This is a genomic window from Streptosporangium sp. NPDC000509 (assembly GCF_042898365.1).
GTDB lineage: Bacteria > Actinomycetota > Actinomycetes > Streptosporangiales > Streptosporangiaceae > Streptosporangium.
In genome coordinates, this window is sequence record NZ_JBIAYX010000029.1 from 15,257 (window position 1) to 72,927 (window position 57,671).

The 57,671-nt window shown below is 70.3% G+C and carries 44 protein-coding genes (1 of these 44 cut by a window edge); 22 read left to right on the forward strand and 22 right to left on the reverse strand.

Features of this window, described 5'->3' with window-relative positions; all coding sequences use genetic code 11:
* Nucleotides 1–279 precede the first annotated feature (279 nt).
* Nucleotides 280–1,137: an alpha/beta fold hydrolase gene (locus ACFY3D_RS36770; RefSeq protein WP_389988715.1), complete on the forward strand. Its 858-nt coding sequence runs from the start codon at nucleotides 280–282 to the stop codon at nucleotides 1,135–1,137.
* A gap of 364 nt (nucleotides 1,138–1,501) precedes the next feature.
* Here the strand turns inward: ACFY3D_RS36770 and ACFY3D_RS36775 are convergent, their stop codons facing one another.
* A complete protein-coding gene (locus ACFY3D_RS36775) occupies nucleotides 1,502–1,873 on the reverse strand; it encodes a hypothetical protein (protein ID WP_389988718.1) in 372 nt (123 codons plus the stop codon).
* A 619-nt stretch (nucleotides 1,874–2,492) separates the two neighbouring features.
* Here ACFY3D_RS36775 and ACFY3D_RS36780 point away from each other — a divergent pair.
* Nucleotides 2,493–5,432, forward strand: coding sequence for a glycosyl hydrolase (locus tag ACFY3D_RS36780; RefSeq protein ID WP_389988721.1), 2,940 nt, complete (start codon nucleotides 2,493–2,495; stop codon nucleotides 5,430–5,432).
* Nucleotides 5,433–5,438: 6 nt separating this feature from the next.
* Here the strand turns inward: ACFY3D_RS36780 and ACFY3D_RS36785 are convergent, their stop codons facing one another.
* Nucleotides 5,439–6,335 carry a hypothetical protein gene (locus ACFY3D_RS36785; protein ID WP_389988725.1) on the reverse strand — a complete coding sequence of 299 codons (897 nt, stop codon included), beginning with the start codon at nucleotides 6,333–6,335 and terminating at the stop codon, nucleotides 5,439–5,441.
* Nucleotides 6,336–6,677: 342 nt separating this feature from the next.
* Here ACFY3D_RS36785 and ACFY3D_RS36790 point away from each other — a divergent pair, with 342 nt between their 5' ends.
* The 6 genes from ACFY3D_RS36790 to ACFY3D_RS36815 all read left to right on the forward strand — a co-directional run bounded on the left by ACFY3D_RS36790 (nucleotide 6,678) and on the right by ACFY3D_RS36815 (nucleotide 12,668).
* The gene (locus tag ACFY3D_RS36790; RefSeq protein WP_389988728.1) at nucleotides 6,678–7,745 is read left to right on the forward strand and encodes a hypothetical protein; all 1,068 of its coding nucleotides are present in this window, start codon (nucleotides 6,678–6,680) and stop codon (nucleotides 7,743–7,745) included.
* 42 nt (nucleotides 7,746–7,787) lie between these two features.
* A complete protein-coding gene (locus tag ACFY3D_RS36795; RefSeq protein ID WP_389988731.1) occupies nucleotides 7,788–7,922 on the forward strand; it encodes a hypothetical protein in 135 nt (44 codons plus the stop codon).
* Between the two features lie 71 nt (nucleotides 7,923–7,993).
* On the forward strand, nucleotides 7,994–8,950 hold the full coding sequence (locus ACFY3D_RS36800) for a TIGR03885 family FMN-dependent LLM class oxidoreductase (protein ID WP_389988734.1): 957 nt from the start codon (nucleotides 7,994–7,996) through the stop codon (nucleotides 8,948–8,950).
* Between the two features lie 333 nt (nucleotides 8,951–9,283).
* The gene (locus tag ACFY3D_RS36805) at nucleotides 9,284–9,754 is read left to right on the forward strand and encodes an ATP-binding protein (protein ID WP_350944949.1); all 471 of its coding nucleotides are present in this window, start codon (nucleotides 9,284–9,286) and stop codon (nucleotides 9,752–9,754) included.
* 270 nt (nucleotides 9,755–10,024) lie between these two features.
* Nucleotides 10,025–11,326 (forward strand): MFS transporter, encoded by a 1,302-nt coding sequence (locus tag ACFY3D_RS36810; RefSeq protein WP_389988737.1) that lies wholly within the window; start codon nucleotides 10,025–10,027, stop codon nucleotides 11,324–11,326.
* 178 nt (nucleotides 11,327–11,504) lie between these two features.
* Complete coding sequence (locus tag ACFY3D_RS36815; protein WP_389988740.1) at nucleotides 11,505–12,668, forward strand: M20 family metallopeptidase; 1,164 nt, start codon at nucleotides 11,505–11,507, stop codon at nucleotides 12,666–12,668.
* A gap of 254 nt (nucleotides 12,669–12,922) precedes the next feature.
* Here the strand turns inward: ACFY3D_RS36815 and ACFY3D_RS36820 are convergent, their stop codons facing one another.
* Nucleotides 12,923–15,214 carry a hypothetical protein gene (locus ACFY3D_RS36820; RefSeq protein ID WP_389988743.1) on the reverse strand — a complete coding sequence of 764 codons (2,292 nt, stop codon included), beginning with the start codon at nucleotides 15,212–15,214 and terminating at the stop codon, nucleotides 12,923–12,925.
* 646 nt (nucleotides 15,215–15,860) lie between these two features.
* On the opposite strand from ACFY3D_RS36820, the gene ACFY3D_RS36825 reads away from it, so the two are divergent.
* From ACFY3D_RS36825 to ACFY3D_RS36845, 5 genes are all read left to right on the forward strand, one after another.
* Entirely contained in the window at nucleotides 15,861–16,493 is a 633-nt protein-coding gene (locus tag ACFY3D_RS36825; RefSeq protein ID WP_389988746.1) for a hypothetical protein, read from the forward strand.
* Between the two features lie 72 nt (nucleotides 16,494–16,565).
* Nucleotides 16,566–17,123, forward strand: a complete 558-nt coding sequence (locus tag ACFY3D_RS36830; protein ID WP_389988749.1) for an SdpA family antimicrobial peptide system protein — start codon at nucleotides 16,566–16,568, stop codon at nucleotides 17,121–17,123.
* Nucleotides 17,117–18,289 (forward strand): sporulation-delaying protein SdpB family protein, encoded by a 1,173-nt coding sequence (locus ACFY3D_RS36835; RefSeq protein ID WP_389988752.1) that lies wholly within the window; start codon nucleotides 17,117–17,119, stop codon nucleotides 18,287–18,289. The genes ACFY3D_RS36830 and ACFY3D_RS36835 overlap by 7 nt, the downstream gene beginning before the upstream one ends.
* Entirely contained in the window at nucleotides 18,286–18,747 is a 462-nt protein-coding gene (locus ACFY3D_RS36840; RefSeq protein ID WP_386202474.1) for a thiol-disulfide oxidoreductase DCC family protein, read from the forward strand. The genes ACFY3D_RS36835 and ACFY3D_RS36840 overlap by 4 nt, the downstream gene beginning before the upstream one ends.
* A 190-nt stretch (nucleotides 18,748–18,937) precedes the next feature.
* Nucleotides 18,938–19,588 (forward strand): hypothetical protein, encoded by a 651-nt coding sequence (locus ACFY3D_RS36845; protein WP_389988755.1) that lies wholly within the window; start codon nucleotides 18,938–18,940, stop codon nucleotides 19,586–19,588.
* Nucleotides 19,589–19,704: 116 nt separating this feature from the next.
* On the opposite strand, the gene ACFY3D_RS36850 is transcribed toward ACFY3D_RS36845, so the two are convergent.
* Both ACFY3D_RS36850 and ACFY3D_RS36855 read right to left on the reverse strand, forming a co-directional pair.
* Nucleotides 19,705–23,076: a BTAD domain-containing putative transcriptional regulator gene (locus ACFY3D_RS36850; RefSeq protein WP_389988758.1), complete on the reverse strand. Its 3,372-nt coding sequence runs from the start codon at nucleotides 23,074–23,076 to the stop codon at nucleotides 19,705–19,707.
* Between the two features lie 407 nt (nucleotides 23,077–23,483).
* Nucleotides 23,484–25,664, reverse strand: a complete 2,181-nt coding sequence (locus ACFY3D_RS36855; protein ID WP_389988761.1) for an N-6 DNA methylase — start codon at nucleotides 25,662–25,664, stop codon at nucleotides 23,484–23,486.
* A 304-nt stretch (nucleotides 25,665–25,968) separates the two neighbouring features.
* On the opposite strand from ACFY3D_RS36855, the gene ACFY3D_RS36860 reads away from it, so the two are divergent.
* Entirely contained in the window at nucleotides 25,969–26,493 is a 525-nt protein-coding gene (locus ACFY3D_RS36860; protein ID WP_389988764.1) for an RNA polymerase sigma factor, read from the forward strand.
* A gap of 26 nt (nucleotides 26,494–26,519) precedes the next feature.
* Nucleotides 26,520–27,629 carry a CU044_5270 family protein gene (locus ACFY3D_RS36865; protein ID WP_389988767.1) on the forward strand — a complete coding sequence of 370 codons (1,110 nt, stop codon included), beginning with the start codon at nucleotides 26,520–26,522 and terminating at the stop codon, nucleotides 27,627–27,629.
* Nucleotides 27,630–27,794: 165 nt separating this feature from the next.
* On the opposite strand, the gene ACFY3D_RS36870 is transcribed toward ACFY3D_RS36865, so the two are convergent.
* Together ACFY3D_RS36870 and ACFY3D_RS36875 are read right to left on the reverse strand one after the other, a co-directional pair.
* Complete coding sequence (locus ACFY3D_RS36870; RefSeq protein WP_389988770.1) at nucleotides 27,795–28,205, reverse strand: ATP-binding protein; 411 nt, start codon at nucleotides 28,203–28,205, stop codon at nucleotides 27,795–27,797.
* Nucleotides 28,202–28,504: a hypothetical protein gene (locus tag ACFY3D_RS36875; RefSeq protein ID WP_389988773.1), complete on the reverse strand. Its 303-nt coding sequence runs from the start codon at nucleotides 28,502–28,504 to the stop codon at nucleotides 28,202–28,204. The genes ACFY3D_RS36870 and ACFY3D_RS36875 overlap by 4 nt, the downstream gene beginning before the upstream one ends.
* 188 nt (nucleotides 28,505–28,692) lie before the next feature.
* On the opposite strand from ACFY3D_RS36875, the gene ACFY3D_RS36880 reads away from it, so the two are divergent.
* Both ACFY3D_RS36880 and ACFY3D_RS36885 read left to right on the forward strand, forming a co-directional pair.
* Nucleotides 28,693–29,547, forward strand: a complete 855-nt coding sequence (locus ACFY3D_RS36880; RefSeq protein ID WP_389988776.1) for a helix-turn-helix domain-containing protein — start codon at nucleotides 28,693–28,695, stop codon at nucleotides 29,545–29,547.
* A 48-nt stretch (nucleotides 29,548–29,595) separates the two neighbouring features.
* Entirely contained in the window at nucleotides 29,596–29,991 is a 396-nt protein-coding gene (locus ACFY3D_RS36885; RefSeq protein ID WP_389988779.1) for a DUF397 domain-containing protein, read from the forward strand.
* A 46-nt stretch (nucleotides 29,992–30,037) separates the two neighbouring features.
* Here ACFY3D_RS36885 and ACFY3D_RS36890 read toward each other — a convergent pair whose 3' ends face one another.
* Nucleotides 30,038–30,328, reverse strand: a complete 291-nt coding sequence (locus ACFY3D_RS36890; protein ID WP_389988781.1) for a hypothetical protein — start codon at nucleotides 30,326–30,328, stop codon at nucleotides 30,038–30,040.
* Between the two features lie 85 nt (nucleotides 30,329–30,413).
* On the opposite strand from ACFY3D_RS36890, the gene ACFY3D_RS36895 reads away from it, so the two are divergent.
* Nucleotides 30,414–30,857 carry a hypothetical protein gene (locus ACFY3D_RS36895; RefSeq protein WP_389988784.1) on the forward strand — a complete coding sequence of 148 codons (444 nt, stop codon included), beginning with the start codon at nucleotides 30,414–30,416 and terminating at the stop codon, nucleotides 30,855–30,857.
* A gap of 1 nt (nucleotide 30,858) precedes the next feature.
* On the opposite strand, the gene ACFY3D_RS36900 is transcribed toward ACFY3D_RS36895, so the two are convergent.
* Nucleotides 30,859–33,030 (reverse strand): hypothetical protein, encoded by a 2,172-nt coding sequence (locus ACFY3D_RS36900; RefSeq protein ID WP_389988787.1) that lies wholly within the window; start codon nucleotides 33,028–33,030, stop codon nucleotides 30,859–30,861.
* 412 nt (nucleotides 33,031–33,442) lie between these two features.
* Between ACFY3D_RS36900 and ACFY3D_RS36905 the strand changes: the two genes are divergently transcribed.
* Both ACFY3D_RS36905 and ACFY3D_RS36910 read left to right on the forward strand, forming a co-directional pair.
* The gene (locus ACFY3D_RS36905; protein ID WP_389988790.1) at nucleotides 33,443–34,873 is read left to right on the forward strand and encodes a serine hydrolase domain-containing protein; all 1,431 of its coding nucleotides are present in this window, start codon (nucleotides 33,443–33,445) and stop codon (nucleotides 34,871–34,873) included.
* A 63-nt stretch (nucleotides 34,874–34,936) separates the two neighbouring features.
* Nucleotides 34,937–35,407 (forward strand): hypothetical protein, encoded by a 471-nt coding sequence (locus ACFY3D_RS36910; RefSeq protein WP_389988793.1) that lies wholly within the window; start codon nucleotides 34,937–34,939, stop codon nucleotides 35,405–35,407.
* 41 nt (nucleotides 35,408–35,448) lie between these two features.
* Here ACFY3D_RS36910 and ACFY3D_RS36915 read toward each other — a convergent pair whose 3' ends face one another.
* On the reverse strand, nucleotides 35,449–35,724 hold the full coding sequence (locus ACFY3D_RS36915) for a hypothetical protein (RefSeq protein WP_389988796.1): 276 nt from the start codon (nucleotides 35,722–35,724) through the stop codon (nucleotides 35,449–35,451).
* Nucleotides 35,702–35,884 carry a hypothetical protein gene (locus ACFY3D_RS36920; protein WP_389988799.1) on the reverse strand — a complete coding sequence of 61 codons (183 nt, stop codon included), beginning with the start codon at nucleotides 35,882–35,884 and terminating at the stop codon, nucleotides 35,702–35,704. The genes ACFY3D_RS36915 and ACFY3D_RS36920 overlap by 23 nt, the downstream gene beginning before the upstream one ends.
* 631 nt (nucleotides 35,885–36,515) lie before the next feature.
* Here ACFY3D_RS36920 and ACFY3D_RS36925 point away from each other — a divergent pair.
* A complete protein-coding gene (locus ACFY3D_RS36925) occupies nucleotides 36,516–38,771 on the forward strand; it encodes an elongation factor G (protein ID WP_389988802.1) in 2,256 nt (751 codons plus the stop codon).
* Nucleotides 38,772–39,021: 250 nt separating this feature from the next.
* Here ACFY3D_RS36925 and ACFY3D_RS36930 read toward each other — a convergent pair whose 3' ends face one another.
* The 5 genes from ACFY3D_RS36930 to ACFY3D_RS36950 form a co-directional block, all read right to left on the reverse strand.
* Nucleotides 39,022–41,904 (reverse strand): NHLP bacteriocin export ABC transporter permease/ATPase subunit, encoded by a 2,883-nt coding sequence (locus ACFY3D_RS36930; protein ID WP_389988805.1) that lies wholly within the window; start codon nucleotides 41,902–41,904, stop codon nucleotides 39,022–39,024.
* A 94-nt stretch (nucleotides 41,905–41,998) separates the two neighbouring features.
* Nucleotides 41,999–44,251: an NHLP family bacteriocin export ABC transporter peptidase/permease/ATPase subunit gene (locus ACFY3D_RS36935; protein WP_389988808.1), complete on the reverse strand. Its 2,253-nt coding sequence runs from the start codon at nucleotides 44,249–44,251 to the stop codon at nucleotides 41,999–42,001.
* 133 nt (nucleotides 44,252–44,384) lie between these two features.
* Nucleotides 44,385–45,197, reverse strand: coding sequence for an HlyD family efflux transporter periplasmic adaptor subunit (locus ACFY3D_RS36940; protein WP_350944999.1), 813 nt, complete (start codon nucleotides 45,195–45,197; stop codon nucleotides 44,385–44,387).
* A gap of 131 nt (nucleotides 45,198–45,328) precedes the next feature.
* Nucleotides 45,329–46,690 (reverse strand): SagB family peptide dehydrogenase, encoded by a 1,362-nt coding sequence (locus ACFY3D_RS36945; RefSeq protein WP_389988811.1) that lies wholly within the window; start codon nucleotides 46,688–46,690, stop codon nucleotides 45,329–45,331.
* Between the two features lie 14 nt (nucleotides 46,691–46,704).
* A complete protein-coding gene (locus tag ACFY3D_RS36950; RefSeq protein ID WP_389988814.1) occupies nucleotides 46,705–48,948 on the reverse strand; it encodes a TOMM precursor leader peptide-binding protein in 2,244 nt (747 codons plus the stop codon).
* Between the two features lie 240 nt (nucleotides 48,949–49,188).
* Between ACFY3D_RS36950 and ACFY3D_RS36955 the strand changes: the two genes are divergently transcribed.
* Complete coding sequence (locus ACFY3D_RS36955) at nucleotides 49,189–51,627, forward strand: ATP-binding protein (RefSeq protein WP_389988816.1); 2,439 nt, start codon at nucleotides 49,189–49,191, stop codon at nucleotides 51,625–51,627.
* Between the two features lie 129 nt (nucleotides 51,628–51,756).
* Here ACFY3D_RS36955 and ACFY3D_RS36960 read toward each other — a convergent pair whose 3' ends face one another.
* From ACFY3D_RS36960 to ACFY3D_RS36985, 6 genes are all read right to left on the reverse strand, one after another.
* A complete protein-coding gene (locus tag ACFY3D_RS36960) occupies nucleotides 51,757–53,163 on the reverse strand; it encodes an NAD(P)/FAD-dependent oxidoreductase (protein WP_389988818.1) in 1,407 nt (468 codons plus the stop codon).
* A gap of 192 nt (nucleotides 53,164–53,355) precedes the next feature.
* Nucleotides 53,356–54,183: a VOC family protein gene (locus ACFY3D_RS36965; protein WP_389988820.1), complete on the reverse strand. Its 828-nt coding sequence runs from the start codon at nucleotides 54,181–54,183 to the stop codon at nucleotides 53,356–53,358.
* Nucleotides 54,117–54,962 carry a hypothetical protein gene (locus tag ACFY3D_RS36970; protein ID WP_389988822.1) on the reverse strand — a complete coding sequence of 282 codons (846 nt, stop codon included), beginning with the start codon at nucleotides 54,960–54,962 and terminating at the stop codon, nucleotides 54,117–54,119. The genes ACFY3D_RS36965 and ACFY3D_RS36970 overlap by 67 nt, the downstream gene beginning before the upstream one ends.
* Before the next feature lie 74 nt (nucleotides 54,963–55,036).
* On the reverse strand, nucleotides 55,037–55,831 hold the full coding sequence (locus ACFY3D_RS36975) for an alpha/beta fold hydrolase (RefSeq protein ID WP_389771506.1): 795 nt from the start codon (nucleotides 55,829–55,831) through the stop codon (nucleotides 55,037–55,039).
* Nucleotides 55,828–56,865, reverse strand: a complete 1,038-nt coding sequence (locus ACFY3D_RS36980; protein ID WP_389988824.1) for a Rieske 2Fe-2S domain-containing protein — start codon at nucleotides 56,863–56,865, stop codon at nucleotides 55,828–55,830. The genes ACFY3D_RS36975 and ACFY3D_RS36980 overlap by 4 nt, the downstream gene beginning before the upstream one ends.
* On the reverse strand, nucleotides 56,865–57,671 hold the 3' portion of the coding sequence (locus ACFY3D_RS36985) for a flavin monoamine oxidase family protein (protein WP_389988826.1). 399 nt of this gene lie beyond the right edge of the window; the window shows 807 of its 1,206 coding nt (coding positions 400–1,206); its start codon lies off the right edge, out of view; it ends in the stop codon at nucleotides 56,865–56,867. Before ACFY3D_RS36985 ends, ACFY3D_RS36980 begins: the two co-directional genes overlap by 1 nt.

Sequence of the window (57,671 nt, forward strand, 5' to 3'; positions counted from 1 at the left end):
GCGGGGTGGGGGGCCCCCCCCCCCCCCCCCCCGCGGGGGGGGGGGCCGCCCCCCCGCCCCCCCCCCCCCCCGACGCGTGGTGTCCCCCTGAGGGGAAGTGGGCAGGACGGTGGCGGTGGTGCGGTCCGGCACGCGCCGCCGACCCGGGGTGGCCCGCCACAGGAGGAGACGCTCTTTCGCTGCGACTGTGCGGGTGGGGATGTCGAGAACGCATCCGTGGCTCCGATTCTCTGTGATCAGAGAAGCGAGACGGCCGACGACTTTCGAGGAGAAGCGACCATGCAGCCCGTCAAGACGAACACCCTGAAGGTTCCCGGCGCGACCCTTCACTACGAGATCCGCGGCTCGGGGCCGACCCTGCTGCTGATCTGCGGCGGGGTTTACGACGCCGCCGGATACGCGGGTCTGGCCCAGCGGCTCGCCGACCGCTACACGGTGGTGACCTACGATCGGCGCGGCAACTCGCGCAGCCCGCTGGACGGGCCGCCCGAGTCGCAGAGCATCGAGACGCACGCCGACGACGCGCACCGCCTGCTGGTGGAGGTGGGCGTCACCGCCGACGAGCCCGCGTACGTCTTCGGCAACAGCTCCGGCGCGATCATCGGCCTGGAGCTGGCCACCCGCCACCCCGAGCAGGTGCGCACCCTCGTCTCCCACGAGCCGCCGCTGTTCGAGCTGCTGCCCGACCGCGACCGCTGGCGCGATGTCATCCGGGACGTGGAGGAGGCGTTCGCCAAGGAGGGGACCGGAGCCGCGATGCAGGCCTTCGCCACCGGGTTCGACAGGACCGGCAGGGAGCACGAGGAGGCGGCCACCCAGGGAGAGCAGGAGGAGCCCACTCCCGAGGCGGCGGAGACGATGGCGCGGATGGAGAAGAACATGGAGTTCTTCATCGGCTACGAGGTGCCGCCGTTCGTGAGATACGTCCCCGACGCCGACGCGCTGCGGGCCTCCTCGGCACGCGTCGTGATGGTGGCGGGCGAAGCCTCGGAGGGGCAGCCACCTTACCGGGCCTCCTTCGTCGTCGCCGAGCAGATCGGGGGGACGCACGTGATGTTCCCCGGTGACCACGGGGCCTTCGGCAGCCTGCACGAGGAGTTCGCCGCCAAGCTCGACGAGGTGCTCTCGCGCCCCTGAGCGAACGCGCCGACGAGGCGTAACACCAGTTTTCCTGCTGCCGTTCGGCGCGCTGAGTCGCTCCTCGTTCGGAGCGAGGGCGATCCCCGGGGCGGGGTTCTTCGCGGGGCGGTTTGGGGGAACGTGCGGAACGGCTCCGGTCGGACCTTTTCTGGTCTGGCCGGAGCCGGTGTTTCCCTGGGGACGCTGATCAGGGGAAGGTGATCAGACGGTGGTGATCGCGGGGGACGGCGATCACCGGGGGGAGATGGGCGGGGTGGTGGTGACGACGAGGACGGTGGTCACCGTGGTGGCCCGGGTGCTGTGTCACAGGGGAAGGTGTCGCAGGGGGCCAGGGGGGGCGGCAGGTGTCGCGGAGCGGTGATCAGCTGACGTTGGCGCAGATCGCGTAGACGCTGATGCCCACGTCGTTGTAGCCGATCTGGCGACCGAGCCCGATCCAGCCGTTGCCGTCGTCGGTGGGGAAGGAGCCCACCAGGATGGCCCCGTTGCCCTGCGCCTCGGCGCCGCCGCCGACAACCTTCTTTCCGGCGGGGCAGCGGACCACGCGGCGCTGGAAGTTGGGCACATTGGCGTTCGGCAGCTTGACGATCTGGTAGCCGGTGAAGTCGGCGGCGGCGGGAGCATCGGGGACGGTGGGCACGGAGGCCGTGGCCGGAGCGGCGGCGGTCATCGTGGTCAGACCCGCGATGGCTGCGGCGCTCAGCACGGCGGTCATGAGCTTCCTGCTTCGCATGATGTCTCCTGTGGCAGAGGGTGCCTGTGTTCTCACTGAGAGTAATTCTTCATCACTCTCAGTGTCCAGCCCTGTTTTTGTCGCCGTCTCGCCAGTTGCGTCCGCCCTGGTGATCGGGCATGCGCGGGCGTGGGGGGAGGGTGTTCCGGGTGAAGGGTTCGCGCCGCCGAGGGGTGTTCCAGGTGGGAGATTCGCGCCGCCGAGGAGGTCTTCCGGGTGGGGGTTCGCGTCGTCGAGGGGGTGGTCGACGGTGAACGGGGACTGGTGTCCTCGGGGCCCGGCCGACGACGGGCGGGAGGGAGCGGGCGCCGTCAAGAGGTCGACCGGCGTTGAACGTCGACCGACTATGAGAGCGCTCTCAGATCAGGGTAGGGTCATTTCTTGATCGTCGGCCAGATGGGCGATGTGATAGGTGGGCGGACGAAAAGATGGCGCCGCGCAGTGGAACGCCCTATTTTTCTGGGCTTACGCCCCCTCGCCTGCATCTCCGTCCTTTACCTACTCGTTACCAACGTGAAACATTGACTGACGTGACGCATCCCGTTACTTTTCGGTGAGAGAGCGCTCTCTCGTATCGGTCAGCTTCAGAGCCCGATTCCTCTCCCCGGAGGCACCCCCTATGGATCCCTCGATCCGGACCACGGGTCCGGACAGTGCGCACCCCCGCGAAGGACGACTCGCCCGGTCGGCGGCCCGCCTCAGGGCCCGCCGTCGCCGCCTCGCCGCCGGTGTGGTCGTCGCGATGGTGGCCGGGCTGCTCGGCCTCGGCGCCGCCCGCTCCGCGGAAGCCGCCACGGTCGGCGCCGGCAGCTACGCGGACACCCTCCCCGCAGGACGCTCGCTGCCGACCGGCTGCGGCTCCATCTCCACCAACCCCCGCCAGTGGGTGACGTCCAACGCCCCCGCGGGAGCCGTGCCCACCAACGACTGGTGGTCGTCGATCCTCTACAAGAAGACCGACTGCGCGTACGGTGAGCCGCTCCACGCGCACCCGATCTCGTACGACACCTTCGGCAACGGGCTCGGCTTCTCCTACAACACCACCCCCGCCATCAGCGGCACCGCGACCGGCGTCGGCGAGTACCACTACCCCTACGTCGAGAACATCCGCGTCGGCGTCGCGGGCCTGAACTCGCCGGACGTCAAGGTCGACGGCTGGAGCGACTGGACCGTCACCCCGTACTGGAGCGGCGGGGGCCGGACGATGAAGGCCACCATCGGCCACGGCCTGCCGTTCGCGTACTTCCAGATCACCGGCGGCAACGCGCAGATCACCGCCGCGGGCACCCCCACGGTGTGGTCCAACAGCGGCGCCACCATCGGCTTCACCGTCGGCGGCCGTGACTACGTCGCCTACGCGCCGACCGGAGCGACCTGGTCGGTGAGCGGCACCACGATCAGCTCCTCCCTCGCGGGCAAGGACTTCTTCTCGGTGGCGGCGCTTCCCGCGGGCGGCGACCGCGCGGCGCTGGCGAGCACCTACGGCCAGTACGCGCACGCGCACGTCACCGGCACCCGTGTCTCGTACGCCTACAACCAGTCCGCGAGCACGCTGACCACGACGTACGCCTTCACCACCACGGCCAGGCAGGGCAGCCAGACCGGCACGGTCATCGCGCTCTACCCGCACCAGTGGAACTACCTGACCGGCTCGACGCCGCTGGCGCAGACGTACGTGTCGGCGCGCGGGCAGATGAAGATCGTCACCGGTACGCAGTTCAGGACGACGATGAAGTACACCGGCGTCCTGCCCGAGGTCCCCGCGGTGGCCGACAGCTCGGGGGCGGACCTCACCACGGTCACCAACCAGCTCAACGCCGAACTCGGCAATCCGATGGACATCCGGGGCGACGACACCTACTGGACGGGCAAGGGCCTGGGCCGGGCCGCCCGCATCGCGGAGATCGCCGACCAGCTCAACCTGACGTCGGTGCGCACCGCCGCGCTGAACGCGATCCGCACCCGCCTCAACGACTGGTTCACCGCCTCACCGGGCAAGACGACCAGGGTCTTCTACTACAACCAGAACTGGGGGACCCTGCTCGGCTACCCGGCCTCCTACGGCTCCGACCTGGAGCTCAACGACCACCACTTCCACTACGGCTACTACATCGCCGCCGCCGCGACCCTCGCCAAGTTCGACCCCAACTGGGCGAAGGCGAGCCAGTACGGCGGCATGGTGGATCTGCTGATCCGCGACGCCAACAACTACGACCGGTCCGACACCCGCTTCCCGTACCTGCGCGACTTCGACATCTACGCGGGCCACGACTGGGCGTCGGGTCACGGCGCGTTCGGCTCGGGCAACAACCAGGAGTCGTCGTCGGAGGGCCAGAACTTCGCCAACGCCCTCATCCAGTGGGGACAGGCCACCGGCAACACCGCCGTCCGCGACGCGGGCATCTTCATCTACACGACCCAGGCCGCGGCGATCCAGGAGTACTGGTTCGACGTGCGCGACCAGAACTTCCCCGCCGCCTTCGGCCACAGCACGGTCGGCATGGTCTGGGGCAGCGGCGGCGCGTACGCCACCTGGTTCAGCGCCGAACCGGAGATGATCCAGGGCATCAACATGCTCCCGATCACCGGCGGGCACTTCTACCTGGGCGACAACCCCGCCTACGTGAATACCAACTATGCCGAACTGGTACGCAACAACGGCGGGCCACCCACGGTGTGGCAGGACATCATCTGGCAGTTCCAGGCGCTGGGCAACGGTGACGCGGCCCTGGCGAACCTGCGCGCCGCCGGAGGCTACACCCCGGAGGAAGGGGAGAGCAGGGCGCACACCTTCCACTGGATCCGCAACCTGGCCGCCCTCGGCACGGTGGACAACTCCGTCACCGCGAACCACCCGCTGGCGAAGGTGTTCAGCAAGAACGGGGCACGCACCTACGTCGCGTCCAACATCACCGGCAGCCCGCTCACGGTGACCTTCTCCAACGGCACCGTGCTCAACGTGCCGGCGGGCAAGACGGCCACCTCCGGCGCCTTCACCTGGAGCGGCGGCAACGCGGGGGGCGGCACCACGAACCCCGACCCGACCCCCACCCCGACCCCCACCCCGACCCCCACCCCGACCCCGGGTGTCTTCGCCGCGACGCGCTACCTGCAGAGCGGCGGAGGGCTGACGGGCACGACCGGCACGGCGGGCAGCGTCACGCTGGCCGCCGCGAACGGCAACCACGACGGCGTCCCGACCAACGCCCAGGTCTTCACGGCGACCGGTCTCACCGCCAACCGCAACGGCGGCACCACCGCGTTCGACCTCTTCCTGGACTCGGGCACCGCGGTCGCGAACGGCACCCAGGTCAGGGTCTCCTACGATCTGACCGGCGACGGGAGCTGGGACAGGGTGGAGACCTACGCCTACTTCGCGACCGACCCGGTGACCGGCTGGGAGCACTACACGCAGGGGGCCGGCCCGCAGTCCTCCTCGGGCACGCTCGGCAACCTGTCGAACGGCCGGGTGAGGGTCGAGGTATGGAACGCCATCGGCGCCAACACCGTCAGCCTCGGTGTCGGTAACCGGTCCTTCGTACGGCTGCCGTTCGGCTGATCCCCCTCAGCCGATCCGCGAAGGGACGGCCGGGAGCGTGAGCCCCCGGCCGTCCTCGCCTTCCGCGAGTGAGCGCGGCAGGCCGATCGCGTTCGAGGGCGGAATGACGCCCGACTCCAGGACGGCCGTGGTCAGCGGGTGGAGCAGCAGGGCGAGCTCGGAGGTGCGCTCGTCTTCCAGGGCACGCCACGGGGTGGCGGCCGCCTCGTCGGTGAGCCGCTCGATCCGCCCGCGCTCCCGCGCACCCTCGGCCGTCAGCGCGCCGGAGTCGTCGACCCACCCGCGCTCACGCAGGGCGGCGGCACCGGCCTCCCACTCCTCGTCGTCCCAGTGCCGTCCCAGGCGCAGCTGCTCCAGATCCGTCTCACCCGCCGCGACCTTGAGCAGGTGGGCCTGGACGGGGGAGACGCCGTGGGCGACGAGGGCGGCCACGTGCCCGTCGCCCCGGTGCTCGCGCAGCGTGGTCGCGGCCTGCCAGAGCAGCAGGTGCGGCTCGTCGGGCGCGGGCAGCGCCTGGTTGGCCGCGCCGAGCACCCGGCCGGCGGTGTCGGCGAGCCGCGCGGCCTCCCAGGCGAGGTCGGCCGCCGCGCGCATGTCGTCCGATCCGATCACCTTGTCGGTGAGCACGTTCCGCAGCGCCGCTCCCGCCCCGTCGAGCCTGGCGCGCAGCACGTCGCCGGGGGTGGCGAACGTCCACGCGTCGGGGAGCGCCCTGGCGACCCTCGCCGGGGGGAAACCGTGGAAGGCCGCCGTGACGACGCCGGGGCCGACCGGCCCGAGGGGCGCCGCCCTGGACGCGAAGTAGCCCATCCAGAAACCGCGCATGCCGACCGCGTCGGACGCCGCCAGCGCCTCGGGGGCGAAGTAGGTGACGGCGTGCAGGGGCTCAAGTAACTGCCACATGACACGCGGAACGTTCGGTTCGAGCTGCGGCACGGTCTCACACCCCGTCTTGTGGATCCTGGCGGATCGGTTGTGCGTTGTTCATACGGTACTCGCAGGAACGGCCGGGTGATCTCTGGGGGAGAAGAGCGCCATCTGGTCGGAACCCTGACCTGATCTGGGAAGACGAAGTCATCTCACCCGTCAGGTTGGGTCTTTTCAAGGAGGGGCGGGCGGGTTATCAAGAGCTCAGGACGAACTGTGATTCCAGACATTTCCGCTCACTTCGCTGGTTCCTCGGTCGCGTCCGATCGCCCACCCCCCAAGCCGATGGAGTACGGCATGCCGCAGTTACGAAGAGTCATGATTCAAATCCTGTGTGTCATCGCGATGCTCGCCGCGAGCGTCACCGCGGCGGCAACGGGCGCGCAGGCCGCCGTTCCCAACCGGTGGGGTTTCGCGGTGGTCGACGTGACCTCCGGCGTCCCCGACATCAACCACCAGGCGGGCAGCTGGGCGCCGGGCTTCAACGTCACCGTCACCCCCGGTGGGGTGGGGCAGACGATCGTGAGGTTCCCGCAGATCGCGATCACCGGCGGCGTCGTCCACGTCACGGCGATCTCCCAGAACGCCTACTGGTGTCAGGTGCAGAACTGGGGTCCCTCGGGATCCGACCTGATGGTGGCGGTGCAGTGCTACCGGTACGGAGGGGCTCCGGTCTTCACCCCGTACAGCATCGTCTTCGAGCAGAGCACCGGCACCCTGCCCGCACCGCAGGCGTTCGGCTACGTGCGCCACAATGGCGCCGGCGTCGCCGACCAGTTCAACTCGGTCGGGGGCGTGAACACCGCCGTCCCCGGTGGGGTGGGCGTCTGGACGGTCACCCTGCCGGGCCTCGGCTCGGCGAGTGCCGCGGGAAACCTCCAGGTCACCGCGGTGAACCCCAGCCAGCCCGCCCGCTGCAAGGTCGGCTCCTGGTCCCCCGGCGGGGGCTCGCAGATGCTCCAGGTGCGCTGCCACAACGCGACGAATGCGCCGCTCAACACCGGATGGACCCTCACCTACCAGCGTGAGCGCGCCATCACCGGCGCGGCGATCCCGCCGAAGAACTTCGCCTACACCTTCGACACCAACCCGGCCAACCCCGGCCCGTACGCGCCGACGCCCGCGGGCCTGAACTACAACTCCCAGGGGGCCACGAACACGATCCAGAGCGCGGGAACCGGTCTGCGTCTGGTCACCTTCCCGAAGGTCGGGCTCCTGCAGGACCAGGTCCAGGTCACCGCGTTCGGGCCGGGCCCCGAGTTCTGCAACCTGCAGAGCCTGTGGAACACCAACGCCGGCAATGCCATCGTGCGCAACGTCGCCTGCTACGACGCGGCCACCCGCGTCGACAGGCTCTCGTTCGTCACCTACACGTCGGCCTTCTGAGGCCCGGGTGATGTCCGGGTGAGGCCGAGCGCGGTGCCGTCCGTGACCTCGGGCGGTACCGCGCTTCCCGTCCAGCCCGTTCCCCCGTACGCCTCCGGCCTGTTCATCGGTACGGCTCCGGCCCGGCATCCGTCCGAGCCGGTCACCCGTCAGGATCCGGCCCGGCCGCTCACGTGAGAGCTCATCCGTACGGCCAGGTCGGGGGCGTGTGCCCGAATGGACGGCCTTCTCCCGGGTAGCCGGAGGCGATGACGACTTATGGCTTCCATTCCTCACACGAGCAGATCCACCCGGCAGAGCTTCTGAAAGCCGTCACCCAGGCCGAGCAGGCGGGGTTCGGGGCGGCGATGTCGTCGGACCACTTCTCCCCGTGGAGCGAGCGACAGGGGCAGTCGGGGTTCGCCTGGTCCTGGCTGGGCGCGGCGCTCCAGGCCACGAACCTGCCGTTCGGCGTTGTGAACGCCCCCGGCCAGCGCTACCACCCCGCGATCATCGCCCAGGCGATCGGCACCCTCGGGGCGATGTTCCCCGAGCGCTTCTGGGCCGCCCTCGGCACGGGCGAGGCGAGCAACGAGCACATCACCGGTGACCGCTGGCCGCGCAAGGAGCTTCGCACGCGGCGTCTGCGGGAGTGTGTCGACATCATCAGGGCGATGCTGGCGGGGGAGGAGGTGAGCCACGACGGCCTGGTGACCGTCGACCGCGCCCGGCTGTGGACCCGGCCCGAGGTCCCGCCGAAGCTGGTCGGCGCGGCGGTGAGCGTCGACACGGCCCGCTGGTGCGCGGAGTGGGCCGACGGCCTGATCACCGTGGGAGGACCGGTCGACCACCTGCGCGAGGTCATCGGCGCCTACCGGGACGCCGGAGGTAAGGGGAAGGTGGCGCTCCAGGTTCACCTCAGCTGGGCCGAGAGTGACGACGAGGCGATGGCCATCGCCCACCACCAGTGGCGAAGCAATGTCTTCTCCCCGCCGGTCAGCTGGGATCTCGACACCCCCGAACTCTTCGACGTGGTCTCCGCGGACGTCTCGGCCGAGCAGATCGCCGAGGTCGTCAACGTCTCGTCCGACCTGGGCTGGCACGCCGCCAGGATCAACGAGTACGCCGACCTGGGCTTCGAGGAGATCTATCTGCACCATGTGGGCCAGGAGCAGGCCCCCTTCATCGACGCGTTCGGCGCGAAGGTCCTTCCCCAACTGCGCTGACGTGGTCGCGGCCCTTCCGGGCGCGTTGATCCGGGAGGGCGGGGGACAAGGGCACGGGCGGCTTCACGGACGGATTCACGGACGGGGGTGAGGCGCGGGCGGGTTCACGGACGGAGGGGAACCCGCCCAGGTGGTGTGGCGCGGTGTCCGGTAAGGGGTGGTGATGACTCCTGCTGGGGTCTGTGGCCCCATCCTCCCCAAACGTCACGAAACGCACTGACTTATCGTCACTCTTACGACATCTAATAGAAACAATTAGGAGGGAATCAATTCCCAGACGTGACCGGATGTTCTACATTTGTCATGGGAGCGCTCCCATCAGAAGGAGGCGCAGTGTCTCTCCAGCACAACTCATCCGCGGCGGCCCTCGAGGTCGCCCACGAGTACGTAGGCGAGTGCCTGCTGCCCGCCGTCCCCGCGAGCGTGCGCGACGCCCGCTCGCTGGTTCGCCGGGAGCTCTCCCTGTGGGGCGCTGACGATCTCATAGACGACTGCATGCTGATCGTGAGCGAGCTGGTCACCAACGCCGTCAGGTACGGCGGCGCCGCGTGCGCGCTGCGCATCCGAGGCGGCGAGAACCTCGTCCGCGGTGAGCTCTTCGACCCCGGGGCGGGAGTTCCCCGCATGTGTGCCCGCGACATGGACGCCACCAGCGGCCGGGGCCTCCAGATCGTCGACTCCCTCGCCGACGACTGGGGCGTCGCCCATCCCGCCACCGGAGGAAAGATCGTCTGGTTCGTGCTCGGCCTCCCCGCCTCCCCCCGCTCGCATTCCGCCGTCGCCCCGGTCCTGCAGCTCAAGTAGGCGCCACGCGCCCCAAACCGCCCGGCCGCCCGGGGAACGCGCGGCCCGGGAGCACGATCGTCCGCCGGGGGTGAGAGGCCCGCGGCCCAAGACAGCCGTCCGCCAGGTGTGAGATCCGCCGCCCAAGGTCGCGCGGCCGTCCGGCCCTCCCGATGACCTGGTGTTTTCGCGCGCCGGGGGTGGGTGTCCCGCGGTGTCGGCGCGCCCCGTAGTGTGCGGACGATCGGCCCCCAGGACGATCGGCCCCCCAGGGAGAGAAACGCATCACCCATGACGACGTACGACCACACCCGCCGCGCCTGCTACACCGGATATGTCACCCAGGCCATCGTCAACAACCTGGCCCCCCTGCTGTTCATCGTGTTCCAGACCCGCTACCAGTTGCCGCTGGAGATGCTCGGGCGCCTGGTGCTGCTCAACTTCGCCACCCAGCTGGTCACCGACATCGTGGCCGTGAAGTTCGTGGACCGGACCGGTTACCGCGTCCCGCTGGTGCTGGCCCACATCCTGTCGGCGCTGGGACTGATGCTGCTCGCGGTCGCCCCGGCCGTGTCGCCCTCCCCGTACCTGGGACTGTGCGTCGCGATCGTCGTCTACGCCGTCGGCGGCGGCCTGCTGGAGGTGCTCGTCAGCCCGGTCGTGGACGCGCTGCCCAGCCCGCAGGAGGGCAAGGCCGCGGCGATGAGCCTGCTGCACTCCTTCTACTGCTGGGGACAGGTCGCGGTGGTGGCGGGCAGCACGCTGCTGCTGGCCTGGATCGGCCAGGACGCCTGGCAGGTCCTGCCCGTCGCCTGGGCGCTGGTCCCGCTGGTCAACATGGTGGCGTTCCTGAGGGTGCCGCTGCCCGCGACCGTGCCCGACGAGCACCGCACCTCCCTGCGGGCGCTCTTCGGGGCTCCCGCCTTCGCCGCCGCCCTCGTGCTGATGCTCAGCGCGGGCGCGGCCGAGCTGACCATGTCGCAGTGGTCCTCCCTCTTCGCCGAGGAGGGGCTGGGAGTCTCCAAGGTGTGGGGCGACCTGGCGGGTCCGTGCCTGTTCGCGGTCCTGATGGGCATCGGCCGCATCGTCTACGGCCTGTGGGGTGAGAAGATCCCGCTGGTGCCCGCGATGGCCTCGTGCGGCGCGCTGGCGACCGTCTGCTATCTCGTCGTCTGCCTGTCCTCCAACCCGGTGGTCAGCCTCATCGGCTGCGCGGTGTGCGGCCTCGCCGTCAGCCTCCTGTGGCCGGGTACCTTCAGCCTCGCAGCGGCCCGCTTCCCCCTCGGCGGCGCGGCGATGTTCGGCGTGCTCGCCGTCTTCGGGGACGCCGGTGGCGCGGCCGGACCCTGGATCGCCGGGGCCGCCGCGGACGCCTCCGCCGCCGCCGGCGGGTTTCTCGCCACCCTGTCGGCCGCGCTCCCCGACGACGGCGGCTCCGGTCTGCGCACCGGCATCCTCGTCGCCGCCGTCTTCCCGATCACCGTCGTCGCCCTCACCCTCGCGTACGCCGTCCGGGGGAAGAACGCGGGCACAGTAGCGGGCACGGCGACGGGCGAGGCGCCCGGTGAGGTGGAGCGGCCGATCGGCGGGTGAGCCGGCGGGGATATTCGGGCATGACATTTCCTTGGGAACGGCCCCGCCTCACCCATGCACCATGAGAACGGCACCACGCACAGCAGAGGGAGATCCATGATCGGCATCCACGTCCGCGCGCTCGCACAGGAGGGCGCGTGAGGGTCGGCCACGACGCCCTCCGGTCCGGGGAGGGGCGATGAACGAGGTTCGTGAGCGGCTCCGCGCCGCCCTGCACGCCGAACTGCCCGCCGCCTTCCAGCTACGGCGAGAACTGCATGCCGAGCCCTGCGTCTCGGGAAAGGAGGAGCCGACCCTCAAGCGTGTGCTGGACGCGCTGCCCGAGGGCAACGCGATGGAGCGGGTGGCCGTGACCGGCGCGCTCCTGCGGGTCGGCGGCGAAGGGCTCGCCGTCGGGGTACGCGGAGAGCTGGACGCCCTGCCGATCCCCGAGGAGACGAACGTTCCCTGGGCCTCGCGCAACGGCGCGATGCACGCCTGCGGCCACGACGTGCACCTCGCGGCCCTGGTCGCGCTGACCAGGGCGGTCGACCGGGTACGGGCGCCGGCGCCGATGGTCGCGGTGCTGCAGCCGCGTGAGGAGACCCCTCCCTCCGGTGCCAGGGACATCGTCGAGTCGGGCGCGCTGCGCAGGAACCAGGTCGGCGCGATGATCGCGGCACACGTCCAGCCGGTGCTCGGCGCGGGTGAGACGGCCTGCACCCCCGGCGCGGTCAACGCCTCCTCCGACGAGTTCGCCGTCGTCGTCCGCGGGCAGGGCGGGCACGCGGCCTACCCCCACCTGTCCAGTGATCCGGTTCTCGCGCTCGCCCAGATCATCGTGGCCGCGCAGCAGCTCGTGAGCCGCGACGCCGACCCGATGACGCCGACCGTGGTCACCTTCGGGACCGTGTCGGCGGGCAACGTCCCCAACGCGATCCCGGGACAGGCCGCGGCGCGCGGCACCCTCCGTACGATGTCGGAGTCCTGGCGCCGGCAGCTGCACCACCGCTTCCGCGAGGTCGTCGAGGGGGTCGCCCGCGTCCACGGCTGCGAGGCGGAGGTACGGATCGCGAACGGGGAGCCGGTGCTCGTCAACCACGCCCGGCTCGCCGAGGAGACCGGCCGCATCCTCGTCGAGGTGGCCCACCACATGCCCGCGACGCTGCGCTCCTGCGGCGCCGACGACTTCGCCCACTTCGCGTCGGTCGTGCCGTCGCTGATGCTGTTCGTGGGCACCGACACGACCTCGGGGCTGCACAGCCCGTACTTCCTGCCGGGAGACGAGACCGTGACGGCGGTCGCCGAGAGCCTGCTCGCCGCCTACCTCGCCGCCGCGCGGGTGATCGGCGCGGACACCTGAGCGGGCGTTCCCGGCGTGGGGCCTGAGTGCGACGGCGGTCGACAGCCGTCACACGGACCTTTATATAAGCATAAGTTTATAGAGCGAATGGGTTATCAAAGGGGGAGACCTCGACGACGTGGGATTCGTCTTCTTCAAGGACCCGGACGGCAACGGCTGGGCCGTGCAGCAGATAACCTCCCGCGGCTGATCGGTTCCACGGCCGCGGGAGCGCTCGTCCGGGAGTCCACGACCCCTCGAAGGCCACGGGGCGGTCAGTTGGTACGGGTGTTGGGGAGGTGCCCGCCCAGGTAGCCGATCCAGATCTTGCCGGTGGCGCCGCCGGAGTCGTCGTGGAAGTACATCCGGGGCGCGGGATAGCCCACCGGCCGCAGCTTGACGTGGGACTCCATCAGGACCTGCCCGCCGGGGCTCACCTCGGGCGGGACGGCGAAGGTCCGGCGATCGCTGAACTTGGCGCGGGTGACCACGCTCTTCGACTCGCGCATGGACAGCATCCCGGTGGGGATGGTGCGGCGCCCGGGGGAGCCCTGGGCGCACCAGTCGTAGAAGCCGCCCGCGAACTCCCCTCCGGACCGAGCCCTCGCGAAGTCCTCCAGGGCGCGCAGGGAGTCCCAGGCCTTCGCCGCCCAGGTCCGCGACTGGGCCGGATGGTCCAGGTCCAGCCGGGCGGCGGGACCGTCGGTGTCGCCGACGACGATGTGGCGCAGGCTCTGGCGGGCCTCGATCAGGACCTCGATCAGACTGGCGGGTTCGAAGACGGGGACCTCCTCGTTCACGCCGTACACGGGCTGGCCCGCCTCCGCGAGCCTCGCCTCCAGCCAGCGGACCCGCTCGGTGAGCTTCCTCGCGTTCGTGACGGCCTCGGCGTACTCCTCGGTGAGCAGCCGGTGCTCCTCGCGCAGGCTCCTGGTCCGCGTGGCCGGCCGCTCGCTCCCCTCCTCCGCGACGGATCCGTCGATGTGACGTCCGTTGCTGTGCCCTCGGGATTCGACGACGTCGCCATGCCCTCCCGTGCCGTCGCTCCGGAGGTGCGTGAGGTCGCCGTGCCGCCCGGCGACGATGTCACGCTGTTCCGCGACGATGTCGCGCAGGCCGGAAAGGTGCGCGCCGAGCGTGCGGATCTCACGCAGCACCCGCTCGGAGTCACCGTCGGAATCACCGCCGGCGGCCTGTGACGACGTGGCGAGCCCCAGTGCCGTCTCCAGCTCCCCGCGCAGTTCCTTGACCACCATGTCCGCCACCACCTGGGCGATCTCCTCCGTACTCGACGCCGGGACGCCCGCCGAGGTGGTCGTTCCTGTCTCCGTGGGCTTTACGGGTTCCAGGGTGGCGGTGGGTTCCTCCGAGCCGGGAGCGGGTTCGGAGTCCTCGGCGGTCCCGGCGACCGAGGCGGGGGTGGTGGGAGCGGGGAGCACGACGGGCGCGGGACGCCGGGTCATCGCCATCATCCGCCGCCGTAGCTCCTCACGGGCGGCATCGGTCTTGGCGGGCCGGGGCGCGGCGGCCTCGGCGATCTCACTCAGTTCGGCGCGTCCGGCGAGCACGCGGTAGACGACGCCGAGCGTCCGCCGGACGTCGTCGGGAAGCTCGCGATGGACGGTCGCACCGACCGCCCCGGTGGCGATCAGGTCGAGGGCGGCGACACCCTGTTCCCGGATCATGGCGGCGCCCATCGGCGGATGCCTGCGGGGGTAGGGCTCCCCGGCGGGGTCGAAGGGGGCGAGATAGGTGCGGATCCCGCCGCCGAACACCCCCAGCTCCTTGCCCATCGCCTTGTTGAACCGGTTCTGGGTGCGCAGGTCGGCGAGCCGTACGACCAGACTCGCACCGGTGACCGCACCGGCCAGATAGTCGGCATGGGTCCGCACGGCCTCCGGGTTCTGCGGATCCACGGAGAGGACGAGGATCGGCACCCTCCGGAGAGGCTCGGTCATCACCGGGACGAACCGGTCCAGGTCGTCCTCATGGAGAACCAGCGGGCCGTCCTCCAGGTGGATGCCGCCGTCGCTGATCCGCGCGGTGCGCAGGTATGCGGGGAGGAACCCGGGCACGCTCGCCGTGGGCGGTTCTCGCCTTTCCGCTCGCCCCGGCTCGTGCTTTCCGTTCCGGTACGACCCTGGTGCATTTCGCCCTTTTTCCGGTTTTCCATTCTGCTGAGACACCGGTTGGTGTCGTTCCGTTTCGTGCTTTCCGTTCTGGTACGGCGCCGGCCGGTGCCCTTCCGGGTCGTGTCCCTCGTGCCGGTCCACGGTGACGATCACCCAGCCCGTCATGCCCGCCGTCGACTCGGTGTAGGTCACCCGGGTCTTCAGGTGCCCTTTCCCGTACGGCTCGTCCAGCGTGTACCGGCCGCAGTCGCCGCGCCGTTCCATCGTGAGCCGTGCCCGGCCGGCCTCGGCCTCGACCATCGCCCGCGCGGCACCCGGGGGCGGGAACCCCTTCTGCTCGACCCACTCCGAGAAGGTGCGGCGCAGCCGGATCGAGATCGGGGCGACCGGGTCGCGCAGCACCGCCTGGTATAACCGCGTTACATTCGACGCCATAGTCACGACACCTCATATGTCATCAACCTGGGGGATGTACGGCTCACTTCCGGTAAAAGGACGTCAGTCGTACGGGGTTGGATGTCAGCCGGGCTCCGCAGGTTCCAGCGGGGGCAAAGTGCGCCGTAAATGCTGTTTTAATGCGGAATTAGGCTGTATATGACGTAAATCGGGTTCAAGGGCTTCGTGTGCTGCCGCAATCAACCGACTTTGTCACACCTCAGTGTGACGACATCCTGACGCGGTGTCGCGGTCTTTCCCGAGGTCGCAGCTGAGCGACAATCCGGAACGGCCGCCCGCGCGGGGCCTTTTCCCGGTCGAGAAGAATCCGAAACGGACCCCGCCGTCGACGGCGGGGAAACCCGTCGGGGCGCGGACCGGGGCGGGCTGGTCTGCTTTGTGCTGGTCTGACCGGGTTGGGCTGGGTTCCAAGTGATTCACTGGCGAGGGCGGCGCCGTTCCAAGCGCACGCCAAATCGCCTGTGACACTCTCCGTCGAAGCGGCGAAAAGTCCGTGGAGACAATGGCCGGAATCCAACCTCTTTTGCGCCGGAATGTCGCGGACCGTAGGAAAAGGCTCCTGTCGCCGGCCAACGAGCTCACATCGGGATTCCGGGCGCCGTCTCACGTTCGTGGAAGGAGTTCGATGCGGGTATCGAAGACGGTTCTGGCGGCGTTGGCCGCGGGGTTGGTGGCCGGTGCGGTGGTGGTGCCGGTGCACGCGGCCGGTGCCAGTGCCGGTGCGGTCGTGGCCGGGGCGGGGGCCGTGGTCTCGGCGTACGACGGTGAGAGTGTCTATCGGGGTCTGATCCTGGGGATCGGGCCGGTGGCCGAGAGGTTCCCCGAGATCATGCGCCCGGCCGGTGGGGTGACGGCCAAGCAGGAGGCGTTCGCCTCCGCGATGGTGGCGGCGATCTCGAAGAAGGATCCGGCGTTCCTCGCGTCGTTCGGCAGGGAGATGACCAGCGGCGACCACGTCAGGATCGACCGGGCCTTCACGAAAGCGCAGAACCTCACCAAGGACGTGCTGGCCGAACGGTTCGGATTCAAGGCCGACTCCACGGCCGCCGACCAGGCGAACGGCCTCGCGGTCTACGTGTTCATGATCTATCTCGGCAACGTCTACGAGTTCGTGAACGCGTACAAGATGTACAACGCGGTCCGTGAGTCCAATGTCTACGAGGTCAGGCACTGGACCGAGTCCCTGGTGAGCGACGACCTGGCGAGGCTCGACCGCGAGCGTTTCGTGAACCTCGTCGCCGAGCGACTCGCCGCCTGATCTCCGGCCCCACGCCCGGTTCCGCGCCGCGTCCGGCGCGGAACCGGGCCTTGAGAATCCACGGAGATTCTGTTGACCGAAACCACCATGGCCAGGCGCCTCGGGTGGGCGCTCGTCGGCATTGTCGCCTTCTGGGGATCAGTGATCTTCTACGTGGTGCACACCCAACTGCCGAGCAACGCCCTCGCGCTTCCCGGACAGGAGCAGCTGAGGGCGACCATCACCACCCTCACCCCGCAGGGGTGGGCGTTCTTCACCAAGTCGCCACGCGAACCGCAGATCGGCGTGTGGCAGACCGCGGGCACCGGCGGCTGGCAGGACGCGCGACTCGGCCCGCACTCGGAACCGCGCAACGTGCTGGGCTTCAACCGGCGCTCCCGGGCCCAGGGGCTGGAACTCGGCATCATGCAGACCTCGGTTCCCCCCGAAGGATGGACGGCGTGTGACGACGGCGACGTCGCCTCATGCCTCGACCGAGCCCCCAGCGCCGTGACGATACGCAACATCGCGGCCAACCCCATCCACTGCGGTTCGGTGGGCCTGGTCCAGCGCGAGCCGCTGCCGTGGGCGTGGGCCGGGAGCGACACGGCCATGCCCGCCAGGGTCGCCCGATTGGAGGTCACATGCTGACCAGAGCCGGTCTCGCCGTCGCGCGCCTCGCGCGGGTCTCGCCGTGGACGAACGTCTACGGCCTGGCCCGTACCCTGATGGCGCTCGGCACGCTGGGCACACTCCTGTTCAGTCACAGCACCTCGCTCTTCCGCCCCGCGCAGGGAATGCCCGACTTCCCCAACTGCTCGGGCATCGCCCAGGCCGGCGTCTTCTGCGTGTTCCCGAGCGACCAGCTGGAGATCGCCCGTTTCCTCTCGATCGGCCTGCTGCTGCTCGTGGTCATCGGCTGGCGTCCGAGGCTCACCGCCCTGGGGCACTGGTGGGTCACGGTGAGCCTGATGGCGTCGGCCACCATCCCCGACGGGGGCGACCAGATCAGCTCGGTCGTCACCCTGCTGCTGCTTCCCGTCGCGCTGATGGACGGGCGCAGGTGGCACTGGGGCCCGCCCGCCGACGTGAGCGAACGCCCGGTCCTGTCGTTCTTCGCCTGGACGACCTTCTTCGTGATCCGCCTGCAGGTCGCGGGACTCTACTTCCAGGCGTCGGTGGCCAAGCTGAGCCATGCGGAGTGGGCCGACGGCACGGGACTGTGGTACTGGCTCACCGACCCGTTCTTCGGCATGCCGAGCTGGATCAAGCCACTGCTCACCCCGATCCTGGTCAACCCGATCGGCGTCACCCTGATGACGTGGGGGCCACTCGTCATCGAGTTCGCGATCGCACTCGGAATGATCGCTCGCCGACCGGTCCGGCCGTACCTGCTCGCCGCGGGTGTCGCCTTCCACATCTCGATCGGTGTGCTCATGGGCCTCGGAAGCTTCATGTTCGCGATGCTCGCCTGCCTGGTGCTCCATCTGCGCCCGGTCGACGTGCCGTTCCGGCTGCCCAGCCGCCTGCGGGTCCTCGCCCGGCTCGACCGCGTACGGGCGACGTGGCCGGTCCTCGCGCGCCGTACGGGCTCGACCGCGGGGGCCGCCTCCGCCGTTCCTGACGAGGTGACGGCCGTTCCCGCACCGCAGGAGGCGTCGGTCGCACCGCAGGAGGTGGCGGTCGGCGCCGCGTCCCCGGAGGCGATCACCGCCCCCGACCCCCAGGACGAGGCCGGGCGGGCGTCTCCCGTCCCTGCTGTCCCCGCCGTCCCCGCTCCGGCCCATGCGGGCCCGGCTCCCGAGGGGCGGCCGTGATCCCGGTGGGAACGCCCGCGCGTTTCCTGGTCTACGACGGCGACTGCGGATTCTGCGCGAACGCGCTGCGCACCCTGCGCCGTGTGCTCCCCGACTGGCCGGACACCTTCGCCTGGCAGGCCCTCGACCTCGCACATCACGGGCTCTCGCCGGAACAGGTGGCCGGAGCCGCCTGGTGGATCGAGCAGGGGAAGGCGCCGGCCGGTGGCGCGCGGGCCTTCGCCGCGCTGCTCGTCTGGCAGCGCTCGCGCGGATGGCGCGTACTCGGGAGGCTCATGTCGGTCCCCCCGGTCTCCTGGGCGGCACACCTGGTCTACGCGGTGGTGGCCAGGACGCGGCATCGCCTGCCCGGCGGCACCCCCCTGTGCTCGGTACGCGGCGAGAGCCCGGAATGGCGGGCCGGCCTGTCGGCGAGATCGGCGTCAGAGCGCCCCTCGCGCCGAGAAGAACGGTCGTGACCGGGCCGGACGTCACCGGCCCGAGCGCGAAGGGGCCATGTTCCGGCCGGTCGTACCGGCCGGGACACGAGTGGGTTCCAGGCTGAACCCGGCGGGCCCCGGCCGCGGCGCGAGGCGCGTTCGCCGCCGGGGACCGTTCCGGTCTCACGACCGGGTTTCACCCATCGTTCACGTATGTGGAAGGAGTTCGATGCGGGTATCGAAGACGGTTCTGGCGGCGTTGGCCGCGGGGTTGGTGGCCGGTGCGGTGGTGGTGCCGGTGCACGCGGCCGGTGCCAGTGCCGGTGCGGTCGTGGCCGGTGCGGGGGCCGTGGTCTCGGCGTACGACGGTGAGAGTGTCTATCGGGGTCTGATCCTGGGGATCGGGCCGGTGGCCGAGAGGTTCCCCGAGATCATGCGCCCGGCCGGTGGGGTGACGGCCAAGCAGGAGGCGTTCGCCTCCGCGATGGTGGCGGCGATCTCGAAGAAGGACCCGGCGTTCCTCGCCTCGTTCGGCAGGGAGACGACCAGCGGCGACCGGGTCAGGATCGACCGGGCGCTCACGACGGCGCGGAACCTCACCAAGGACGTGCTGACCGAACGGTTCGGCGTCAAGGCCGAGGCCACGGCCGCCGATCGGGCGAACGGCCTGGTGACCTATCAGATCGCCCCGATGGCGGGCTATGTCTACGAGGTCGTCACCGTCAACCAGGTCGTCAACGTGTACAAGGTTCTCAACATGGTCCGGGAGTTCGGCGACACCGCCGGGCAGGAGGGGAACGCGCTCGTGCTGGACCCGGACATGGCCCGGTTGCAGCACGAGCGTTTCGTGGATCTCGTCGCCGCACGGCTCACCGCCTGAGCGGCGTGCCCTTCGTCCCCTCGTCCTCTTGCCGCCGCGTGACTCGCCTTGCGGGCCTGCCTGAGCGGTTCACGGCTTGAGTGGCTTATGGCCTGAGTGGTTCACATCTGAGCGGCTCATCGACCGAACGACGGCCCCACCCGCCGGGCAGCGCCCAGCGGGCCCGGGGCCGTTCCCGCCTCGCCGTTCCCTCGGGACAGCGCCGCCGTCGCCCGGTCCCGCCAGGCGGTGAGCCCGTTCCTGTCGGCCTGCCCGGCCAGGCTCAGGAGATGCCCGGCGGCGCTCTCGTGCTCGCCCAGCGTCGAGGCGAGCAGGGCGAGGAACCAGTCCACCGGGCCCGCCAGGGCGATGGCCGAGCCCACCGCGATGCTCCCGCTGTGCGGCAGTAGCGCCGCGTAGCTCTCCCGGCAGGCCGGCAGGTCGCCGACCGCGGCTCGGGCCTCGCCCTGCAGGCAGGTCATGGTGAGCCAGGACCAGTCGCCCGGCGGCCTGGGCCAGCCTTTCTCGACCGTTCGTGCGGCCTCCTCGACGCGGCCCTGGGCGCACAGCCGCAGGATCCCGGCGTCGTGGTCCATGGTGGTGTGGATGCCGGTGATCGAGTCGATCAGCGACTCGGCGGCGGCCAGGGAACCGCGCCGGTAATGCAGCAGGATGCGCCCGGTGGCCACCACCGCGCCCGCGTACCACATGCCGAGCCGTCCGGCCTGCCGCTCCGCCTCGTGATACAGCGCCTCGGCGTCGTCGAAACACTCGGCCAGGACCAGCCTGTTGGCGCGCCACATGGTGTGCTGGAATCGTGGCCAGGGCAGCGGCAGCCGTTCCAGCATCGCGTCGCAGCGGAGGGCGGCCTCGTCCGCGCCGGCCACGTCGAACAGCTGCAGCCTGTGATGGGTCAGCAGGATCCACCCGAGCAGCTCGTACTCCGGCATCCGGGTCCGCGACGCCAGTTCGACCAGCTCGGTGGCGATCTCGACCAGCTCGTGTGGGTGGGCCGCCTGGGGCAGCGAGAGCTGACGGGCGTTGAGCATCCGCATGAGCAGGTGCGGATCACCCAGCCTGCGCGCCATCTCGACGGCCTCGGCGGAGAAGGAGTCGCAGCGCGGGTCGTCGCTTCCGTCGTAGAGCTCCTGCGCGAGCCCGCCGAGCAGCCGCGCCCGCTCGGGACCGTCCTCCTCAGGCAGCGACCGCAGGGCCACCTCGAAGCGGTGCACCAGCCGAAGCTCCACCTCCTCGTACGGGTTGCGCAGGGTCCAGGCCGACGGGGCATCCAGCGAGGTCAGTACGCGGGCGATCAGCGTGGGGCCGCCCCGGTCGGCGACGCGGTCGGCGACGCGGATGGCCCGTGCCCGCGCCTCGCGGGCGCCGAGCGGGTCCCCGGCCTTCAGCAGTGCCTGGATCTGCCGTAACAGGAGTTCGACGTGGTCGAGCGGGTCGCCGGCGGAGGAGCCGTGGGCCTCCACCGCCCGGCCCCACCACAGGGCCGCCTCCTCGTACGCGAGCCGGAGGGACGCCTGCTCCGCCACGGCGCGGGCCCATCTGGTCGCCTCGCCGTACGCGGCGGGACCGGCCTCGATCGCGTGATGGGCGATGACGGCCACGTCCACGGCGGGGCGGGCGGCGAGGGCCTTCATCACCTCCCGGTGGATCCTCGCTCTGCGCAGTGGGGGGATGTCCTCCAGGAGGGTCTCTCTGACCAGGTCGTGCGCGAAGGCCATGCGACGGTCGCGGGCCAGCAGCAGCCCGGCGTGCGCGGCCCTGTCCAGCGAGTCGTACACCTCACCCCGGCACGCCTGGGCGACGACGTCGGGATCGAAGTCCCGGCCGAGCACCGCCGCCCTCCTGAGCACCGTGCCGACCTGCGGGCCGAGCGCGGCCACCCGCCGCCGGATCAGGTCGGCGACCGCGCCGGGTACCGCGTCCAGGGTGCCGCCCTGGGCGAGCATCCGTACGGTCTCCCTGACGAAGAAGGGGTTGCCGCCGGTGCGTTCGGTCAGCGCGCGGGCGGCGCCCCCGTCGATCTCGACACCGATCTCCGCGGCGATGGCCCGTACGGTGTCGGAGCCGACACCGGTCAGCCGCAGGCGGAGCGGGTTGTGGCGGGCGAGCCGGCCCAGCACGCCGTCGAGGGGGAGCAGGTCCGCGCCCTCGCGGAACGCGGTGACCACCGTGACGGCGGCACCTCTCGCCGCGTCGCTCCCCGCGTCGTTCCTCATGCCGTTCCCCTCGTCGTTCTCCGCGTCACCGATGAGCGCGACCAGGTCGCCGAGCAGGCCGAGCGAGGCCGCGTCGGCCCACTGCAGATCGTCCAGGACGATCACCGTGGGCCGGGTCCGCGCGGTCTGCCTCACCCAGTCGGCGACGGCCTGGTGGCGGCGGAGCCGGGCGGCCTCCGCCGAGCCCGTGGGCGTCTCGTCGTTCATCAGCCCGGCGAGGGCATCGGGGTCCGGCGGGGGATAGACCCGGGCGAGTGCCCGCAGGATCTGCAACCACGGCCAGAGCGGAGGAGCGCCCTCGGTCTCGGGACAGCGGCCCCACAGCACCAGACGGCCGGACTCGACGCACCGGTCCCTGAAGGCTTCGAGCAGCCACGTCTTACCGATGCCGGGCTCACCGCCCACCGTGGCGATCGCGAGTCCGCCGCCCCGCGCCGGCAGGCTCTCCAGGTCGGCGAGCTGCCGGTCCCTGCCGTGCGGGACCCGGCGGGCAGGGGAGATCGGGACGGGAACCCCGGGGGCGGAGGGGAGCAGGAGCCGGTCGGACTGCCGCAGGATGTCCGCCTCCAGGGCCCGCAGCCCGGGACCGGGATCAAGGCCGAGCCGTTCGGCGAACAGGTCCCTGACCCGGCGCAGCACGGCCAGCGCGTCGGCCTGCCGCCCGGTGCGGTACAGGGCCAGGGCCAGCAGATGCCAGAGCCGCTCGCGCAACGGGTTCGCGTCCGCCTCGGCCTCCAGGCCGGTGATGACGGTCTGCGGGCGGCCGAGATCCAGCCGGGCCTGGGCGCACCGCTCGACCGCGACCAGGCGCAGTTCACGCAGGCGGTTGACCTCGGGGGCCGCCCACAGCTCACCGTGGAACTCGCCGTACGGCAGGCCGCGCCAGAGCCGCAACGCCTCCTCCACGCGGGTGAGCGCCTCGGCGGCGGGACGTGACTCCGTCCCGGACACCAGCTCGGTGAACCGGACCGCGTCGACGTCGGTCGTGGCGAGCAGGTAACCGGGCGGCCGCCCGACGAGCAGTCGAGGCGGGGTGCGCGGCGGGCGTTCCGGCTCGATGATCCGGCGCAGGTTGGACACGTACGCCTGGACGGTGGCCACCACGCTCGGCGGCGGGGCGTCACCGTACAGGTCGTCGATCAGGGTATCGGTGGGGACGAGCGCGCCACCCGCGACGAGCAGCCGCGCCAGCACCGCCCGCTGACGTGGACCGCCCAGCCCCAGGCGAGCCTCGTCATGATGAACCTCCAGCGGGCCGAGAACCCGAAAATCCATGCCTACCGCCTTCTTACGGTTGGCACAGCAGGTGCGGACCACTGTGACAGGAACGCGAACTGGGGTACATCGAACATCGTTTACCCCCAGTCGGCAAACCGGGTCCGATGCCCAGATAAATCATGAAATGTCGCCAAGGCATGGAGGCTCGCCGTGTCCGGCCGCGCGATGTCGCGAACGCCCAGGTGATCGCCCGCGTCCGGTCCGGGGTGTCGTCCGGAGGGGATCGTGACCGGCTCCGGGTGGTGTCCGGTGGAGATCACGTCCGGTCTGGGGTGTTGTCCGGAGGGGGGCGTGGCCGGTTCCGGGTGGTGTCCGGAGGGGGCGTGGCTGGTTCCGGGGGGTGCCCGGTGAAGATTGCGTCCGGTGTGAGGTGGTGTCCGGTTCGAGGTGTTATCCGGTGGGGATCACGGCCGGTTTCCCGGAAGCCTCCCGGCGGCGATGCCGTCGGTCAGACCGTCGACCAGCTTCCCGCCGATCGTCCCCGCCTCCCGCAGTGATCGCTCGAAGGCGGTGAGCCGCCGGAAGGCCTCGCCGTAGCGACGCTGCTCGTCGAGAGGGAGCCGCAGCACCTGCAGCCTGCGGACGTCGATGCGGGAGGACGTCGAGGCGTGGGTGCCCGCCTGCCTCGCGTTGGCCGGGGCGCGCAGGCAACCGGCGAGGAACCAGGGATCGAGGAGTGCCGGATCGGCCCGGAGGGCGTACAACTGGGAGCCCAGCACCGTGGGGGCGTCGGTGTCGACCCAGGCGCCGAACGCCCGGTGGGCGCCGACGACCACCACCTCCTGCGGTGCGGTCAGGGTGAGGCCGCCCGCGTTCTCTCCCGCGGAGGCGTCGGACGCGGTCAGCCAGCCGGACGATCTGCCTCCGGCCGGCATGTCGGCGACGGTCAGCACGCGCACGGCGTCGTCGGGGGCGTCGCCGGTGCGCACCAGGCCGTCGGCCGGTTGCTGCCCGGCCCGCATCGTGAGCGCACCCGCTCTGAGCAGGTCGCCCACGGTCACCGTGCCCTGGCCCGCGGGCTCCTCGCCGCTCAGTTCGAGGGCGGACAGGGTCGCGGTCAGATCGCGCAGCTCGTGCAGGAGGGTGCCGAACCGGTTCCACGAGCGCCGCAGACCCAGGTTCGCGGAGGTCGCCTTCTTCGGGACGTGCCGCGCGGGGGTGAGGTCCACCTCCTCGTCCAGTAGGTCGATCACCGGGACCACGGCGTGATCGGCCGACCGCTCCCCGTCGGCGTCTCCCCCCGGAGTCCCCGGAGCCCCCGGAGCCGCCGGGGTCGTCTGGGTCGCCTGGATCGTCCGGAGCTCCTGGACGGCCGACACCACGCGCCTGTGCAGGAGGGGCCAGTCGATCGCCGCCCTGCCCGCTCGCTGCGTTCCCCCCGACGGCTCCTGCTGGACGTCGGCCGCGTCGACCAGGAGCACCCCGGCCCCCGCGTCCGTTCCGCCCTCGGCCGGTGCCCGCAGGACCCACAGGTGCAGCGCGACGCTGTGCGGGGGCGCGGACCCCGGAGGCAGGGCGACCACCGCGCGCAGCACACCGCTGCGGAGCAGCCCCGCCCGGACCCGGCGCCCCGCCCTGCGGGAGGCGACACCGGGCGGCAGCAGCAGCACGGCCGTCCCGCCGGGTGCCAGGCGGCTCAGCGCGTGCTGCGTCCAGGCGAGCTCCGGCTCGGTGCGGGGAGGCAGGCCGTACGTCCAGCGGGCGTCGGTGGCGAGTTCCTCGTATCCCCAGTCGCGTTCGTTGAACGGCGGGTTGCACAGCACCACGTCGGCGCGGACATCGGGTTGGGGATCGGCGCGCAACGTGTTCCCCGCCCGTACGTCGACCTCCCAGGCGCTGTCACGCTCCGGGGAACGGCCGGCGAGCAGGAGCCGTACGGCGGCGAGCGCCGCCTGGGTCGCGTCCACGTCCTGGCCGAGCAGTCTCAGCGGGGCACCCGAGGCAGGCGCGTCCGCCGTACCGGCCCACTGCCGGGCGGCGGCGAGCAGGAGACCGCCTGTGCCGCACGCGGGGTCGAGCACGGTGCCGACGTCACCGGCCTCGCCGTCGCGCGACAACCCGGCCACCTCGGCCATCAACGCCGCCAGCGGGGGCGGCGTGACATTGATCTGCCGTACGTGGGTGTCGAGCCAGCGGCCGAGCAGGAAGTCGAAGGTGTCCCGGGCGCCGTGCTTCTTCGCCAGGCCGACCGCGCGTTCCACCAGGGACCGCTGGGCGTCGGAGAGGTCGGCGCCGCCCGGAAGCCACTCGGCGGTTTCATCGAGGCCCGCCTCCTCACCGGTGAGCCTCGCGAGCCGGGCACCGGCGACGGCGATCGCCCTCCCCATCGCGTCGCGGTCGCCGAGCGCCTCGAACTCCGGCCACAGCCGTTCCCGGCTGCCGACCTCGTCGAGCTTGCCCTGCCGCCTCAGCCACTCCTCCACCTGCGACAGCGCGAACTGCGGGCTGGTGTCCGTACCGCCGACCGGCGTGGGAAAACTGTCGTGACGGCGGCGCCAGTTGCTGACGGCCGCGCGCCCGACACCGGCGATCCTGGCTATCTCCGCCAGAGTGACGGAGACGGTGGGGTCGGCAGAAGGAGGCATCGTGTCTCCGGGTGAGGGCCAGAAAGATGACGACCCGGCAGGAAAGCACGGTGACGGCATGTGCCCAGGTGGGCGGCCCCGGCTTTCCAGAAGGTCATTTTGGCAGCCTATCCGTTGACTCAGTTCACCGTGGAGCCAACCCGGCCGTGGAGGCTCGACCAAGGGCGATATCGAGGCCCTCTCGCTACTGAGATGTCGGTCAACTGGGAACGCGCCAGCTCGGACGGCCCGTGCGGCGCTGCGAGCATGAGGGATGAATCGACGGGACGCGGTAATCCGGACGCGTTCGGAGGGACTACTTGGTGTGGACGATCCCGAAGAACGATTCACCGACCTGTATGACCGGCACTACCGCAGCGTGCTCGGCTACGCCCTGCTGCGGGCCGAGCGCGACGTGGCCGAGGACGTCTGCAGCGAGACGTTCCTCGTGGCGTGGAGGCGGCTCGCGGAACTCCCCGAGCCGCCGTTGCCCTGGCTGCTCGGCGTGGCCCGCAACCTGCTGGCCAAGCAGCGGGACTCACGCACCCGCCGCCAGGCCCTGGTCGATCGGATAACCGCCCTCACCACCGCACGCGACCAGGTGGCGTGGGACGTGGCCGAGCACGTCATCGACAGGGAGAACGCCCTGGCCGCGCTGTCGGCCCTGCCCGAGCAGGACGTGGAGGCGATGGTGTTCGCCACCTGGTACGGCCTGCCGCCGGAGCAGGCCGCCACCGTCATGGGGTGTTCGGTCCGTACGTACAACGTCCGGCTCCACCGGGCGCGCAAGCGCCTCACCCAGGCGATGCACGTCGGTGGCCCACGCCGCGTTCGCAGTCTCGAATCCTGATCCGCACCCCTTTGGAGACCCCTTTCATGGATGACCGTACGTTCGCCCGGCTCAGGCCCAGTGAGCTGGACGAGTTGACCGAAGACGGCTACCGGCGCCGCCGGGCGGGCGATCTGGCCCGCGCCTTCGCCACTGCGCGTACCGAACAGGCCGGGCCCGCCCGCCCTGCCCGGCCGCGCCTGCGGTGGCCGCACTTCCTCATGGCCGGCACGGTGGCCGCCGGGCTCGCGGCCACGGCCGTCGTCGTCACGACCGGTGGCTCCGGTACGGACCCGACCGGTACGGGCCCGAGCGGCGCCGTGGTCGCCTCCACGACGCAGGGCGCGCCAGAACGCGTGGCCGACGCGCGCACGTTCCTGCTGGCCGCGGCCTCGACCGCGCGCCGGGAACCGGCGCACTCCGGCCGCTACTGGTACGTCAACGAGCGCACCCTGCAGAAGGTGGACAACGCCCCCGGCGAGTCCACGGCCAAGACCAAGGCGGAGCCGGCCGAGTTGCCGTACGAGGCATACCTGGCCGACACCCGCGAGACCTGGCGTGCCATGAAGGCGGGCGAGGTCGGCCGGAGGGCGAGCAACCAGGACGTGAAGGTCACGTTCGGCTCCCCGCAGGACGAGGCCGCCTGGAAGGCGGCGGGGTCGCCCATACTGGCGGACGACAAGCCCAGGACCACCGACGACACCTTCGAGCCGATCCTGTCGATCGACAACCCGAGCCTGAACCTGCGGAACGTCACCAAGCTGCCCACCGGCAAGGACGAGCTCAAGCGCCACCTGGACGACCTCTGGAAGCGCAGCCCCAACTCCGCGGGCTCCGGCAAGGCCGTCTACCTCTGGCAGACGGGCGTGGACCTGATGACCGCGCCGATCACGCCGGGCACCCGGTCCGCCCTGTTCAAGGTGCTCGCCGACCAGCCGGGCATCACCTCGCAGGGTGAGACGAAGGACGTGTTGGGGCGCACAGGGGTCGCCCTTTCCTCCTCGGCGGCCGACGCGCTCACCTTCCGCCTGATCATCGACCCGGGTACGGCCGAACTGCTCGAGTACGACGTGGTGCAGAAGGATGTGCCGCTACTGCGCGTGGCACTGGCCGACATGGGCTTCACCGACAGGCTCGGCGAGCTTCCGAAGGACTGATCTCCCGCGTGACCGTCATCCCACACCCTCACCGTGACGGTCACGACCCCGCCCTCCTGGTTGGCGAGCCGCTCGAACCTCAGGCGTGCCGCCGGTCAGGAGGGCTTCGGCCGAGGAGGTGGGGGGAGCGCGCAGCGGGGTGGATGGTCCCAGCGGATCACGGGGTCACCGGTCGTTCAGCTGGAACCACACCACGCGACCGGTGAGGATCTCGTACCAGCCCCAGGCCGATGACAATTCTCTGACCAGCCAGAGTCCGCGTCCTCCGCCGCTTTCGGGGGAGACGTTCGCGCGCAGCAGGGGGCGGTGTCCGGTCGCCGATCCGGCGTCGACCACGTCGATGTGGAGCGTTCCATCGTGGTGGGCGACGGCGACGGTGATCCGTCCGCCGGCGCAGCGGCCGGAGTCGGAGTGGCGTACGGAGTTGGTGACGAGTTCGGTGAGCAGGAGGAGCGCGTCGTCGGTGTGCGGGTGGTCGAGCCCTTTGAGCAGGTCGCGGACGTAGCGGCGGGCCCGGGGGACGGCGGCGATCTGCGCGGGCACCTCGACCTGGCCCCGCAGTCCCAGCGCCCTCACCGCGCCACCTCCACCAGCCGCTCGGCCGCCTCCCGCATGCTGTTGCGCTTTTGCCCGTCGAGCCCCTGCCCGTCGCGGTCCTGCCGGGCGCGGCCGTCGTCTCGCCGCCGCCAGGTGAACACCGACGTACGGCCCCGCTGAGCTGTGACGACCTTCGATCGTCCTGGGGGGACGAAGATCTCCACGCTCGGCCGCCGACCGGGCGAGAGCCTGACCACGGAGTCGAACCCGAGATCGTTCAACTCCCAGGCCAACTCCAGCAACTCACCGCCCAACCCCTGAAGATCGCGAATCCTCATCCCTCGCCGCCCTTCGTGGCCATGGTGTCCGAGCACCTATTGATGACTCAAAGTCACCGACTGCATACTTAGAGCATGCAGTCGGGCGGTGTGCCGTGCAACGAGATTGGCAAATCGCTCGGGAGGTAACTTCAACACTTTCTGTTATGGGACCGCTACTCTTGGCTTCGACTCAAGGAGGAGTGAACGTGAAGCAAACCGCAAGCCCCACGGTGCGCAGGCGACGTCTGGCCTCTGAGCTGCGACGATTGCGGGAACGGGCTGAACTGACGATGGAAGAGGTCGGAGAGCGGCTCGGCTGGTCCGCTACGAAGGTTTCGCGGATCGAGACGGCCCGCGTCAGGGTGGCTCTCACGGACACCGGACGCCTTCTCGATCTCTACAATGTCGACTCCGCCAAGCAGAGAGAGCTGCTCGATCTCGCGAAAGATGCCCGCAAGAAGGGCTGGTGGCAGGCATACGGCGATCTCCCCACGGAGTACACCACCTACATCGGGCTCGAAGCCGAAGCGACTTCAATGCGCAGCTTCGCGCCCACGGTTCTTCCCGGCCTTCTCCAGACCGAGGACTATGCTCGCGCGGTGATCCGCTCCGCCTTGTCCATCTCATCCCCGGGCGAGATCGAGCGGCGCGTCGAGGTCCGCATGGCTCGTCAGACGCTCCTTGTTCAAGACATTCCCCTGCGTTTCTGGGTTGTTCTGGACGAAGCCATCATCCGTCGTCCTGTCGGCGGACCTGAGGTGATGCGCTCCCAGCTCAAGCGGTTACTCGACATAACCGACCTACCCAACGTCACCATCCAAGTGCTGCCTTTCGCGGCTGGAGTCCATCCCGGCACGAACGGCGCATTCCAGATCATGGAGTTTCCCGAACCTGCCGACCCCGATGTGGTGTTCATGGAGAACTTCACGGGAAGTCTCTATATAGAGCGAGAGACCGATATTTACCAATACAGCCTGATCTTCGATCATCTTCGAGCGAAGGCGTTGGATCCGGACGAATCTCGCCGCTTCATCGCTGAGGCGGCTGCCCAGTTCGAATGACCACTCCACGAAAGGCAATGTGGAATGTCTACACCGGAACTGTCTCAGGTGACGTGGCGTAAGAGCTCACGTAGCGGGAACGGCCAAGACTGCGTCGAGGTCGGCGTCTGGCGCAAGAGTTCACTGAGCGGCAACGGCTCCGACTGCGTTGAAGTTGGCGTCTGGAGTAAAAGCTCCCTCAGCGGCGCTGGCCAGAACTGCGTCGAGGTAGGTGTCTGGAACAAGAGTTCGCTGAGCGGTAGTGGTCCCGACTGTGTCGAAGTCGCCCTCGCTGAGACCTCCCAGGCCGAACCCGATCCGAATGCAGATCTGCTCGTCCTGGTCCGTGACTCCAAGGACCCTGAAGGTCCCGTGCTGGCCTTTACCTCGACCGAATGGGATGCCTTCATCGCCGGCATCAAGAGTGACGGCTTCGACAACCTGGCCGTGCGTCACGAAGCATGACGTGAGTCGATAGCGCCGGCTCCCAGCCGGGTTTCGGCCCGATGCGTCACTGTCGCGTGGCGGCGGGCGGAACCTTCGCCGGAGCCGACCGGAGTTCCTCTTCGATCGTGTCGACGAGCGCTCTGGCCGCCTGACGTAGCCGGTTGTTACGAGCGGTGAGATCTTCGGTGAAGGTCCGGGCCTTCGGTCCGACCCACACCGACTTGCCGGTGAGCTGGCCGTGGGCCGGGTCGAGCGCGGCCTCAAGGAGGGCGACTCTCGTCTTGAGTTCCACCAATGTCTGTTCCAGCACCTGACGCCGCGGGTTGGGCACCAGACCGTCCGGGCCAGGATTCATATATCCCTCTTCGGATGCCGATACATCGGGTGGACTATTGGACATTATTGGATCTACAGCACCTGGGCCAGCTCTGGAGGAATGTGTGACACGTTTTGTATGGCGTGGTGTTTTGGCCTGCACGTTTATGGTGCTGGCGGTGTCCGGATGTGGGGATAGTGGCCCTACGGCGGCCGAAGCGGGGGAGACGCTTAAATCGCACATCACCGAGTTGATGAAGGAGCGCCACGCTTTGGATGTCCGAATCACCGATTCCGGTGGGCGTGATATTCCCTGTGGAGAGGGTAAGGCTAAGCGCACTTTTGCAGCCACCGGCACATATGGAACGGGGAAGTTGAGGGCGGACAGCCTCAACACTCTCCTGTTGGGCTCGCTTTCCGGCGTAGCTCCCTACCGCATCGTTGAAGATCGTGGCAACGCCCCTCTCAAACTTGCCAACGACGAGTACAAGACAAGGCTGACCTTGGAGTCGCCAGGCGATGGGCAGTACGCGGTGAGAGGTGAAACCGAGTGTCTACCCATCTCATGAGTTAGCTGTCGAAGGCCAGAGCGCGATCCCGCCCTCGCTTGTTGCCACCGTCGAACCAGTTCGCTGTGTCGTCGGATAATTTCCCTAAGGACAGATTTTCCTTGCCCCCCATGCCGTTGGCGATCGCCCACCGTTCGAACGCCTTGAGTCCTTCGTCCCCCTTCGCGACCAACTCGGACGGCGGTCTGAGGTTGCCCTTGGCGTCGGTGAGGGGGACGTCCGGAGGTTTGATCAACTCGGAGAACGGTTTGAGGTTGCCCTGGGCATCGGTGATGGACGCGCGGCCGGCCTGGAACTCGGCGGGTGTCACCTTGGGGACGAAGCCGTTGGCCATGAGTATTTGCGCGTACATGTGCTGGCGGCCGAGGGTCGCCACCCTCTCCGCCGCGTTGGTCCGGTCCATCCGGGTCTCGGGGTCATCTTCGATGAAGGCGCCGTAGCCCGAGAGGCCGGTGCTCAGCGCGTACCAGCCGTAGGCCCAGACCGCGCCGCTTCCGATGTACATGCTCGCGATTCCGATGGTGGCGTCGCGGAAGAAGTTGAACGTGTCCTTCGCCTGCTCGTCGATCGCGTCCAGATTTCCCTGGACCTTCTCGACGGCGGCGAGCTCGAAGCCGCGTACGTTGCCCAGGGCGGTGAAGACCCGGTCCAGGTGGTCGACGTCTCCGGTGCGGCGGGTCTTCTCCGAGGCATCGGCGATGAGCTTCTGGGAGAGGCTGCCCATCGCCCGGTCGAACGGGAGAAGGTTCGCCGGGGAGTCGGCGAAGGTTTTGAGGAAGCGGTAGGTGTCCTTCGGGCTCAGGGTGAACGCGGAGGTCATGCCGAAGGCCGAGGTGAAGGGCTTCAGCTCGCTCTCCTCGGTCATGTTGGTATCGCCGATGTTCGCGCCCTCGGTGATCTCGGCGGCGTAGGCGCCGGCCAGAGTCGACATGAAGATCCTGGCATGCGGCGCGACCTCCATCGGGGTGGCCGGAGAGTCCGCGGTGCCGTCGGTGTCCTTGAGATCTCCCATGATGGTCATGACGTTGAAGGCGAACTTCACGGCCTCAGGACTGTGCGGTCCCTTGTCGTAGGCTCCGCCTGCGGCGGCGAGCATCCGGCCGAACTCCGCACCGACGTCGAAATTCATGCTCCTCGGCACCTGCCAGGGGGATTGTGATTTTTCTATCTTCAGCCAGGGGAAAACGACGACCTCGGTGGCCCCCAAACGGTTGAGCTCGGTGAAGACGTCTCGGAGGTCTTCACGGGACATGGCGTTGAACAGGCCCCTCGCCGCGTCGGGGTTGTTGGCCAGGGCGGGCAGCAGTGGGCCGAGGTCGGTCTCCCAGCGTCGGGGACGGGAGCCGTCGCCGTCGCCGACCGGCTTGCCCACCCTGCTGCGCGCTATCTCGGTGAGCCACGCGGTGGGGAACATGCCGTGCCTGAGCAGGGACGCCAGCTCGTGGGTCGGCGCCTCCTTGAGCTTGTCGGCCTGCCAGGCGGAGCCGAGGACGGCCGGTTGCGCGCCGATCGCCGTGGTGAGGGCGTCGCTCATGACCTTCCGGTGTTTGTCGGCCGCCTTCTTGTCGTACCTCTCCAAGCGGTTGATCATGTCGATCATGCCCTTGGGGCCGAGGGACCGGAAGAACCCGGCGGTGAAGTAGCCGTCCTTCTGACCGTCGGCGAGCTTGTCGAGGATCCGGTCGTAGGCGGCGTCGGGCATGCTGGGGGACGGCTCGGGGAGGTGCCTGAACTTGTCGGCGAGTTCGGTGCCCTTCTTGGCGTTGCCCGCCGGGGACTTTCCCGTCTTCTCGTCGTAGGGCAGCAGCCCCCACTGGAACGGGTCCTGGACCTGGCCGCCGGTCCACGCCGAGCCCTGCTTGGGGATGTGGGGGGCGTCTCCCACCATCAGGGGGAGGTCCTGGTCGATCGTCTCCAGGCGCTGGCGTAGTTTCGGCAGCTCGTCGCCGATCCAGCCGCCGATCTCCCCGATCGGCCGCAGCCCCACCGCCGACACCTCCGCCGCCGCGAACAGCTGCCGGATCCGCTCGGACTGCTCGCCGATCACATCGCGACCGCGCTCCAGCGCGGTGATGAAGCCTCGCATCAGATCGGGGTCGATTCCGCTGAAGTCCGGCGACGTGGGCCCCATTTCCGGCGACATCGACTCCATCATCTCCTCGGCCTGTTTCAATTTTTTCACTCTAGTTCCAGGCTGAGCGATTTTCATCTGGCGGAACAGGACGCCCAAGGCTCCGATGACCTGACTTCAGGCGTCATACGTCGTCACCGTGCGGTTATCGGCTCTCCTCGGCGCGACTCGATTCAGGACGGCGCATCCCGGCTCCCGACAGTGCGACGATGTCGGAAAGCCGCTCAAGAACATTTCCGGTCTCTCGTTCAACGAATTTTGGTCCGCACGCTGGATTCGCGAGGTTGATTTCCATTTCCGCCGACGTGAGATATGGGCGATGATTCGGAGGAGTCGGCATGGTGGTTGCGGTGGATCCGGGCTCGCGCGTGAAGCGCGGTTTCATGGAGAAAGCGACCAAGCGACGTCCCGTAACTCCATTGAGTGGATTTGGCGGGTTTGTTACGGTGCCTGGATGCCCTCTCATCGTGCCCTGCTGCCACGGTCGACACCGGCCGCCTCGGGGATGTCGTCTCGTTCGATCACCGCGCTGCTGGACCGGTTCGAAGCACAGTCGGTCGAGTGCCACTCCATCATGGTCGTACGCCACGGTCACGTCGTCGCCGAAGGCTGGTGGGCCCCGTACTCGGCCGAGCGCACGCACCTGCTCTACTCGGTGACCAAGTCGTTCACCTCGGTCGCCGTGGGGCTCGCGATCGCCGACGGGCTGCTTTCGCTCGACGATCGGGTGGTGGACGTGCTGCCCGACCACGTTCCGGCCGACATCTCGGAGCAGGGACGCCGCGTCACCGTTCACCACCTGCTGTCGATGACGGCCGGACACCGCACGGACAGCCTCGCCGACGCATGGCGACTGGAACCGGGCGACCTGGTGAAGGGCTTCCTGCGCGTACCGTTTCCCGAAGCCGAGGGGACACGGCACGCCTACGACAATCCGACCACCTTCATCCTGGCCCGGATGGTGGAACGGGTCACGGGCCAGGGCCTCCCGGAATTTCTCGACGAGCGTCTTTTCCGGCCGATGGGCGTGGAGCACGCCGAATGGGACCGGGTGGCGAGCGGTGCCGCCTTCGGGTTCCAGGGACTGCACCTCACGACCGAGGCGGTCGCCGCCTTCGGCGAGCTGCTGCTGCGCGGCGGCCTGTGGGGCGACCGGCAGCTCATCCCGCGCGAATGGGTGGAGCTCGCGACCAGACGGCACATCGAGACCCTGCAGATCGAGGGCTGGTCGGAAAACCTCGACGCGCTTCGCGGGTACGGCTACCAGTTCTGGATGTCGCGTCACGGTTACCGCGCCGACGGCGCCTTCGGCCAGTTCTGTCTGGTCGTTCCGTCGCACGATCTCGTGGTCGCGGTGACCGCCGCGGTGACGCAGGGTGAGGCGATACTCGACCCGCTGTGGGAGTGTCTGCTGCCCGGCCTGGACCAGGAGGGAAGCACCCGGGACGACGAGATCCTCGCCGATCGACTGCGGCGGCTGTCACTCGCGCCGGTGCCGGGTGCGGCCGACCCGAAGCGTTCGGTCAAGGCGAGACTCGACGCGTCCGCCGGGGGTTCGCCTCTGCCCGACGGAACCACGGTGACCGTCGACCCCGTGGACGGTGGATGGCTCCTGCGACTCGGGTCGTCCCTCGACGTCGAGGTCGGCCATGGCGAATGGCGGGAGAGCGCGCCACTCGGCCGGCCTGTCGTCGCGGCCGGTGCCTGGCAGGACGACACCTTCGTCGCCGACCTTTACGTCATCACCAACCCGCACCGGGTCCGGCTGGTGGTCGACGCCGAAGCGGGCACAGCGGTCGCGACGTGGAACATCGTGCCCCTGGCCAACTCCGATCTGGCGTCGCATCTGCGCTCGCCGCTGATGACACGGCCCGATGTCGCGTAGCTGACATCGGCCGGGTTCACAGGTGCCGACCGGTTCGGGCTGTGTTGGAAAGGTTCTATCGCTGTGGCAGTCCTTCTCGCCAGCGCCCTCGACTCCATCAGTATCCACACAGGCAGCGAATTCCTTGTGACAGAGGTGACCGCGGACGGTGAGCCCGTCGACGCACCGTTCTCTGCTGAGAGCCTGCCGGGACAGCCGATGATTTCAGTTGGACCTAACGGCGTGGTCATCGACAGCGGCTCTCTGGCGAAGTCCGTGATCCACGTCAGGTACGAGCGCTGGGACGGGCCACCGGAGCAGCTCGCAGCTTGGACTCCGATGTGGGAGGGGAAGTTGTATTTCGGTTCCGGGGCCATCGGTCTGGTTCAGTATTTTTACGAGGGGTGGGACGAGTGTCTTCCGTTCGATACGGGGGTGAAAGAAGCTTCCTGGTCGGTTCGTGTGCAGACCAGAAGGCTGACCAATACCGAAGAGCCTGACTTCCCTTCCGACGTCGTCCATGGCGAGCTCTACCGGGTGCAGTTATGGCCGTAGGCGGCTGAACGGTGATGAGACCGGAGCGAGGGCCCGCGGATCTAGGGATTGGCGACCTTGGGGCCGCGCAGGGTGACCTGGATACTGCCGCCGACCTCCAGGTCGACGCGCGTGCAGGAGGCGGCGGGGTCGGGCATCACCGTGAGGGGCCAGTGGTGCTTCGTCCCGAGAGCCTGCTTGGCCAGGCTCTCCGCCTCGTCCAGGCCGACGCACCGGGAGGCGATGCCCGCCCGGAGCGCGTCACGGAGTTCGTACACGAACGGGTCGACCGTGCCGGTGTTCTTCATGTTGAGGTCACGCCGGCGGTTGGGAAGCACTTTCACCGTGTTGTGTTCGCTGTCCGGGTAGGCGTCCGAGCACGGCCCGCTCTGTCAGGCAGGTCACATCGCCGGTGGCGGCGGGGGTGTAGATCTGCTGGTAGGTGGCGTAGGAGACCCCACCGCCGAGCAGCAGGGCCGCCGCCGTGACGGCGACCACGCCGCCGCGCGGCATAGGCGAGTAAGGGCTGATGAGTGTCTTCGAACAGCGCGGCGAACCGTTCCTCCGGTGAGTTCACGGGTCCCCTTCCACGTTGACGATCCGGCACTGCCCACATGTCCGCCTCGTCGGCGAGCGTTACGGCCGTCCTCGGGTTGTTCGCGGACATCTGTCGCCGCCCCCTGCGGGCTCCGCAGGTCCGTGGCTTCTTAGGTCCGCAGATTCGCAGCTCCGTGGTTTGTGGGTTCGTACGGGAGAAAATCGGTTTACCGCTTATGCCGGTCTCAGTACACTCGCCACTGATCATGCGCCGCCGCGACACCGTGGCGTGCGCGTCCTGACCAGTGAGGGGAGCATGCCGTGCGTCATCGCACCGCCGTGGTCGTTCCCCCGTCACGCTTCGACGTGATCCTGGTGTCTTCGTTGGTGCCCGACGCCGGCCGCGCGGCCGACGTCGACCGCCCGTGACGAATCTCTGACCTTCCTACCGCCGAGTCGGCCCACGGGACATGTCCCCGTGCGGCCACGCCGTGCCAGGGGCCTCTTCGCGACCTGACCTCAGGTCGTCCCGTCCGAGAACGTCCGGGAATCGCGCAGTCCTGTCCGGAATCCTGCCGAAAGGCCATGGGCCGTGCGCACCAACCCGCACCGTCGTATCACCGACTCGCTGACCGGCGTCCGCAACCTGGGCATCCTCGCCCACGTCGACGCGGGCAAGACCACCGTCACCGAACGGATCCTGTACGTCACCGGCGCCACCTACAAGCGTGGCGAGGTGCACGAAGGGACGACCGTCACCGACTTCGACTCCCAGGAGCGCGACCGTGGAATAACCATCTTCGCCGCGGCGGTGAGCTGCGTCTGGAACGACCACCGAATCCATCTCATCGACACCCCCGGCCACGTCGACTTCTCCGACGAGGTGGAGCGCTCGCTGCGGGTGCTCGACGGCGCGATCGCGGTGTTCGACGCCGTCGCGGGCGTCGAACCGCAGAGCGAGTCGGTGTGGCGGCAGGCCGACCGGCACGGGGTGCCGCGGATCGCCTTCGTCAACAAACTCGACCGCGCGGGTGCCGACCTCGACGCGGCGGTCGCGTCGATCCGCGAGCGGTTGCGGGTGGTACCGCTCGTGGTCCAGCTGCCGATCGGTCGGGAGGACGGGTTCACCGGCGTGGTGGACCTGGTGCGCATGCGTTCGCTGGTCTGGGCCGGCGGCCGTGACACGTTCGAGGAGGGACCGGTGCCGGACGCCCTGCGCGAGGAGGCGAGTCGGCGCCGCCGCCTGCTTGAGGAGGCGGTGGCCGAACTGCATCCGGTCGCGTTCGAGGAGTTCTGCGCCGAGTCGGAGATCTCCGCGCCGACTCTCGACGCCGCACTGCGCGACCTGACCCGTACCGGGGAGGGCGTGGTGGTGTTGTGCGGATCGGCCTACCGCGACCGGGGGATCGAGCCGCTGCTGGACGCCGTCGTCGCCTACCTGCCCTCGCCGCTGGACGTGCCGCCCGTACGCGGAACCCTGGACGGTTCGCGGGACGGCTTCCAGCGCGGTGCTCCGGACGGCTCGCGAAACGGCTTCCCGGACGGCTCGCGGAACGGCGCTCCGGACGATGCACGGAACGGTCTCTCGGACGGTTTTCGGGACGGTGCGGTGCTGGAGCGGGCCGCCGACCCGGCAGCGCCGTTCGCCGCGCTGGTGTTCAAGGTGAACTCGACCGCGACCGGACGGCTGTCCTACCTGCGCGTCTACTCGGGGACGATACGGAAGGGGGACACGGTGCTGGACGCGGGCGCGCGGCGTACCGAGCGGATCGGCCGGATCCTGCATGTGCAGGCCGACCGGAACACGGAGGTGGACCTGGCGGTGGCCGGGGACATCGTCGCGGTGGTCGGGCTGAAGTCGGCCCGTACCGGCGCCACCCTGTGCGCGCCCGAGGCGCCGCTCGTCCTCGAACCGCCGACGGTGGCCGATCCGGTGGTCTCCGTCGCGGTCGAGGCGCGCAGGAGCGTCGACACCGGACGGTTGGCGTCGGCGCTGACACGGCTGGTCGAGGAGGATCCCTCGCTGGTGGTGCGGACCGACCCCGAGACGGGTCAGACGCTGCTTTCCGGGATGGGCGAGCTGCATCTGGAGGTCGCGGTGGAGAAGATCCGCCGTACCCAGGGGCTGGACGTGGGGGTCGGCCGGCCGCAGGTGGCCTACCGGGAGACGGTCGGGCGCGGGGTGTCGGGGCTGCTGTACCGGCACGTCAAGCAGGACGGCGGCGCCGGGCAGTTCGCCCACGTCGTCCTCGACGTGGAGCCGCTGGAGGACCTCGCGGACACCGGCACCAGCACCGGTACCGGTACCGGTACCGGCAGCGGTGACGGTGGTACGGCGGGCTTCGTGTTCCGCTCGACCGTCGTCGGCGGGCGGGTGCCGAGGGAGTACGTCCGGGCGGTGGAGGCCGGATGCCGGGACGCGCTCGCCGAGGGTCCTCTCGGAGGTTATCCGGTGACCGGTCTTCTGGTCACGCTGACCGACGGGGCCACCCACCCCAAGGACTCCTCGGAGATGGCGTTCCGTGCGGCCGGCCGGTTCGCGCTGCGGGAGGCACTGCGGGCCAGTGCGATGGTGCTGCTGGAACCGGTGGTCGAGGTCACGGTCACCGTGCCCGACGACGCCGCGGGCGGGGTGCTGGGCGACCTGTCGGCGCGACGCGGCCGGGTCTCCGGCTCGACCGCGCGGGCGGGAACGGTGGTGATCACCGCGACCGTGCCGCTCGCCGAGCTGTTCGGGTACGCGACCAGGCTGCGGAGCCGGACCCAGGGCCGGGGGACCTTCACCACCCGGGCCATCGGATACGCCCCGGCGCCGAGCGCGCTCCCCAACGGGACGCCGCCCCGGTAGAGCCCGGCGGAAACCGGGAGAAGCCGACGGCGGCCCCGCCTCCGGGCGGGGCCGCCGTTCGGCGAGGTGTCGTGTGTCGTTCCGCTCCCGGTCCAGGTGTGGTGGAAAGGCCGGTCAGGGAGCCGGCTGTTCCTGGACCGGGAGTGGCGGAAAAGGCGGTCGGGGGAGTCGGCTGCTCCGGGTCCGGAAGTGACGGAAAGGTCGGTCGGAGAGCCGGCTGCTCCCGGTCCGGGAGCAGCCGGCAAGCCGGTCAGGAGAGCTGGCGGGTGGCGAGGCGGGCGAAGAGCCCGTCCCGGTCGGCGAGGAGGTCGTCGTAGGTGCCCTGCTGGACGATCCGCCCCTCGTCCATCACCACGATGCGGTCGGCGGCCACCACCGTGGAGAGCCGGTGGGCGATCACCACCCGGGTGGCGTTGAGGCGGCGGGTGCTCTCGGCGACCCGGCTCTGGGAGGGGTTGTCCAGCGCGCTGGTCGCCTCGTCGAAGAACACGATGCGGGGCCGGGCGACCAGTGCGCGAGCGATCATGAGGCGCTGTCGCTGACCGCCCGACAGCGTGCTGGTGCCCTCGGAGAGCACCGTGTGCATGCCCATCGGCATCGCCCTGATGTCGGCGGCGAGCCCGGCCATCTCGGCCGCCGCCCAGGCGTCGTCCACGGTGTGGACGCCGCTGCCGACGATGTTGGCCTGGATGCTGCCCGCCTGCAGCGCGCCGTTCTGGAGCACCACTCCGCACTGCCGGCGGACCGCGGAGACGTCGAGTTCCGCGAGGTCCTGGCCGTCGTAGAGCACGGTGCCCGAGAGCGGGGTCTCGAAGCCGAGCAGCAGCCGCAGCACCGTGGACTTGCCGCTGCCCGAGGGGCCGACGAGGGCCACGAACTCGCCGGGCTCGATGGAGAGGGCGACCCCGTCGAGGGTGAGCGGGCCGTCCTGGCCGTAGCGGAACGACACCTTGCTGAGCCCGAGCCGCCCCGACAGGTCGCCGGGGTCGGCCTTGGTGCCGTCGGTCTCCGGCCGGGCCTCCAGGATCGGCCTGATGTTCTCCAGCATCGGCACGACGCCCATCGCGGTGACGGCGGCGGCGGTGAACTGGAGGCTGGAGGCGAGCAGCAGGCTGAGCGCGGTGAAGAACGGCAGGAACGTGGCGACCGAGACCTGGCCCGCCATCGGCCCGGCCACCACCGCGAACACGATCCCCGTGCAGACCAGCGGGAACCCGGCGTTGAACGTGGTCACCGCGTTCTGGATGCGGCGGGCCGAGGCGGTGAGCGAACGGCCCTTGGTGGCCTCACGCGTCCATTCGGCGAACGCCCGTTCCTCGGCGGCGGCGGCCCGCAGCTTCGGCATCGCGGTGAGCATCTGGAAGACCCTGGCCGACATGGTCCGCTCGTGCTCGTAGGCCTGTCGCTGCCAGCGGAGCTGCATCCGTCCCGCGACGAAGGCGAACCCGAGGCCGAACAGCATGAGCGCGGTGGCGACCAGGGCGAGGCGCACGTCGTAGAAGTAGACCAGGACGAGGTTCGCCGATCCGGTGAGCAGCCCCAGCGTGGCCGTGGTGAGCATCCCGGAGAGCATCTCCTGCGCCGAGCTGATGCCCAGCACCGTCGTGCCCAGTTCGCCGGTCGAGTAGCGGGCGAAGAAGCCGGCGGGCAGGGAGAGCAGCCGGGTCCACAGGCCCGACTGCAGGGCGGAGGTGGTGCGGCTCTCGACCCGCAGCACCGCGATGTTCTGCACCACCGACAGGGCGGCGATCACGAATCCGGAGCCGATCACCAGCAGGGAGCCCTGGACGATGAGGTCGAGCTCGGCCCGTACGGTGAACACGCCGAGCACCTTGCCCGTCATGATCGGGACGAGTAGTCCGAGCAGGGAGACGAGCACCCCCATGGCGGCGAACCGCAGCAGGTCACGATGGTTGCCGCCGTCGAGGAGCCCCAGGCGCAGCAGCGCGCCGACGGTCTTGACCGAGGCGGGCAGCGGCCGGTACAGCACGTGGGCCCGCTTCTCCAGGCCGCGGGCGACGGTCGCGGTGACCGGGGTGAGCACGCCGTCGTCCACCATGACGTAGCCGTGGCCCATGGTGAGCAGCGCCACGGGACGTCCGGTGGAGGTGCTGCCCACCATGGGTCCCAGGTCCTGCGTCCACCACGGGCCGTCCAGCCGGACCATCCTGGTACGGACGCCGGAGGCGAGCGCTATCGCCTGCAGGTCGCCCATCGGCCGGTCCTGACCCCCGCGCCGTACCGGCGGCCGTACCTCGAACCCCTGGTGCGCCGCGACCAGCCGGGCCGCGGCGAGGGCGGGCGGGTCGTTGGCCACGTCGGCCAGCTTGACCTGGACCTCGGTGTCGCGCAGTACGGCGTCGAAGCTTCGTACGGCCTGCGTGAGTACGGTGCTCTCGCGTTCGCGCAGTTCGGCGAGCGCGGCGCGTTCCTCCTCGCGCTGCCGCTCCAGACGGTCGTCGACGGTGTCGAGCAGCCGGATGGCGTGGGCGGCGAGGAACTCGCACAGTACGCCCTCGTCGAAGACCGAGTGCAGCGAGCGGGTCCGCAGCCGGATCCTGGTGTGGGCGAGGAGCCAGTCCCGCTCGGTCAGGCAGATGTCGCTGTCCGCGCCGAACACCAGGCCGTCGCTGTTGCCGATGCCCACCTCGCCCTCTTCGACGCGCACGCAGCGCACGCCGTCGACCGACCGCAGGGCGCGGCCCGCCTCCAGTTCGGCGGTCCCCTCGACCTGCAGCGGGACGAACTGCCTGGGCGGCAGGGTGGCGGGCAGCGCCTCGGCGAGCAGTTCGATGCCTCGGCCGAGCCCTTTGACCAGCCAGGCGGCGGCCTCGGCGGGCAGGTCGTGCAGCACCGCGACCGGGACGTCGGCCAGTACGGTGCCGGGCACCGGGCGGGCCACGATCACGTGGCGCGGACCGGAAGGCGCTCCGCAGGCGAGCACCATGCCCGCCTCGGCCCGGCCGAGGAAGTTCCAGCGTCCGTTCAGTTCGCCGTCGACGGTCCTGACCGCGAACAGGTCCACCAGGCCCGACTCGACGAGCAGCATCCGCCCCGGGTTGTCGAGGACCGTGAACCGGTCGGTGCCGAGGTCCAGCGGGATGGCGATCCCGGCGAGCGCGGCGGGGCTCACGATGCTTCTCCGATGTCGAGCAACGGGACGGTGATCCTGGCGGGGCTCATGGTGCCCCTCCGGCGCCGGGCAGCGGGACGATCCTGGCGGGGGCTCACAGTCCTCCTCCGGTGTTGAACAGCCGCGTGTAGATGCCGTCGGCGGCGAGCAGCTCCTCGTGGGTGCCGCGCTCGGCGACCCGGCCGCCGTCCAGGACGATGATCTCGTCGGCGTCGCGGATGGTCGACAGCCGGTGGGCCATCAGCAGGCAGGCGCAGCCGCGGCGGCGCAGGTTGTCCATGATGACGTGTTCCGTCTCCGGGTCCAGGGCGCTGGTGGCCTCGTCGAGGATGAGCAGGGTCGGCTCCGAGGCGAGCGCGCGGGCGAGTTCGAGCCGCTGCCGCTGGCCGCCGCTGAAGTTGCGGCCGTCCTCGCGGACGAACGAGTTGATCCCGCCGGGGCGGGCGAGCACGGCGTCGTAGACGGCGGCGTCGCGGAGCGCGGCGAGCACCACCTCGTCGGGGACGGCCTCGTCCCACAGGGTGAGGTTGTCGCGGACGGTCCCGGCGAACAGCACGATCTCCTGGTCGACGTAGGCCATCGAGCCGGCGAGCACGGTACGCGGGATCTCGTCCAGCGGGTGGCCGTCGAGCAGGATCTGCCCGGAGCGCGGTTCGTACAGGCCGGTCAGCAGGCGGCCCAGGGTGGACTTGCCGCTGCCGGAGCCGCCCACGATCGCGACCCGGCTGCCCGGTGTCATGCTCAGCGAGAGGTCGGTGATGATGGGGTCGGTCAGCGGGCCGTACCCGAAGGTGACGTTCCGCAGTTCGAGGCGGCCCTCCAGGCGGGTGCCGATCTCCGCCGCGTCGCCGCTGCGCTCGAAGCAGCGGGCGATCGGGTGCCGTTCCACGTCGTGGATGCGCTTGGCGTCGGCGCTGAGGTCCTGCAGACGGCCGCCGAGGTTGGTGAGCTGGGTGACCGGCCTGCTGAGCGCGGCGAGCAGGGTCTGGAAGGAGATGAGGATGCCGACGCTGAGCACGCCCTCCACCACCCGCAGCCCGCCGATCAGCAGCATCAGGCCGGTGTTCACCGTGGCGAGCAGCGGCGGTACGACGACGAGCACCGCGGTGGGCACGCCGAGCCGCTGCTGCGCGGAGACGACCTTGGCGAGGAAGCCCGCCCAACGGGTGAAGGCGTCGGGTTCGGCGCCGGTGGCCTTCACCGTCTCGATCATGCTGAGCGTGGCGAAGGTGGTGCCGGTGAGGTTGCCCCGGTCGGTGCGCAGCGCGGTGACCGCGTCCTTGCGCGCCCGCGCGACCCAGCGCAGGACCAGGATGTTCAGCGCCGCCATGCCGACGCCGATCACGCCGAGCAGTGGGTCGTAGCGGACCAGCAGCGCGGCGTAGAACACCACCAGCACCATGTTGATCACGGTCAGCGCGAGGTCGCGGGAGAGGATCTCGGCGACGGTGTCGTTGGTGGAGATCCGCTTGGCGACCTCGGCCGGGCGGCGTTGCAGGAAGAACTCGATGGGCAGCCGGAGCAGGTGCCGGAAGAAGCGGGCCGAGCCGACCAGCCCGACCCTGATCTCCAGTCGCAGCAGGTAGTACTGCTGCACCGAGGTGAGCACGAAGATCGCCACCGCGGTGAACGCCATCACGATCAGCAGTGGCGGCAGGACGCCGGGGGAGTTGCCGGTCAGCACCCGGTCGATGAACACCCGGTAGTAGGCGGGGCCCGCGATGCCGGGCAGGAGCAGCAGCGCGCTGGCGAGCAGCACCAGCGGCAGGGCGCGTCCCGACGGCAGTCGCCACTGCAGCAGCGCCTTGCTGAGCTTGGCGCGTTCGCCGCCCGGCTTGAAGTCGGGCCCCGGCTCGAAGGTGAGCATGATCCCGGTGAAGCCGGAGTCGAACTCCGACCACTCCATCAGCCGGGGGCCCGACGAGGGGTCGTTCACCGCGACCATGGTGCGGCCGAACCGGGTCACGAGCCCTTCGACCACGATGAAGTGCTGGAACGCCCAGAAAATGATCACCGGACCGGTCTGGTCGCGGAGCAGTTCGGCCTCGACCTGGAAGCCTTTCGCGATCATCCCGTAGGAGCGGGCCGCCGCGAGCATCGAGGAGGCCTTGGACCCGTCCCTGGACACCCCGCAGCGACCGCGCAGGTCCTCCAGCGGGACGTGCCTGCCGTAGTGGCCCAGGACCATCGCGAGCGCGGCGGCACCGCACTCGACCGCCTCCATCTGGATCACGGTCGGCACCCGGTGGCGGTTCTTCCTGCGGGGGCGCGGGGCCTGCGGCTGTTTCTTCGGCGCGGGCTTGGCCGGCTTGGCGGGTTTCGCGGGGTCGAGTGTGGTGTTCGTCATCGGTGCCTCCTCCGCTTCGTGACCGCGGGCTTGGCGGGCTTCGTCGTCGTGTTCGTCATCGGCGCCTTCCCCGCTTCGCGGGGGCGGCTTTCGCGGGCCTCGTCGTCATGTCCGTCATCGGTGCCTCCTCCGCTCAGCGCCCGAGCACCAGGTCGAACGGCGTCTGCTCGCCCAGGTGGATGGAGGCCGAAACGGTCACCTGGGAGTCGAGTTGCACGGGTGGCCCCTGCGCGGTCGACCAGGTGTATCCCGAGTGCGTGCCCGGTTTGGGGATCAGGTCCACGATGATCATCAGGGGTGCCTGGACGGCCGCGTACCTCTTGGCGGCGAGCTCGCCGCCCACCAGTCCGGCCAGTGCCTCGCCGGTGAGGGGGTAGCGGCTCACCGAGGTGACCTGGCCGCGCAGCAGCCCGAAGGCCGCGGCGGGCGCGGTGGACACCTCCAGGTCGACCGGCCGGCCGGGGGCGATCCACGCGGCCCGGTCGGCGGGCACGAACACCATGGCGACCAGGCGGTCGTCGGGCAGGTCGGTCCGCTCGACGGTGGCGATCGTGGTGCCGACGGCGACGACCTGGCCGTCGTTGACCGTGGTGCCGACCACCTGGCCGGTGAACGGGCTCGCCACCTGCTGGATCTTGCCGTCGGCGTCCTGCAGCTCCGCGACGGACTGGCCGACGATCACCCGGTCGCCCGGCCTGACCAGTACGCGGCGGGCCAGGCCCGAGTAGTGACTCTGGATGCGGGCCGTACCGCCCGGGTGGGTGAGGACGCCCGGGGCGGCGACCGAGATACGCAGCTCGGCGGCGAACGCCCAGACCAGCCCGCCCGCCATCACGATCATCACGACGAAGACCGCGATCCAGCCCCGGGGGGTGGCGAGCAGGGTGGGGGAGTCCAGCTCGTCGGGTTCGCGCATCCGTTGCAGCGCCTGGTAGCGGAATCTCATCGCGCTCCACCCCTTCGTCCGGGGCCGGGGCCGGGGCCGGGGCCGGAATCCCATTTCGTCCGGGGCCGGTGGCGGAATGCCATCGCGCTCCACCCCTCCGTCCGGGGCCGGTGGCGAGAACTCATCGGGGCCTACCCTTCCGTCCGTGGCCGGGAGCCGAGGACGAGCTCCCCGACGGTGCCCTCCAGGAGCGGGTCGCGTCCCGAGGCGGTGGCGAAGGCCGCGGCGTCCCCGCCGCCCAGGCCGCACACGGCGAGGTCCATCGCGGTGGCCACCAGGTAGAGGGTCTGGTAGAGCACGCCCACGTGCTTGAGCACCAGCGGGTAGGCGACGGTCTCGTACTTCCACATCACCCGGCCGAACCTCGCCGTCACCAGCAGCACGACCTGCGGGTCCGTTTCCATCATCGCGGCGTTCCGCGACTCCTTGACCAGTACGTCGGTGGCCTTGCCGGGTTCGGCGACGAGTTCCAGCTCGTGCCGGTCGGTCGCGTAGTGCCACAGCCCGGCGGGCAGGCCCTCGCACGCGGTGACGAGCGGGTAGACCTCCAGCTCGTGCACGGCCCCGCCGCTCGGATACGGCCGGTTGGCGAGCCGCTGGCCGTCGCTGCCCGTCATCGTGCCCCGCCTGCGCAGGCTCCGGTAGAGCAGCTCGCCGAGCTGGGCGAGGGTGATCGGCGTCTCCTCGTCGTGGGCGCGGGTCGAGCCGCGCCGTTCGAGGATCTCGGTGAACGACGGCTCCGTCGCCGCTATCCGGTCCAGGTCGGGCACCGGCAGCGCGACCGTACGCAGGCCGGAGGGCGGCGGGGAGACCGGTTCGGGCGGGAAGCGGTCACCGAGGGGGTAGGTCCCGCCGTACCCGCCGACCGTGGCGGGGAAGCGGGTACGGGAGTGGAAGGCCAGGTCGGCGGGGTGCCACTGCGCGTAGGACCGCTCGGTCGTCTCCAGGTCCTCGTCCGGGCCGCCGGGCGCGAGCAGGCCGGCGGTGGCGAGCAGCCGCAGCAGCGGGGCGGGCGTCCCGGTGTTCCAGGTCGCGAGTTCGCCGAGCAGTCCCGCGGCCTGGGGCATCAGCTCGACGGCGAGGTGACGGCCGGGGGCCCGCAGGGTGAGCGTGCCGTCCACCACCCGCGCCTCGGCGAACCGCGACAGCCGCACCGGTCCCGCGGGGGCCGCCGCCGGCAGCGTCGAGCCACGGCCGACCGGATAGAGCCTCGCCATGACGTCGCCGTCCACCTGTACGGCGTGTTCGATCAGTCCGGAGGTGTTGAGCCTGCGAAACAGCAGGTGCCAGCGCAGCAGTCCCGCCTCGCCGTCCGCGGTGGTCACCGCGGCGGCGAGGGCGGTGTCGTCGTGGTCGCCCTCGGCGAGCAGTTTCAGCGCGGTGCCCTGTCCCTGTGTCAGGTTCTTCAGTTCGAGGACCGTGGCGGCGAACCGGATGTGCTCGCCGGAGAACGACGCGTCCCGGCGGAGCCGGGAGACGATGATGGGGTTCATGGGCACCGTCCGTCTCAGAAGAACACGTTCCAGGAGTTGATCTCCTCCTGGGGGGTCGGGCGGTCGAGCCAGCCGAGCCGTACCGGCGCGTCGTAGAGGCGGCCGGGTGCCAGCCGGCGCCAGAAGTGCCGCAGGCCGGGCGCCATCACCTTGACGACGTTCAGGTCCAGGTCGGGGCGGGTCTGGTCCAGGACGATCACCTCGGAGCCGGCCGCCTCGATCGAGTCCACGCACCGGCGTACGCACTCGGCCAGGTCGGTGGGGGCGGGCGGGCCGACGGTGGTGAGCGGCCGGCTCGGATCCGGCAGCAGCCAGGGTTCGCGGTCGATCACCGCCCCCTTGCACCAGGCCAGCATCTCCGGGTCGTCCACCCGGTAGAGCGTGTTGCCCTCCTCGTCACGCCGGTCCACGCTGGGCAGGAACTGGTTGAGTTCGGTGAGCGCGCGGAACGCCGCGATGCGCGGGTCGGGGTGGCTGCCGAAGCCGACCATGATGTCCTCGACCTCGTGGCGGCGCCGGGAGACGGCCGCGTACACCGGTATGTTCACGTCGGTGGTGAGGTCGAGCATCCACAGGTCGCGGTCCATGTTCGAGTAGAAGTCCCGCAGTTCGTCCACGTAGGGGTCGTTCAGCGAGTCGAGGTCGAAGCCGGGGCGGCGCAGCCGGTTGTACCACCACAGCGCCACCGAGTCGCGTTCGACCAGCTCGCAGATGCCCTGCAGGATCGCCTCCTCCAGGGTGTTGCCCGCGGCGCTGCCGTTGGAGTCGGCGATGCAGAAGAAGTGGCCGTAGAGGTCGGGGTGGCCGTACCAGGCGTAGGCGGCGGGGACGAGCCGTTCCTCGTCCTTGGTGAGCGACCAGGCTCGCGACCAGTCGAACGGCACGTTCTCCTCGAACGGGTCGGGCACCTGCTGCAGCCGGTGCGCCGGGTCGGCGTTCCACTCCTTGCGACCGGCCCGCTGCTCGTCGGAGAAGAGCAGCATCCGGTCCGGGTGCACGGCGGTGGCCGGGTCCAGGTCGGCGTACGCGGCCCGGATGACCGGCTCGTCCCCCCGCCAGACCCCCGAGTACCGTTCGATCGCCTCGCAGACCGCGCTCACCTTCGCCTGGATCTCCGAGCGTCCCTTGCCGCCGCTCTGGCCGCGCAGGTTGCGGCGGAGCAGGTCCATGCTGTCGTTGACCATGGCGAAGTTGTGTCCCGCGGCGTAGCTGAAGGTCAGGCCGCTGGAGTCGGCGCCGATCGAGATCAGCTTGGTGATCGCGCCGAGGTGCGGGCTGATGTGCCGCTCCAGCCGCTCGAACGTCTCCTGCGGCTGGTTGACCCGGTAGCCGCCGTCGGTGACGTGGTTCGCCAGGCTCGGGGTGAGCACGATCTTGGGGTCGCCGTCGGGCGGCGTGCCGCACGAGGGGCACTGCGGCTGGCGGATCAGGATGTGCCCGCCGGTCTCCATGGTCGCCAGGTCGAGGGTGACCATCCGGCCGCAGAGCGCGCCCGGCTCACCGGTCGCCACGATCCTGGCGACCTCGGCCGCGAGCATCCCGGCCAGCGCGAGCGGTCCGGCCGCGATCTGCGCGCGCACCGGGTGCAGTGGCGTCCGCTCGCCCCGCTTGCCGGCGAGGTAGCGCTCCAGCTGGCGGTTGCCGCCGAGCCGCTGCGCCAGGCACGACCAGCAACCGGTGTGGTCGGGGTCGAGGTAGGGGCCGAGCCACGGGCTGACGCCACCGGGCTTGGCGAGCAGCCAGGGCAGCCCGGAGGCGAGCTGCAGCGCGTTGCGGTGCTCCAGGGCCGGGTCGAGGTAGTCGTCGACGAGCACGACCGACACCCCTTCGGCGGGCACCTCGCCGATCGCGCCGGTGCTCACGTTCAGCCCCAGCTCGGTGAGGGCGTTCACCACCGGTGCTGCGTCCACCCTCTCGGCGGCCGAGACGGTGACCGGTGTGCCCCTGGTGACGGCCGCCGGGTCGATGCCCAGCGCGTCCCAGTAGGCGAGCACCCTCTCCGGCAGGTCCGGCCTGCCCTCGGCGAGGTGTCCGGCCGCCTCGTAGCGGCGCAGCGTGGTCAGCACCGTGGTGAACGGAACGCGCCCGGACAGCTCCTGGACGATCTCGCTCACGGTCCTGCGACCGTCGAGGTAGGGCAGCACCGCCGCGGCGGCCTGCCCCGGCACGAGGAAGTCCTTTCCCTCCGCGTACAGGAAGACCCGGGATCCGTCCACGACCTCGACATGGAAATGAGCCTTCAGCCGTGGACTCTCCATTGCCAACCGCCTTTTTTATATCAAGCTCTCGAAACCCTCTTCAATGCGGATTCAAACACGAGGAGACCGCTATGGTGAATGCGCAAAAAAATGTACGCATCGCGCGGCCGATACTTAGGTTTCGGGGGCGGATGCCTCAGTATCGCCGTATCGGCGGTGGTGGGAGCACACATGGGGTCGCCGGGAAAGACGGGCGAGGCGCCCGTTGAGATCTGTATCGGGAGAATGGGACCATGAGGTATGGCATCACTTCTTCACCGGGACAGAGAATTGACTGTCTTCCGGGAGGCCATTGACGGGCTCCGGTCAGGAAGGCCGGTCGTCGCGTCGATCCTCGGGGAGAACGGGATGGGCAAGAGCTCCCTGCTCGGCGCCGTCACCGAAATGCTTCCCCAGCGCAGCAGGGTGTTACGGGCCCGCTGCCATCCCAGCGAGAGTCATTTCGCCTACGGCATGGTGAGGCAGCTCTTCGACCCGGTGCTCTCCTCGGGGGAGCGGACCCGCAAGCAGTTCGACCGGGCCTCCGACGGCGACGGTCCCGCCACCCACGACCTGCTGCTCAACCTGTTCCACATCACCCGCGAACTCGTCGCGGACCACCCCGTGGTGATCGCGATCGACGACCTGGCCTTCGCCGACACCCCCTCGCTGAGATGGTTCTCCTACATCGCGCGCCGCCTGGACGACCTGCCGGTGATGATGGTCGCCACGCTGCCGGGCAGCACCCCGGCCGCGCTCGGCGCGGACCTGGGCAATCTGCCGTACGCCCGGTCCGTGCAGCTCAGACCGTTCTGCGCCACCTGCACGGCCGACTTCGTCGCGGAGGCGATGGGCGCGCCGCCCGACGTGGAGCTGGCCGCGCTCTGCCACACGCTGTCGCAGGGGAACCCGCTGGTGCTGCGCGAGCTGACCGGCCGGATGCGGCAGGCGAGGGTGAGCCCCGGCGAGCCCGACATCGACCAGGTGCTGGAGATCGGTACGGCGGCCCTGTCCGACACCGTGCTCGAATGGCTGAACGACCACGACCCGGTGGTCTCCGAACTGCTCACCCAGCTCGCCGTGATGGGACCCGACACCGACACCACCGTGGCGGCGATCCTGCTGAGCCAGGGCGAGCCGCAGATCCGCCAGGCCCGCCGGGCCCTCGTCCAGGCGGGACTCATCTCGGAGGGGCCGCCCGTACGGTTCCGCAACCCCCTCGTCCGCGCCGCCGTACTGTCGCGCGTCGACAACCAGACCAGGCTCGGCCTGCACGAACGCGGGGCCACGCTGCTCGACAGGCTGGGCGCGCCGGCCGCGCAGACCGCCGAGCACCTGATGCTCACCGACTCCGACTGGGGAATCCCGGTACTGCGCAGGGCGGCCACCGAGGCGGTCGCGGCCCGCCGCTACGACGACGCGACCCGATACCTGCGCCGCGCGCTGGCCTGCACCGACGACTCCGCCACCATCCATGAGCTGACCTTGCAACTCGGCATGGTCGAGCTGCGCCACGACCTGGACGCCTGCGTCCGGCACGCCGAGGCGCTGGCCACCACCGCGCCGGATCCCGCCCGGCGGGCCAGGTCGCTGCTGAACCTGGCCAGCCCCGCGCTCGCCGCAGGCACGGTGGGCGTCAGGCCGTTCGTCACCGCGGCCCACGAACTGGCGACGATGGCGGACCCGCCCAGGGAGCCGCTGCTGCGGCTCACCGCGCAGGGAGTGCTGTCGGGATACCGCGCGGGGTTGCGCAGGTCGCTGCGGATGGCCGCGGCGGGCACGCCGGACGCGGCGGCGAAGGAGTTCTCCGGGGCGCTCGCGGCGATGGTCGCGGCGGGCGGGCGATACCCGGACACCGCCAGGCGGCTGGCGACGCGAGCCACCAGAGACCGATCCCCCAGGGACCGGCCGGTCGGCACCGGCCTGGTGGGCGCCGCGCTCGCGTTCGGCTGGACGGGCCGGCCGGAGGACGCGCTGGACGTGTGCACCAGGATCCTGCGGGACGCCCGCACCTGGGACCAGCCGGACCTGCACACGCTCGGGCTGCTGCTGCGCTCGGACGTCGACTACCGCAGGGGCGAGTCCGCCGACAGCCTGCGGGACGCGCTCGACGCGCGGGAGGGGGCCGAACTGATCGGCGCGCGGGTGCTGGCCACGGCGGCCCGCGCCTGCGGCGCGCGGGCCCTGATCCGGATGGAGCGGGTGGACGACGCCGAGGCACTGGTACGTGAGATGCCGATCCCCGCCGACGCCCACCCCCTGGTCAAGAGCATGGTCCTGGAGGTGCAGGGGCTGATCGCGGCGGCGGCGGACGACCACGCCACCGCGCTCGGCCTCTTCCTCGACTGCGGGCACCGGCTCTCCGCCCGGGGCATCACCAACCCCGCCTGCCTGCCCTGGCGCGCGCACGCCGCTCGGGCGTACACCGCGCTGGGCGAGCACTCGGCGGCCCGTACGATCGCCGCCGGCGAGCCGGGGAACCGGGACCACACGCCGGAGGCCCGCCCTTCGCACGCCAGGATCGTGCTCACCCCCGCCGAGCAGCGGGTCGTCGAGCTGGTACGGCAGGGCATGAGCAGCATGGAGGTCGCCGAGCGGCTCTGCCTGAGCAAGCGCACCATCGACACCCACCTGGGCCGCATCTACCGCAAGCTGGGCATCCGAGGACGGCACCAGCTGGCCACCGCCCTCGACCTCTGACCGGCTCCCGCTCGGTCTCCGTCCCTTCGACTCGTTTCGATTCGCCGAGTCGCCTCGCGCACGGCCGCCACCCGGTCGATCTCCGGTCGGCCTCCGGTTCGGCGGCTGTGCCGGTCGGCCGTCCTCCGGTCAGCGTGGCGCCACCGGTTCGACAGCCCTGCCGATGCCCAGCCTCGGCTCGGTGACCAGGTAGAGCCCGGACGCGTCGCCGGGGCCGCCGAGGTCCGCGCTCCGGTCGCCGTTCTGCCCCGCGACCAGCTCGCCGGCGAGCACCATCGCGTCCAGCGGGGCCGCGCCGCCGACGCGGGTGGCGTCGTCCAGGTCGGTCAGGCCGGAGGTGATCGAGGCGAAGGCGCCGTCGGAGGGAGCCGGGGCGTCGCCGCCGCGCTTTCTCATCAGCTCCGGGTACTGCCCCCTGGCCAGGCGCTGGGCCAGCCAGAAGTAGCTGTTCTTGCCCCGGTACTGCTCGTAGAACCCGGCGACCATGGAGAACATCCGGCCGTAGGCGTTGCGGTAGTGGGACTCGTGGAACGCCAGCGCCTCGCGCTCGGTGACCTCCCCCGCGTGGGCGGACAGGATGCTCGCGGCGGCGAGCATGCCGCTGTACATGGCCAGGTGCACGCCGGTGGAGAGCAGCGGGTCGAGGAAGCAGGCGGAGTCGCCCGCGAGGAAGTAGCCGGGCCCGCAGAAGCTGTCGGCCGAGTAGGAGAAGTCCCGCTCGACGCGAATCTCACCTTCGAGGTGACCGTCCGCCACCAGCTCCGCCACCGTCTGCGATTCCGCGACCAGGGCGAGGAACATCGCGTGCTGCGAGGGGAACTCGGGCCTGCGGGCGAGGAACTGGTCCCGGTGGGTGACGAAGCCCACGCTGTAGACGTCACCGCTGAGCGGGATGACCCAGTACCAGCCGTTGGGGGAGGAGATCACGTTGATGCCGCCCCGGGGAGTGCGGGGCAGCAGCGTGCCGCCCCGGTAGTAGCCCCAGATGGCGACGTTGCGGAAGACGTCGTGCGGCCGCCGGTTGCGGAAGTGCTGGGAGGAGAGCACACCGGCGCGGCCCGAGGCGTCCACCACGAACTCGGCGGGAGCCTCCAGGAGACGCCCGTCGTGCGTCCACTCCACGCCCACCGCGCGGTCTCCGTCGAAGCGGACCTTCTTCACCTGGGCGCCCTGGACCACCTCGACGCCCTCGTCGGCGGCGTGCCTGAGCAGGACGTCGTCGAAGTCGGCGCGGTCCACCTGCCAGGAGCGCACCTGGTCGCCGAAGAGGTCCGGCCAGTTGATCGCCCAGTCGCGCTCCGCGCCCCAGCGGAGCAGCAGCCCTTCCTTGACCTGGTAGCCGCGGGCCTCGATCTTCTCCCTGGCGCCGACGAGGTCGATGATGGCCCGGCAGGAAGAGGAGATCGACTCGCCGATGTGATATCTGGGGAAGAAATCCCGTTCCAGCAGGCGGACCCGGGCGCCCGCCCGAGCCAGCAGCGCCGACGAGATCGCTCCAGCAGGGCCTCCGCCTATCACCGTCACGTCAGGCGCCATGAAATGCCTTTCCCCTGCGAGAATTGCCAACTTCAGAATCATCGCAAGGGTGAGGGAAACTTGTTAATACGTATTTATGCTCATCATGATACGCATTTTCTGACTGTTGGCGCGGAAAGCTCGGCTTGACACGTGCTCACGCCCCTGACCTGCGGCGACGAGTGGCCTTTATGTGACGTGCGCTTTTGGTCGTCAGTAATTCCCGCCGGTGAGGCCGAAGACCCCGCCCAGGGGGTCGGCGAACAGGCCGGAATCCAGCCGGCGAGCCCCGGCGGCGAGCGCCGCCGCGACGGTGATTCCGGTGATTCCCGTGCCCCCAGAGCCTTCGGCGTTCCCTGAGGCCGTCTCCGTCGTGGTGCTTCCGCTGTTTCCGGTGCCCTGGCCGGTTTCGCCGTCTCCGGCGTTCCCGGTGGACACCTCCGCCGCGCTGCCCTCGTCGCTTCCGGAGCCCCCGGAGCTTTCGGTGTTCTCGGCGTCCCCGATACCGAAGAACGGCACCCAGCCGGTCCTGGACGAGGAGCGGATCACCGCGGGCACGTCACCGTACAGGCCCCGGTAGAACTCCTCCGCCGAGTCGGGACGGGCGGTGTGCAGCTCGCAGGCGCACAGGGCGCCGGGCTCGTCCACCAGGACCACGCCCTCGTCCCTGCCACCCTCCCAGAAGCCGACCGCCGCGCCGGACGGGTCGACGGCCAGGCAGAGGCGGCCGTCCTCGCCCGCCGGTACGGGACCCATCACGACACGGCCGCCCAGGCGTCCGACCTCCGTCCGGGTGTGGTCGAGGTCCTTGGACGCCAGGTAGACGTTCCACGACGAGCCGGGCGTCATGCCCATCGGGCTGGGGCCGAGGCCACCGATGATCTCCCCTCGCAACGTGATCAGGTGGTATCCGCGGTCGTTCTCCCTGGTGAACTCCCAGCCGAACAGGCCGCCGTAGAACTGTTTCGCGCCGGTCAGGTCGACGGTGATGTGGTCGACCCAGCAAGGTGTTCCCGGGCCGTACGCGGTCCGCCGGGGCATGGCGTCTCCTGGAGCATGTCGTCGATGAGTGTCGCGGCCTCCTCCGCGCCGCCGAACTCCGGCATGAGCAGCCGGTAGCGGGGCGCGTCGGCCAGGTCCGAGGTGTTCGGCGGCCAGACGTGTGGCTGGAAGGCCCAGGGCGCCAGCTCGCAGCGGTCACCGTCCTCCTGGCAGATCCTGACCAGGGTGGGTGGGGCGAGCCTTGCGGTGACGGGGACGATCGGGCCGAGTAGTTCCGGGCGGACCAGAACGGATTCCCCGGCCGGTGTGGGCTCGGCCCGCCGCCAGGTGCCGGGGTCGGTCTCCGGGCCGAACAGGCCGCCGGTCCTCGCCGACTCCAGGGCGCTGCCGCGCAGGTCGAGCGGTACGTGGAAGGGGAGCGTCTGGCCGGTGGCCCGGTCGACCACGAGGAGCTGTCCCGACACCGGCCGCCAGGACCGCCTGGCCAGCGCGGTCGCCACGGCGGCACCGGGTGAGCAGGCGGTGCCGATCAGCGCGACCGTCGAGTCGCCCTTGGCCATGACGATGGCGCGCATCACCAGGAAAAGATGGTCGAGCACGGCGAACGGGGGGAGAGGGGGTGGCATCGTGCTCCATCCGCGGAACACGCGACGCTGCAGCAACATCCCGTCGGGACGGTAGACCAGCAGCTCCCCGTCCGACGACTTGCCGGTGAGAAGCTTCACGACCAGCTGTGGTTCGCCGCTCTCCACGAGGTGAGGGCCGAACAGGAATGCCAGGTCGCCTAGGTTGAGCTCGGTGAGAACCATGACGGTCATGCCGAAGAAACTCAATAGCAGGGGCAACTAACCCCCCTTACGGGTGTCTAACTGTAAACGCTCGTACAACAGCCTCAAACCCGATCTACTCTCTCAGATAATGTCAGTCCCGCAAATACCGCTTTTGCCGACATTTCTGGCTGCTCCAACAGGGGAAGGTGCCCCGAGTTAGGGATTGTCCGAATATGACATTCGGGGACCATCTGTCGCAGCGTCTTCGCATTGGCCACGAAGGTGGGCATGTCCGAGTCACCGATGATAACCATGGTGGCGGCCCTGATCCGGGTCAAATCCTCAGGAGGATGCCGGTGCGCGCTGAGCGCGGCCATCGCCCCCGTGTCCAGCTCGGCCCAGGAGTGTCCGCCGATCACCGCCCGCAGTCGCGCCCGCAGCTCGGGGTGCGCCTCGGTGCCCCGGAAGATGTCGGGAGGAGAGCTCATCCACAGCTCGGCCATCTGTTCCCGTCCGCCGCCCGCCCTGCGCACCATCATGAGCTCCATGTAGCGCCGCCGGGCGGCCGGGTCGGGCGGCGCGCCGCCGAGCGTCGGCGCCGCGAGCACCAAGCGCCGCACCACCTCCGGCGCCTCCAGGGCCATCTGCAGCGCGACGCCGGAACCGAAGGAGAGTCCCACGACCCGCTCCGCTCCCTCGGCCTCGGCTATTTCGGTCAGCCTTAACGCCAGCGACGGCAGGGTCACACCCGGCTGCAACGGTTCGGAGCCACCGTGGCCGGGAAGGTCCACGCCGATGTGCCGCCAGCCGGGCAGCAGCTTCCACAACGGTTTCCACAGCGTGAGGTCCATGGTGTAGCCGTGCACCCACAGCACCGCGGGACCCGTTCCCGAGCTGACGACCCGCAGCCCGTTCACGCCGGCTCCCCGAAGGTCGCGCAGAACTCCCGGTAGGCCAGCACCGCGACGTCCCTGCTGTCGAAGCGGGGCACCGCCCGCGGGTTCAGCCGCTCCCAGATCACCGCGTCCTCCTCCAGCGCGCGTTCGCTGCCGTGGATGAGCAGCGGCAACTCCCCGCGCTGCTCGGGGCGGACCCCGATCGCCACCCGCGCCACGCACCCGCCCCTCTCGTACGGCACGGCGGCGGTGACGATCACCTGCTCCCACCCCGGCGGCCCGAACCGGGTGACGACCACGCCGGGACTGTAGGCGCGGGCCAGGAACCCGGCCCGGGTGACCTGCTGCCCCGAGCTGCTCCCCGGCTTCGCCCCCATGACGAACTCGCCCTCGATGACGAGCTCGCCCTCGTCCCCGTCCCGATGCGCCATCCCGCGCAGCCTCGGCACCTTGTGCACCTCGGTGAAGTGGTCGACGTCAAAGGCGTTCTCCACGACCAGCGCGGGATCGGCGGCGAGCGGCCTGGTCACGGCCGCCGTGAGCGGGTGGGTCGCCTCCAGCTCCTTGAGCGCCCTGGTGAGTCCCCGGTCGTCGTCAGGGCCGTCCGAGAGGCGGACGAACACGGCCTCACCGGAGACGATCACGTGGTGCTCGCGTACCGACAGCCGTCCGGCCGCGTCGCCCAGCGCGATCCTGCGGCCGTGGAACGGGCAGACCAGGCAGCCGCCGGAGAGCCGTCCCCCGTAGCCGAGATGCGCGCCCCGGTGCGGGCAGTCGGCGTCGAAGACGCGGAGCCCCGTCTCGGTCCGCACCGCCACCAGCCGCCGGGTGCCGATCTCCAGGGGAGTCACCTCGGCTTCCAGCTCCGAGGTGAAGGCGGGCAGGTACCAGCCGGAGTGCGGTGCCGCCGAGTGCGCCCGGGGCGCTGCCGACCGTTCTGGATACCGCGAATTTTCCGGGCGTGACGCCGCCGACCGCGCTGGATGTCGTGAATTTTCCCGATGCGGTGTCATGGACCGCGCCGGCTGTCGTCGATCTTCCGAATGTGATGACATCAGCCCATCGCCTCCAGGAGCCGGTCGGCGGCGATCACCCCGCTGGCGATCGCCCCCTGAACCCACGGCAGGCGCGTCCCCGAGACCGTGGCCTCGCCCGCGAAGAAAAGCGTGTCCGCGACCGGTTCGGCCCAGATCACCGGAGCCCACTCGGCGCCCACCAGCGGCGCGGTGAACGCCCCCCGGCTCCACGGGTCGGACCCCCAGTCGGCGACCTCGGTGTCCAGCACCTCGGCCCGTGCGGCCCAGGGCAGGGCCACGGACAGCAGGGTCGCGAGGCCGGAGCCGGCGGCCGCGGCGCGCACGTGGGCCGCCGCCGCGTCCCTGGCCACGACCAACGCCTCGGGACGTCCCTCGCGGCAGCTCACGAAACCGCCGATCCCGTCCGCGTCGAACACCGACGCCGTCTCCGGCGCGGGCACGGACAGGGTCGCGACGACGCAGCAGCCGTCCCCGCCGACGAGGGCGCGCGCGGCCTCGACCTTGGGCTCCGGCAGATCCTTGACGGTGAGCGTGCCGTGGGTCACGACCGAGGGCGGCACGGTCACCACCACCCGCTCCGCCTCCACGACGCCGGCCGGCGTCTGCGCGGTGACCCGCCCCGGCGACCAGCCGAGCACCTGGACGGGGCAGTCCGTACGCACGTCGAGCCCCGCGGCCAGCCGCCTCGGCAGCAGGTCGAACCCGCCCGAGACCACGAACTCCCCCCGCCCCGCGGTGTCCCCCCGATGGGCCTCGGCCACGCCCCGGGCACTGAGCCGCTCCGGATCGGTGGCCCAGATCTGACGGAACCACTCGCTCGCCAC

Coding starts and splice junctions, on each gene's coding strand:
- ACFY3D_RS36800 (WP_389988734.1), top strand. CDS start 7,994: ATGACGACTTATGGCTTCCATTCCTCACACGAGCAGATCCACCCGGCA.
- ACFY3D_RS36950 (WP_389988814.1), bottom strand. CDS start 48,948: ATGGAGAGTCCACGGCTGAAGGCTCATTTCCATGTCGAGGTCGTGGAC.
- ACFY3D_RS36855 (WP_389988761.1), bottom strand. CDS start 25,664: ATGCCTCCTTCTGCCGACCCCACCGTCTCCGTCACTCTGGCGGAGATA.
- ACFY3D_RS36905 (WP_389988790.1), top strand. CDS start 33,443: ATGCCCTCTCATCGTGCCCTGCTGCCACGGTCGACACCGGCCGCCTCG.
- ACFY3D_RS36890 (WP_389988781.1), bottom strand. CDS start 30,328: ATGAATCCTGGCCCGGACGGTCTGGTGCCCAACCCGCGGCGTCAGGTG.
- ACFY3D_RS36945 (WP_389988811.1), bottom strand. CDS start 46,690: ATGAACCCCATCATCGTCTCCCGGCTCCGCCGGGACGCGTCGTTCTCC.
- ACFY3D_RS36770 (WP_389988715.1), top strand. CDS start 280: ATGCAGCCCGTCAAGACGAACACCCTGAAGGTTCCCGGCGCGACCCTT.
- ACFY3D_RS36970 (WP_389988822.1), bottom strand. CDS start 54,962: ATGACCGTCATGGTTCTCACCGAGCTCAACCTAGGCGACCTGGCATTC.
- ACFY3D_RS36820 (WP_389988743.1), bottom strand. CDS start 15,214: ATGGCGTCGAATGTAACGCGGTTATACCAGGCGGTGCTGCGCGACCCG.
- ACFY3D_RS36825 (WP_389988746.1), top strand. CDS start 15,861: ATGCGGGTATCGAAGACGGTTCTGGCGGCGTTGGCCGCGGGGTTGGTG.
- ACFY3D_RS36780 (WP_389988721.1), top strand. CDS start 2,493: ATGGATCCCTCGATCCGGACCACGGGTCCGGACAGTGCGCACCCCCGC.
- ACFY3D_RS36815 (WP_389988740.1), top strand. CDS start 11,505: ATGAACGAGGTTCGTGAGCGGCTCCGCGCCGCCCTGCACGCCGAACTG.
- ACFY3D_RS36835 (WP_389988752.1), top strand. CDS start 17,117: ATGCTGACCAGAGCCGGTCTCGCCGTCGCGCGCCTCGCGCGGGTCTCG.
- ACFY3D_RS36965 (WP_389988820.1), bottom strand. CDS start 54,183: ATGCCCCGGCGGACCGCGTACGGCCCGGGAACACCTTGCTGGGTCGAC.
- ACFY3D_RS36875 (WP_389988773.1), bottom strand. CDS start 28,504: ATGAGGATTCGCGATCTTCAGGGGTTGGGCGGTGAGTTGCTGGAGTTG.
- ACFY3D_RS36935 (WP_389988808.1), bottom strand. CDS start 44,251: ATGACGAACACCACACTCGACCCCGCGAAACCCGCCAAGCCGGCCAAG.
- ACFY3D_RS36775 (WP_389988718.1), bottom strand. CDS start 1,873: ATGCGAAGCAGGAAGCTCATGACCGCCGTGCTGAGCGCCGCAGCCATC.
- ACFY3D_RS36960 (WP_389988818.1), bottom strand. CDS start 53,163: ATGGCGCCTGACGTGACGGTGATAGGCGGAGGCCCTGCTGGAGCGATC.
- ACFY3D_RS36785 (WP_389988725.1), bottom strand. CDS start 6,335: ATGTGGCAGTTACTTGAGCCCCTGCACGCCGTCACCTACTTCGCCCCC.
- ACFY3D_RS36845 (WP_389988755.1), top strand. CDS start 18,938: ATGCGGGTATCGAAGACGGTTCTGGCGGCGTTGGCCGCGGGGTTGGTG.
- ACFY3D_RS36940 (WP_350944999.1), bottom strand. CDS start 45,197: ATGAGATTCCGCTACCAGGCGCTGCAACGGATGCGCGAACCCGACGAG.
- ACFY3D_RS36790 (WP_389988728.1), top strand. CDS start 6,678: ATGATTCAAATCCTGTGTGTCATCGCGATGCTCGCCGCGAGCGTCACC.
- ACFY3D_RS36865 (WP_389988767.1), top strand. CDS start 26,520: ATGGATGACCGTACGTTCGCCCGGCTCAGGCCCAGTGAGCTGGACGAG.
- ACFY3D_RS36850 (WP_389988758.1), bottom strand. CDS start 23,076: ATGGATTTTCGGGTTCTCGGCCCGCTGGAGGTTCATCATGACGAGGCT.
- ACFY3D_RS36955 (WP_389988816.1), top strand. CDS start 49,189: ATGGCATCACTTCTTCACCGGGACAGAGAATTGACTGTCTTCCGGGAG.
- ACFY3D_RS36980 (WP_389988824.1), bottom strand. CDS start 56,865: ATGTCATCACATTCGGAAGATCGACGACAGCCGGCGCGGTCCATGACA.
- ACFY3D_RS36810 (WP_389988737.1), top strand. CDS start 10,025: ATGACGACGTACGACCACACCCGCCGCGCCTGCTACACCGGATATGTC.